Below are 55,624 nucleotides of genomic sequence, written 5' to 3'. Positions count from 1 at the left end.
TCCAGGAACGGGCCGTCGGTCACGGCGGGCAGCCCGTCCTTCTGCCGGACGACCCGGGTGGTGGACGGGTCGGCGAGCGCCTCGGTCACCACCAGCTCGCCGCGCTCGGTGATCTCCTTCATGATCTCGTCGACCTCACCGAACAGCTCCTGCCGCTCCTGCTCGGTCAGCTCCTCCACGAACCCCGGCCGGTTGAAGATCAGCAACATGTACTTCACGGTGTCTCCTCGTTCTGGTGGCGCGGCCTCTCGCGGCCGCCCTTCACCCAGGGATCGGAGCCGCGGCCGGTTCCTCGACATCCTTCCCAAAGAAATCTTCGGATTGCCGAGCGACTTCCGGAGGGCGGCCGGCACCCCAATGCCGGTCCGCCGTACTCAAGCCCACCGACACGTGGTCTCACCCGGCCGGCCCCGCAGCGTCCGAAGAGCCCGGCGGCCAACGCCGCAAGACCACCGCGCACTGCACCCGAACAGCAGCGCACGCGGCGGTTGTTCAGCGGTTGAGCGGCGGTGTGTTCGGTGGTTGGGCGGGGGTTAGTGGGGGCCGAGCAGTTCTTTGATGTGGTCGCAGAGGAGGGTGAAAGGCAGGGCGTCGGGCATGTGGCCGGCGACCGCGGCCAGGTCGGGACGGGCGCCGTACGAGCGCACGGTCACCAGCCCGTCCCCGATCCCGACCTCGCGGACCGCCTGCCACGGGACCCGCTGCCCGTCCTTCTCGACGCCGTCCAGGTCGACGGTGAAGGGCCCCAGCCGCACGGCCTCGCCCGCCTTGACCGACGCGAGATGCCGGGGCACCGCGCGGCGCGTCACCTCGGCGGAGATCACCTCGCCGAGCGCCCGCACGCCCGGGAGTTCGTCGCCGAAGCGCAGGACGCGTCCGTCCGAGCTCACGACCGTGAAGCGCCATCGCGTCCCGCCGGCCGGCCCGGAGCCGCCCGCGCCCAGGGTCGAGCCGCTGGACGACGCCGGAGCCCCGCCCCAGAGGTGGACGCCGGAGACCGTCACCGAGACCAGGTCGTCCCATGCGAACGCACCGGCATCGCCGCCCGGCCCGCGGGTCGCGAGCGTCCCCTGCGGGGCGCGGTCTCCCCATGTGACGCCGTCCCCACTCGCGCGACGGGCGGACGTCAGGGCGGCGCCGTCGGCGCCGGGAGCCGGGGACACCAGGAGGCCACCGGTGAACAGGCGTACGACGGGGGCGCGTTTCCACACGATGCCCCGGCCCGCGATCCAGCCGGCGGCCGCGGCGCAGACCATGGCGATCACGGTGAGCGGCGCGCCGGCCCAGGCTCGGCCGGACAGGAAGGCGGCGACGGCGAGCGGGACAAGCACGGCCACGGCCGCCGCGAGCGCTGCCAGCCAGGTGAGCGCACGGCGCCGGGCCGGCCGTGCGTCGAAGGTCCATACCGGCTCGCCGAGACCGGGCGGCTCAGCCATCGCCCTCCCGCTGGCCGGAGGTGCGCGCCCACGTCCACGCGTACTCCGGGTCCTCGCATCGGCGCGCCGCCGCGCCCAGCCGCAGCGGCCGGAACGTGTCGATCATGACGGCCATCTCCGTGGTGCGGTCGTGCCCCTGCCGCGCCGCCTCCACGACCGCCTCGACGGCGCCCGGCTGCGGCCCGTGCGTGAACCCCGACGGATGCAGCGAGATCGAGCCGATGCCGATGCCCGAGCCCTTGCGGGCCGAGTAGTCCCCGGCGACGTAGAACATCATCTCGTCGCTGTCCACGTTGTGGTGGTTGTACGGGATCGGCACGGCCTGATCGTCGAAGTCGAGGGGACGCGGGCAGAACGAGCAGATCACGAACCCCGGGCCCTCGAACGTCTGGTGGACGGGCGGCGGCGCGTGCGTCCGCTTCACGATGGGCTCGAAGTCGTTGATGTTGAAGACGTAGGGGTACAGGTAGCCGTCCCAGCCGACGACGTCGAACGGGTGCCGCAGGTAGGTCAGGCGGGACAGCCCGTTCCGGTTGCGGACGAGGACCGGCACCTCGCCGCCGTCCACCAGGAGCGGTTCGGACGGGCCGCGCAGGTCGCGCTCGCTGTAGGGGGCGTGCTCCAGGAACTGCCCGTACTGCGACAGGTACCGCTTCGGCGGCCTGATGTGGCCTCTGGCCTCGATGACGAGCGCGTTGAGGGAGGCCCCGCCGCCCCGTTCCGGCAGTACCCACCGGTGGATGGTCCCGGTCGGGATGACCACGTAGTCGCCCTCGCCGACGTCGAGCGCCCCGTAGGTCGTCTCGACCCTCGCCCGTCCGGACTGGACGTACACGACCTCGGCGCCGGCCGAGTTCCGGTACAGCTCGCTGGTGGAGTCCGCCGCGACGAACGAGAGCGTGACGTCGTCGTTGCCGAACAGGACCTGCCGGCCGAGGACCGCGTCACCGCCCTCGGGCAGGTCCTGGGTGCGGTACGCGCGCGGCTGCAGCGGATGGTTCGGGGTGAGCGCGGCGCCGTCGGCGGGCCCGTCCCGCACGCCCTCGCTCTTGGTGATCGCCGTCGGGGCGTGCCGGTGGTACAGCAGGCTGGAGTCGGACGTGAAGCCCTCCTCGCCCATCAGCTCCTCGGCGTACAGGCCGCCGTCCGGCCGCCGGAACTGCACGTGACGCTTCCGCGGGATCTCCCCCACGGCCCTGTAGTACGGCATCGCCGCCTCCCATCGGGGACGCCTTCGTCCCCTTACGGTACGTCTTCACCCGTGTCGCGACGGCGCCCGCCGACCCCGACGCCTCCATGTTCGAGGCCACGCGCGGCGCACAGCAGCAGAACGTCGTTCTGTGGATAACCGGGCCGTCAGGTCAGCGCCGGATGCACCGTGCCAACGACCTCGCCGAGCGAGATGACCGACCCCGACGCGCCCGGGGCCGTCGCCCGGATCGTCACCGTGTCGCCGTCCTCCAGGAACGTTCGCTTCGTCCCGTCACCGAGGTCCAGCGGCTCGCGGCCGTTCCAGCCGAGCTCCAGCAGGCAGCCGCGCTGGCCGCGCTCCGGCCCCGACACCGTCCCGGACGCGAACAGGTCGCCCGTGCGCAGCGGCGCGCCGTTCACCGTGGCGTGCGCGAGCTGCTGCGGCGCCGTCCAGTACATCCCGGCGAACGGCGGCTCGGACACGACCTGCCCGTTGATCAGGACCTCGAGCCGCAGGTCCAGGCCCCACGGCTCGGCGCAGCGCAGGTAGCCGAGCGGCTCCGGATCCTGGACGGGCGGGTCCACCCGCGCGTGCTCCAGCGCGGCGACCGGCACCACCCACGGGGAGATCGACGTCGCGAACGACTTGCTGAGGAACGGCCCGAGCGGCTGCGACTCCCATGCCTGCAGATCGCGCGCGCTCCAGTCGTTGACCAGCAGGAACCCGAACACGTGATCGCGGAAGGCGCCGGTCGGCACGCCCCGTCCCGGCACCGACGGGACGCCCGCGACGAACCCGACCTCCGCCTCGAAGTCCAGCCGCAGCGACGGCCCGTACGACGGCTCCGGCTCGCTCACCCCGGTCATGCGCTGCCCGGACGGCCGGATGATCGGCGTGCCCGACGGGTACACCGTCCCGGCGCGCCCGTGGTAGCCGACCGGCAGCCGCTTCCAGTTCGGCTTGAGCGGCTCGCCCTGCGGCCGGAAGATCCTCCCGACGTTGGCCGCGTGGTGCTCGGACGAGTAGAAGTCCACGTAGTCGGCGACCTCGATCGGGCGGAGCACCTCCACGTCCGCCAGCGGGATCAGGTGCGGTTCCACCTGCGGGCGGTGCGCCGCGTCCGTCAGCAGTTCGGTGAGGCGGGCGCGGTTGGCCTGCCAGGCGGCGCGCCCCGCCACCATGAACGCGTTGAGCGAACCGGACGCGAAGTAGTGCCGGTCCTCCACCAGCCCGGCGGCCGACAGCCCCGCGAGGTCGAGAACGTACGCGCCGATCGCCACGCCCACGCGCGGCATCTCCCCAGGCCGCGAGAACACGCCGTACGGGAGGTTCTCGACGCCGAAGCCGTCGTCCTCGTCCAGCTCCACCCACGAAACCGTTGTCATGGAGACATATCTTCCCCAGTGTTCCGCGTTCTGACCGGCCGCGGGCGGCCCGCATCCGGCCCCGCCCACGCGGGACGCGCCCGGGGCCGGCGATCACTCCACGGGAGGCGTGGGGCCGCTGCGGAAGTTGCCGGACGGCGGCGGGTTCCAGTCCCAGATGCGGCCCTCGCCGGACTCCCGCTCGTCCTCCGGGCTGGGCGACGGGCGCGGGACGCGCGGGACCGGCGGGGCGTCGCCGTCGTCGCCCGCGTCCGGGTCCTCGGCCCGGTCGGCGGGCGGGCCGTCCTGCTCCTCCGCGCCGTCGTCGGTGTCGGCAGTGCTGTCGGCAGTGTCGGCCTCGTCGGCGTCCTGCGTGCCGTCGGCACCCCCAACGCCGCCGGCGGCCTCGGGGCCGGGGACGACGATGTCGGGACGGGTCGTCCGGGCCTTCTCGCCCGGCTCCGGGTCAGCGGCGTCGCGGCTCCTGACCAGTTCGACGTCGGTGGGCAGCAGCGCGGGCGCGGGCCGGGGCTCGGGCAGCGGATCGAGCGGAGGAGACGGTTCGCGCTCGTACTCCTCTGCGTAGTCGAGGTCGTAGTCCTGCTCGTCGTCGGCGTCGCCGTAGCCCTCGCGGGTCACGCCGTAGCCCTCACGCGCGGCGGCGCGCGCCCCCGCGTAGTCGTCCTCGCGGGTCACCTCACGGCCCTGCGCATACTCGTCATCGTCGTCGTGCCCGCGCGCGCCCGCGTAGTCGTCCTCGCGGGTCACGTCGTGCCGGGAGATCGGCTCGTCATCGTGGTCGAGGTCCGGCCGGTGGCCGTGCGGCACCTCGTACTCGTGGTCGCGTGCCGCCCCGTACTCGTGGACGGTCGCATGCTCGATCTCGTGCTCGGGTTCGGACGAGGCGAGGGGCAGCAGGTCCAGCGGGCGGGGGCGCGGCTCGTACGCGCGCTCCTCCTCGAAGCCGTGCTCCTCCTCCTCGGCCGCCGGTGCCTCCAGCGCGGCGGGCGCCTCCAGAGCCGGGAGCACCTTGACGTGGCCGCGCTGCGTCTCGACGGGCCCGGGCTCGTCCGCGGCGGGGCGGGACACCCGGACCTGCTTGATCATCGTCAGCCACAGCCAGACCGCGATCACCAGCATCACGTGCGGCGCCACGGCCACGCCCGCGCGGACGGAGTCGCGCGGCAGCGAGCCGAACCCCCACACGGCGTGCTGGACGGCGGCAGCGGCGGCCCCGGCCACCAGGAGCAGGAGCAGGACCCAGCGCAGGAGCCTGCTCCACCAGCGGGCGTTCCGCGCGACCACCAGCGCGAGGATCGTCATGGCGGTGAGCGCGTCGGCCATCACCGGGTAGACCGGCGCCCACCGGCGGCTCGCCCGTCCGGCCAGCGCGAGCTCGCGCAGGACGGGATAGGTCAGCACGTAGGCGCCGGCCGCCAGCACGACGACGAGGCCGGCGGTCGCGGTGAGCAGCCGCCGCTGGGCCGGGCTGTAGCGGGGACCGCCGGGGCGCGTGGGATCAGATGGCATGACTCTCGTTCCGGGGTGAACGCCTTGCGGGGTGGGCCTTCAAGGCGACCCTAGCCAGCCAGGAAGCCGCTCACCCGCATCTTCGCCGCGATGATCCAGGACGGCGCACCGTTAAGCCCCGAGAAGCCCGCTATGCGCCGCCGCGACGGGGCAGGGAGATCAGGAGTCGGGGACGACCAGGGCGGTGGCCATGGCGGCCAGCCCCTCACCGCGGCCGGTCATGCCGAGACCGTCCGTGGTGGTGGCGGAGACGCTCACCGGGGCGCCGCCCAGCGCCTCGCCGAGGACCTTCTCCGCTTCGGCGCGGCGCTTGCCGATCTTGGGCCGGTTGCCGATGACCTGGACGGCGACGTTCCCGATGGTGAAGCCGGCGTCGGCGGCGAGGCGGGCGACCTCGCGCAGCAGGTCGACCCCGGACGCCCCGGCCCAGCGCGGGTCGGAGGTGCCGAACACGGCGCCGAGATCACCAAGACCGCAGGCCGACAGCAGGGCGTCGCACGCGGCGTGCGCGGCGACGTCGCCGTCGGAATGCCCGGCCAGGCCGTGGCCCTCCTCGGGCCATTCGAGCCCCGCGACTCGGAGGGGGCGCGGCTCCGACGAGAACGGGTGGACGTCGGTGCCGACGCCCACCCGTGGAATCCGTGCGCTCAACTCAGCTGGCCAGGACCTCGTCGAGCAGGGCCTCGGCCTTGTCCTCGTTGGTCTTCTCGGCGAGCGCGAGCTCGCTGACCAGGATCTGGCGCGCCTTGGCGAGCATGCGCTTCTCGCCCGCCGACAGGCCGCGCTCCTTGTCGCGCCGCCAGAGGTCGCGAACGACCTCGGCGACCTTGTTCACGTCGCCGGAGGCGAGCTTCTCGAGATTCGCCTTGTACCGGCGCGACCAGTTGGTGGGCTCCTCGGTGTAGGGTGCGCGAAGCACCTCGAACACCTTCTCCAGACCCTCCTGGCCGACGACGTCCCGGACGCCCACGTCCTCGACGTTCTCGACCGGAACCTGCACTGTCAGGTCGCCCTTGTCGACCTTCAAGACCAGATAGGTCTTTTCCTCACCTTTGATGGTGCGAGTCTCGATGGCCTCGATCCGAGCAGCCCCATGGTGGGGGTAGACGACGGTGTCGCCGACCTGGAAAGTCATGTGACAAGTACCCCTTCCGCTAGGACCAGGGTAGCACGGAAACCAGCGTGGCTGAACCGGCCTTCCCGACATATCCGCAGGTCAAGCCGCATATTGGGGTGTTGACAAAGCTCTTTAATGGTGCATCAGGCACCAGTTCCCCGCACTCAGCGTGACCGGAGCACCACCAGTCTCCCCCGGAACGCCCCTACCGCCAACCCCCCTCGCGATACAAGCGTCCCCGCTGCCGATCGGGCGGATGCGCCCCATACTGGAGGTGAACATGCCGCCCCGGGCGGGTACGAAGCGCCCGGAAGGGACCGAAACGGGCAGTGGCGGGCGACGAGGCGGTGCCGGCGAGCGACGGCGAGGGAGGTGCGGCGTGAGGCCGGACGGCGACCCCGACCCCGATGACTACGGGCTCCCGCACGTCGACGTCGTCGTGCCGGACGACGCCCGTGAGCTGGACCGCGACGTGCTCGCCTACCGCCGCGAGGAGCGCCGCCGCCGGCGCCGCAGGCGGCTGCGGCGGGTCGCCCGCCCGGTCACCCGGTTCGGCGTCGCCATCCCGATCATCGCCGGGGCGCTGCTGGTCGCGCTGATCAGCGGGGCGCTGATGACGGCGTTCGGGCCGCGCCCGGCGCCGCGTCCGAAGGGCGTCGCGCTGGCCCCGAGCCCCACCGCGGCGCCGGGCGAGATCGGCGGGCTGCTGCCGGCCGGGGCCGTGAACGTGGTGAACCGCGACAAGGACGCCAGGGACCTGCGCGACCTGCGGCCCGCGGTGTTCGGCATCGTGCCGCCGGGCGCGGAGTGCCCGGGCGTCGTGGCCGCGCTGGCGGGCAGCGCGCACGAGTACGGGGTCCGGTTCCTCCTGGTGGCCGATCCGCGGGCGGCGGCCGGGCGGGAGCCGGTCTCGCTCAAGGACATCAAGGCGTGCGCGGGCACGGCCCACGACGGCACGGCGGAGATCCTGGAGGACTCGAAGGCCCTGCTGGCGGGCACCTACGCCCCGGCGCCGGCGGCGGGCTCCGCGCTCACCGCCGTGTTCGTCCAGCCGGACGGCGTCGTCAAGAACGTCGTCGCGGGCGCGACCCCCGGTCCGGACCTCTCCCAGAAGGTCAAATCGCTGAGATACGGCTGACATTTTCCGGCCGTGTCGCCACCCCGGATCCGGGTTCGGGCAGGGACCTCGCTACGCTTCCCCTGGCGTATCTCACGCCACCTGGACCCTTTCAACACCCCTTTTTTCGCGAGGAGACCGACGCCGTGATCCGAAACAGCCGTCGAGTGGTCGCGCTCGCCGTCGCGGGCGCCGTCGCGATCGCACCGGTGATCTCCGGCTGCGGCGCCGGCGAGGAACCTCAGACCTCCGCTCCCACCCAGCTGACGGAGGGCGTCAACGCGTCCGTCCCGTCGAACAAGCCGGCGGCGGCGCAGATCGACGTGCGCAACCTGTTCGTGCTGGGGCCGAAGCCGGGCCAGACGCTGCCGGCGGGCGGCGCCGCGCCGCTGTACGCGACGATCGTCAACCAGGTGAAGGGCCGTCCGGACAAGCTGATCTCGGTGAGCTCGCCGGCCTTCTCGCAGGTGAAGCTGCAGGGCGGCGGCATCGTGATCCCGGCCGCGGCAGCGTCGGGTGTGGGCGGCGCGGTAAAGCTGATCGGGCAGACGATCGCTCCGAGCGCGCCCGCGAGCGCGAGCCCGTCGCCGAAGAAGGGCAAGAAGTCGCCGGGCGCCACCGAGACCCCGGGCGCGACCGGCACCCCCGTCTCGCCGACCCCCACGGGCGCGGGCGAGGTGCCGAGCGCGAACCCGTCGCAGGAGTCCAGCAACACGCCGTCGGCGCCGCCGCGGGCCGCCACCCTGCCGTCGCCGGCCACGGCCACGGGCCCGCTGGTCGTGCTGACCGGCGCGGCGCAGCAGCTGGTCGGCGGCGAGCAGATCATGGTGACGCTGCAGTTCGAGCAGGCCGGTTCCGTGCAGGTCCAGGTGCCGGTGATCCCGCAGCAGGGCGAGTACGAGACGTACCCGGCCGCGCCGGGGACCGAGGCGACGCCGACCGGCGGCGCGTCGCCGTCCCCGACCGTGTCCGGCGGTTCCGGCACGGGCGGCGCGACGCCGACCCCCACCGGCTCGGCCACCCCGTAAGGCCCCGGCCCCGAACGACGGAACGGCCCGTACGGCACTCGCCGTACGGGCCGTTCCACATCCTCATCAGGGCTCGAACTTGTAGCCCAGGCCGCGGACGGTGACGATGTAGCGCGGGGAGGACGGGGTCGCCTCGATCTTGGCGCGCAGGCGCTTGATGTGGACGTCCAGGGTCTTGGTGTCGCCGACGTAGTCGGCGCCCCAGACGCGGTCGATCAGCTGCATGCGGGTCAGCACGCGGCCCGCGTTGCGGAGCAGCACCTCCAGCAGCTCGAACTCCTTCAGGGGGAGCTGGACGGGGGCGCCGCCGACGCTGACCACGTGCCGTTCCACGTCCATCCGGACCGGGCCGGCCTCCAGGGTGGCGGGGGCCAGCTCCTCGACCTCGCCCTGGCGCCGCAGCACCGCGCGCATGCGGGCGATGAGCTCGCGGGTGGAGAACGGCTTGGTGACGTAGTCGTCGGCGCCGAGTTCGAGGCCGACGACCTTGTCGACCTCGCTGTCCTTGGCGGTGAGCATGATCACCGGCACGCTGGACCTGGTGCGCAGCTCCCGGCAGACCTCGGTGCCCGGGAGGCCGGGCAGCATCAGGTCGAGCAGCACGAGGTCGGCACCGTTGCGCTCGAAGATGTCCAGCGCGTCGGGCCCGGTGGCCGCGACGGCGACCTCGAAGCCCTCCTTGCGCAGGTTGTACGACAGTGCGTCGCTGAACGACTCCTCGTCTTCAACGACGAGCACGCGGGTCACGGTGTTGCCTCCCGGGCGTTTTCCATTGCTGCCCTCTCGACGGGCCTGACTGCGGGGACGGGCGGATCGAGGAGCGGGAGCCGGAGCGTGAACGTCGATCCGGACCCCTCCTTGCTCCATACCGTCACCTCGCCGCCGTGCTTGGTGGTGACGTGCTTGACGATGGCCAGGCCGAGGCCGGTGCCGCCGGTCTGGCGCGAGCGGGCGGGGTCGACCCGGTAGAACCGCTCGAAGATCCGCTCGATCTCCGTCTCCGGGATGCCGATGCCCTGGTCGGTGACGTTGATCTCGACGTACCGGTCCTCGCACCGGCGGGCGGACACGACGACCCGGGTGTGCTCGGGGCTGTAGGCGACGGCGTTGTCGATCAGGTTGCGCAGCGCGGTGATCAGCAGCTCCTCGTCGCCGCGGACCCGCAGGCCCTCCTGCCCGCCGGCGGCCAGTTCGATGTCCTTGCTGGACGCCTTGATCTGGCAGCGGTCGATGGCCTCGGCGGTGATCTCGTCGAGCCGGACGGGCCGCAGTTCGGGCAGCGGCTCGTCGCCCTGGATGCGGGACAGGGTCATCAGGTCCTGGACGAGGTTGGTCAGCCGGACGGACTCGTACTGCATGCGCCCGGCGAAGCGGCGGACGGCCTCGGGGTCGTCGGCGGCGCCCTCGACGGTCTCGGCGAGCAGCGAGAGGGCGCCGACGGGAGTCTTCAGCTCGTGGCTGACGTTGGCGACGAAATCGCGGCGGATGGCCTCCGTGCGGCGCATCTCGGTGAGGTCCTCGGCGAGCACGAGGACGAGGCCGTGGGAGCCGAGCGGCGCGACGCGGACCGCGAACCAGCGGCCTTCCGCGTTGCCCCGGCGGCGGGTCTCGCCGACCTGGATCTCCGTCTCGCGGATCTCGCCGTCGCGGCGGACGAGCCGGGCCATGGCGAGCAGCTCGTCGACGACGAGGCGCTCCCCGCTGACCATGCCGAACGCGCGGGCGGCCGAGCTGGCCCGCAGTACCCGGTCTTCGGCGTCCAGCACGACGGCCGAGGACCGCAGGACGCTGAGCACCGAGGCGACCCCCGGTGGGACGCCTCCGGCCGGCGTCGCCAGAGACGCCGTCCGCTGGGCTCGCTCGCTCACGCGCACCGCCAATCCAGTCGCGAGCCCGATCGCGAGCCCGGCAAGCCCCGTCAGGCTCGCGACGATTTCGACCTCCACACCACGGATCGTAAGCGGCGTTTCGAGGGTCGCCGCCCGGCGGGCCGCCCGAACGGCGTCTCGTTCCCCGAAAGTTCACCTTCCTATACGCGAGGGTTCATGCTGGTCGGGCAGGCTGTTGCGTGGGCGAGTCCGCCCGGAATGACCCTCTTTCGCCCCCTTTGCCCCGAGGAATCCCAATTGCGTGACGCGTATCACGAGGAGCTCGACTCCCTCTCCGACAAGCTGGTGGAGATGACCCGGCTCGTCCGCTCCGCGATGGCGCGCGCGGTCACCGCGCTGCTGGACGCGGACCTGCGGCTGTCGGAGGAGGTCATCAGCGGGGACGAGCACGTCAACAAGATCGACGCGGAGATCGAGGAGACGGTCTTCGACCTGATGGCCCGGCAGCAGCCGGTGGCCGGCGACCTGCGGACGCTGATCACCGCGCTGCGGATGAGCGGCGACCTGGAGCGGATGGGCGACCTCGCGGTGCACATCGCCAAGACCGCGCGCCGCCGCCACCCCGAGTCGGCCGTCCCGCCGGAGCTGCAGGCCACCGTGCTGGAGATGGGCCAGATCGCCGAGCGGATGATCGCCAAGACGGGCAGTGTGATCGCGTCCCAGGACGTCGAGATGGGCCTCGAGCTCGACGCCGACGACGACCAGATGGACCGCCTGCACCGCCGCCTGTTCGACATCCTGCTGTCCCCGAAGTGGAAGCACGGCGTCGAGCCGGCCGTCGACATCACGCTCGCCGGCCGCTACTTCGAGCGCTTCGCCGACCACGCCGTCCACGTCGCGGAGAACGTCGTCTACCTGGTCACCGGGCAGCGCCCCGCGGAGATCACCGAGCTCTCCTGACCCGGCCGCCCAGGCCGGGCCGCGGCGGGGTCAGACGGGCTGCGCGACCAGGGCGGCGTTGGCGAGCGCCCTGATGCCGCGCTTCAGATCCTGCGGCGTCACGTCGTCGATCAGGAGCCGCTGCAGCAGGTAGCCGGGCATGATCGCGAAGAGGGTCTTGCTCGCGGCCTCGACGTCGGTCCCGGCCGGCAGCCGCCCCTCGTCGACGAGCCGCCGCAGGTAGGCGCCCCAGATCTCGCGCAGCCCGGCGAACGACCGGGTGAGGTGGTCGGCGAGGCCCGGGTCGTACATGGCGAGGGCCCAGGCCTGCGGGGCGAGCCGCACGGGCCCGTCCTCGCCGGACAGGCCGGTGAGCTTGTCGGCGAGCGCTTCGAGGATCTCGTCCAGCGGGAGCGGCCCGTCGCCGGTGGTGAGGTCGACCAGGAACGCCTGCAGGTCGCCGACCACGGCCATCAGGTTGGCGGCGACGATCTCGTTCTTGCTCTTGAAGTACCGGTAGACGGCCCCGGCCGACAGCCCGGACTCGGCGAAGATGTCCTGCATGGACGTCTCGTGGACGCCCTTGCGCACGAAGCACCGGCGCGCGGCGTCCAGGATCTGGCGGCGGCGGCGTTCGAGGTGCTCCTCGCTGACTCGCGGCATCTCCCCAATCTAAAACGAACGTTCGTTTCTTGACAAGCCGGCCGGAGCGGTGCGACGCTTTCGAGAGTTAAAAAGAACGGACATTCGCTTTTCTTGAGGAGCGGGCATGAAGTCCTCCCCCGCGGTGCGGGCCCTGGGCGCCGCCGTCGGCGCCGCACTGCTGCAGATCGTCATGATCACGGCGTTCGCGTGGCCGTCCGCCCACCTCGCGCCGCGCCGCGTCCCCATCGTCGTGGCCGGCCCCGCGGCCGGGCCGGTCGCCGAACGGCTGGCGGACGCCCGGCCCGGCGCCTTCGCCATCTCGACCCGCCCGGACGAGGCGTCCGCGCGCAAGGCCCTCACCGACCGCGACGCCTACGGCGCGATCATCGCCTCGCCGTCCGGGCCGCAGGTGCTCACCGCCTCCGCCGCCTCCCCGGCGATCGCGCAGCAGCTCGACGCCCTGGCCCAGCAGTTCGCCCCGAAGCGCGACGCGGCGGCGGGCGCGGTGCCCGCCGTCCGGGACGTCGTCGCCGCCGATCCCGACGACCCGCGCGGCACCGGGTTCGGCGGCATGGCGCTCCCGCTGATCATGTCGTCGATCGCCGCGGCCGCGCTGCTGACCTTCACGGTCCGCCGGGTGTCCTGGCGGGCCGCCGGCGTGCTGCTGTTCGCGCTGCTCGGCGGGCTCGGCTCGGCGGCCCTCGCGCAGTCCTGGATGTCGCTGCTGCCCGGCCCCTACCTCGCCATCGCCGGCGTCATGGCGGTCACCATCACCGCCGTCACCGGCACCGTCGCCGGGCTGGCCTCCCTCGCGCGGGCCGGGCTCGGCCTCGGCGCCGTCGTCTTCCTGCTGGTCGGCAACCCGCTGTCCGCCGCGACCTCGGCCCCCGAGCTGCTGCCACGGCCGTGGGGCGAGGTCGGCCAGTACCTCCCGCCCGGCGCGAGCGCGACCCTGCTGCGCTCGGCCGCCTTCTTCGACGGCGCCGGCGCCGCCCGCCCGATCGCGGTGCTCGCCGGCTGGACGGTGCTCGGGGCCGCCCTCCTCGCACTCGGCGCCCGGCGCGGCCGCGCCGGGCGGGCGGCCACCGCCCCCCGCACCCCGGAACCGGCGCTCACCTGACCTCCGGCCCTTCCGGGAGACGCTCCCGGAAGGGCCCGCCCGCGTTCACGACAGGTTGCTGACCGGCAGCAGGCCGCGCTCGCCGAACACCTTCTTGGCCACGAGCGTCGCGTTGATCGATCGGGGCATCCCCGCGTAGACGGACGTGTGCAGCAGCGCCTCGGCGATCTCCGTGGCGGTCAGGCCCACGTTCAGCGCGGCGTTGATGTGCACCTCGAGCTCGATCTCGCAGCCGCCCAGCGCCGCCAGCACGCCGAGCGTGACGAGCTGGCGGTCGCGTGCGGGCAGTTCGGGCCGGGCGTACATGTCGCCGAACGCCCAGGCGACGACCTGGTGGCCCAGCTCGGGCGAGACGTCGGCGAGCGAGTCGACGATCCGCTGCCCGGCCTCCCCGTCGACCTGCTCCAGGACCTTCATTCCGTGCCGGTGGCGCTCTTCGCGGTTCATCTCGTCCTCCTCGAAGCGGTTTGCGATGACTCGATCGTGGCCCGGAAACCCGCTTCGGCTGCCTCTGAGGCATGTGGAGATATACTTCCCATGCTCGGGAGGCATGGATGGATCTGCGGATGCTCGGCTACGTCGTCGCGATCGCCGAGGAGGGCTCGATCAGCGGCGCCGCGCGCCGCCTGCGGCTGACCCAGCCGACCCTCAGCCGCCAGCTGCGCGAGCTGGAACGCCGCCTCGGCACCGGGCTGTTCGTCCGCGAAGGGCGCGGCCTCACCCCGACCGCCGCCGGAAAGGCGCTGGTCAAGCGGGCTTCGGTGGTGCTGGCCGAGGCGGAGGCGGCGCTGGAGGACGTCCGGCTCGCCGCGCAGGGCCTCACCGGACGCGTGACGGTGACGTTCGCCGGGTCCGGGATCAACGGGCCGCTCGGCGGCGCGCTCGGCCGGCTCCGCCGCGAACTCCCCCGCGTCGACCTGCGGCTGGAGGAGAGCTTCAACGACGCCGAGATGTCCGACGGCGTGCTCGACGGGCGGTTCGACCTCGCCGTCCAGCGGCTCCCGTCCCGCGACGCCCGGCTCGCAACCAAGCCGTGGTGGAACCAGCCGCTCACCCTGTTCCTGCCGTCCGCGCACCCGCTCGCGCACGCGGCGGGTCCCGCGCCGCTGAGCGCGCTCGGCCGGATCCCGCTCGTCGTGTGGCCGCGCGAGGTGTCGCCGCACTCCCACGACGAGATCCTCGCGCTGTGCGACCAGGCGGGCGTCGTGCCCCGCATCGGCGCGCGCGGCCGCAGCGTGCAGACCGTCCTCGCCCTGGTCGCGGCCGGTTTCGGGGGCGCGGTGATGCCCGACTCGCACCGCGCGCTGCGCCGCGTCGGGGTGGCGCCGCGCCCGCTCGCGGGCACGAACACGACCCTCTACCTCGTCTGGCGCGCCAACGAGACCGACCCGCTCGTCCACCGCTTCCGGGACACCCTCGCCGACCTCGCCTGACCGGCGCCGTCCGGCGAGGCGGACGCGCGTTCGGGCCCGGCTCCGCGCGGGCCGCGGGTGCTCAGCCGTCGGCCAGCAGGTCGCGGAGCAGGTCGCGCAGGGCCTCCTGCCTGTCGTCGGCGAGCGCGGCGAGCGGGGAGTGCGCGCCGAGGCGGTCGAGGACGCCGGCGCGGGCCCGCTCCCCCGCCGGGGTGAGGACGATCTGCTTGGCGCGCCGGTCGGTGGGGTGGGGGCGGCGCTCGATCAGGTCCTGCGCTTCGAGCCGGTCGAGGACGAACGTGGCGTTGGACGCCTCGCACGCCATCCGGACGGCCAGCTCGCGCGCCGTGATCGGCTCGGACAGCTCGCGGAGCGCGACGACCTGGGACGCGGTCATGCCGACGTCCTCGGCGACGCGCCGCACGTGGACGTCGAGCCGCTGCACGAACCGGTGGACGAGCTTGCACACGTCCCGGTCGATGTCGTCCGCCGCCTGCGCGGGCTGCTGCGCCATGCCGGAAGTCTACCCGACCTGATTCGAGTCATGATAATGATAGTTCGAACTATACGAGTTCGAACTACATTGGAGCGTACGCGTGCCCCTCCCCCTGCTCTCGCTGATGCTGGTGGTGTTCGGCCTGACCACCGGCGAGTTCGTGATCGCGGGCATCCTGCCCGACGTGGCCGCCGGGCTCGCGGTGCCGGTGCCCGCGGCCGGCCGGCTCGTCACCGCCTACGCGCTCGGCATGATCGTCGGCGGTCCAGTCGTCACCGCGCTGACGGCGCGGCTGCCCCGCCGCCCCCTCGTCGCGGGGCTCGTCACGGTGTCCGTGCTCGCCAACCTCGGCTCCGCGGTGGCGCCCGGCTACGGGCTGCTGCTGGCCGCCCGGTTCGCCGCCGGGCTCGTCGTCGCGACGTTCTTCGCCGTCGCCATCGCCACCGCCGTCTCCACGGCCGCCGAGGGGAGGCAGGCCTCGGCCGTCGCGAAGGTCGCCCTCGGGATGAACCTCGGCATCGTCCTCGGCACCCCGCTCGGCACCCTCGTCGGCCAGCATCTCGGCTGGCGCGCCGCGTTCGCGGCCGTCGCCGCGGTCACCGCCGCCGGCCTGCTGATGGTGCTGCGGTTCGTCCCCGCGATCCCCGCCCCCACCGGCTCGGTGCGCGGCGAGCTGCGCGTCTTCGCGGGCCGCGACGTCCAGCTCGCCATCGCGCTCACAGCCGTCGGCAACGTGGGCGTGGTGACCGTCTTCTCCTACATCGCACCGCTCCTCACCGGCGTCAGCGGCTTCGGCGAGGGCGCCGTGCCCGTCCTGCTGCTGGTGTACGGGGCGGGCGCGGTCGCGGGGAACTTCCTCGGCGGCCGGCTCGCGGACCGGGCCCTGATGCCGTCGCTGGCCGGCCTGCTCGCCGTTCTCGCGGCCGTCCTCGTGCTGTTCTGGGCCGCCGGGGCCGCGCGGGTCCTCGCCGTCCCGCTGCTCTTCGCCCTCGGGCTGCTCGCCTTCGCGATCATCCCGGGCATGCAGACCCGCGTGCTGAGCGCCGCGGGCGCCGCGCCGACGCTGGCCGTCGCGGTCAACGCCTCGGGCTTCCAGGTCGCCGCCGCGTTCGCGGGCTGGCTCGGCGGCGCCGTCATCGACCAGGGCCCCGGCCCCCGCTCGCTGTACCTGGTCGGCGCGGCCCTCACCGTCGCGGGCCTGGGCATCGCCCTCTCCATCCTGCGCCGGGACCGCCGCGCGTCCGCCGAGCCCGACCGCCCCCTGGAGCACGTCGGCTCCTGACCCGCCGAACACCAGGTCGGCATCACCCTCGACGGACCCGCCCGGCATTCGCCGTGCGGGAGGGACGGCCCGCCCCGCGCCCTGCCCGTCGGGACGCCCGCCCATCCGGACGGCCGGCCCCGCGCCCGCGACGGCGCGGGGCTTCGCGCTCCTCGCGGCCGGCTGCCGCCGCCGCCTCGAGCCCGGCCGCGCCCTGTAGTCTTCGCGCGCTCCCACACCCCCGGGGAGGGCGATCGCGCATGACGCTGAGGAACATGCTGCTCGATGTCGCGCCGTTGCGCGGGTCGCCCGCCTTCCGGCGGCTGTGGGCGGGGCAGACGCTCTCCGGGTTCGGCGGGCAGATGACGCTCGTCGCCGTGATGTTCCAGGTCTGGCAGGCGACGCGGAGCACCACCTGGACCGGCGCGGTCGGCCTGGCGCAGGCGGTTCCGCTCGTCGCGCTCGGGCTCTTCGCGGGATCGCTCGCCGACCGCGTGGACCGCCGGAGGTTCTACCTGCTCACGACGGCCGGGCAGACGGCGTGCTCGCTCGCCCTCGCGCTCCAGGGCCTCCTCGGGCACCTCCCGCCCGCCGGCGTCCTCGGGATGGTCGCGGTGCAGTCCTGCTTCGCCGCGGGCGGCGGGCCCGTCTCGCGCACCTTCGTCCCGAGGCTGCTGCCGAAGCACCAGGTGGCCGCCGGACTGGCGCTCCGGCGGATCGCCTTCCAGGGCGCCATGCTGGCCGGGCCCGCGCTGGGCGGGCTGGTCGTGGGCGGCCTCGGCGTCGGCGGCTGCTACCTGATCGACGCGCTCACCTTCGCCGCCGCGCTCTACGGCGCGTTCGGCCTGCCGCCGATGCGTCCGGGCGACGAGCCCGCACGTCCCGGACTGCGCGGGGTGCTGGACGGCCTGGCGTTCCTCGTCCGGACCCCGGTGATCCGCGGGGCGCTGCTCACCGACCTCGCCGTCACCGTGCTGTCGATGCCGGTCAGCCTGTTCCCGCTGATCAACGCGGAGCGGTTCGGCGACGACCCGCGCACGCTCGGGCTGTTCCTCACCGCGATGGCGGCGGGCGGCGTCGCCGCGTCGCTGCTGTCCGGCACCTTCACCCGGCTCCCCCATCCAGGCCGGGTCATGCTCGCCGGCTCCGCCGGCTGGGGCGCCGCGCTCGCGCTGTTCGGCCTCTCGCCGGACCCGTGGACGGGACTCGCCTGCCTGGTCCTGGCGGGCGCCGCCGACACCGTCTCCGTGGTGTCGCGGAGCACCGTCGTCCAGAACCGCACTCCCACCGAACTCCTCGGCCGGGTCGGCGCCGCCGAGCAGATCGTCGGGCAGGCCGGCCCCGACCTCGGCAACCTGCGCGCCGGGCTCGTCGCGGACGCCACGTCCGGCACCGCGGCCGCCGTCAGCGGCGGCCTGCTCTGCCTCGGCGCCGTCGCCATCGTGGCGGCGGCCACCCCGCCCCTCCGCGGGCGCTCCGCGTCCCCGGCGCCGTGACGCTCCGCACGGGGACGCTCTGCACGGTGCCTCTCAGCGCGATGCCGGCTGCACCCTCCGGCGGAGCAGGCAGAACTCGTTGCCCTCCGGGTCGGCGAGGACGTGCCAGGACTCCTCGCCCGTCTGCCCCACGTCGGCGGTCCGCGCACCGAGGTCGAACAGCCGCTGGAGCTCCTCGTCCTGGTCGCGGTCGGTCGCGTTCACGTCGAGGTGCAGGGGCAGCTTGCCGCGCTTCGGTTCGTCGCTGCGGCTGAGGACCAGCCTGATCCCGCCCTCCCCCAGTTCGGTTCCGGCGGGCCCGATCTCGATGTCGCCGTTGTCTTCGCGTTCCAGGACGGCGTAGTCGAGCACCGCGCACCAGAACTCGGCGAGGGTCTCGGGGTCCCGGCAGTCGATGACCAGCTCGGTTATGCGGCATGCCATCGCGCTACAGTATCCCGTTGACGATCATGAACTGCGGGCGGGGACGGCACTGCGGCGGCGCGGGCGGGAGCAGCGGCGCGGCGGGGCGGGGCGCGTCAGGGGAACGGCCGGGGGCGGTCGTTACGGGAGGCTTATCGGGAACGGCCCGTTCTGCGATCATCGGGGGGTGAGCGCCGGTGCGACGTGGAGCATCATCGGCGTCCTGATCGCCGCCACCCTGTGGGCGTTCGTGACGCGCACCTGGGTCATCGGCCGTCTCTGGGGGCCGGTCTTCCGCATCGCGCGCGGCACCGCGTCCGCCGCCCTGCTGTCGGCCCTGCTCTACCTCGCGTACATGGCGATCCACTGCCTGGCGCAGTACGCCGTGCACACGGCCTTCGACGGATGGCTTGCGAGCACGTTGAGCCTGGCGGCGGCCTTCGCGTACGCGCCGGTGGCGCTGATGGCGTTGCCCGACCGGGGCCGGGGGCCCTACGCGGACCTGCGCCGCGAACTGGAGAAGGCCGGAGCGACATACCGGCAGGCGCGGGCGTCCGCCTGGGCGAGCGGGCCCCTGTCGTTCCTCGGGCTCAGCGCCGCGCTCACACCCGTGTTCTTCGTCTTCGTGCCGTAAGGGCCGCCGTCGCCGGCGGCCCTTCGCGGCGGTCTACTTCTTGCGGCCCCGCCGGGACTTCGGCGCGTCCTTCTTCGGCTCGGCCTTCGCCGGCGCGGCGGGCTTCTTGCCGCCGCCCTGGTTCTTGACGGCCTCGATGGCGGCCCTCGCGGCGGCCGGGTCGAGGTACTCGCCGCCGCGCTTGAGCGGGGCGAAGTCGTCGTCCAGCTCGTAGACGAGCGGGATCCCGGTCGGGATGTTCAGGCCGACGATCTGCTCGTCGGAGACATCGTCCAGGTGCTTGACCAGGGCGCGCAGCGAGTTGCCGTGCGCGGCGACCAGGACGGTCTTGCCGGCGGCGAGGTCCGGGACGATCGAGTCGTACCAGTACGGCAGCAGCCGGTCCACGACGTCGGCGAGGCACTCCGACCGCGGGATCAGCTCGGACGGCAGCTCCGCGTAGCGCAGGTCGTTCACCTGGGACAGCGGGTCGTCGTCCTTGATGGGGGGCGGCGGGGTGTCGTAGGACCGGCGCCAGGTCATGAACTGCTCTTCGCCGAACTCCTCGCGCGTCTGCGCCTTGTTCTTGCCCTGGAGGGCGCCGTAGTGGCGCTCGTTGAGCCGCCAGGAGCGCTTGACCGGGATCCACAGCAGGTCCGCGACGTCCAGCGCGATGTTGGCGGTGCGGATGGCCCGCTTCAGCAGGGAGGTGTGCACCACGTCGGGCGTGATGTCGGCGTCGAGCAGCAGGTCGCCGCCGCGGGTCGCCTCACTCTCGCCCTTGGTGGACAGGTCGACGTCCACCCAGCCGGTGAACAGGTCTTCCGCGTTCCAGACGCTTTCGCCATGCCGGAGCAATACCAGGGTCGCCATGGGGCAGAGCCTATCGGGACGCGCGGATCTACTCGCGGTTGGCCGGGTCCGCGAAGGACGCGAAGGCTTGCAGGTTGGCGAGGCTCTCGCCGCGCTTGACGCGCCAGTCCCACTCCCGCTGGATCGACGACTTGAACCCGCGTTCGAGGGCCTTGTCGAAGTTCTCGTCGGAGTAGGTCAGGACGCAGCCGAGCAGCCGGTCGATCTCCTCGGCGCTGACGGACTCCAGCGGGACCTTGCCGACGAGGTGGACGTCGCCGACGTCGTCGAGGGCGAAGGCGACCCCGTACATGCGGCCGTTCTTCTCCAGCAGGAACCGGTAGAACTCGGCGTGGTTCTCGTCGGGGCGGCGGCAGAAGAACGCCTCGACGTGCAGGCTGTGGTCGCCGACGATCAGCCAGGTCATGGTGGCGAGCTTGTGCTGACCGGGAAGCTTGACGAAGAACGCGTTCTCGCGGGGCTCGTCGAACTCCAGCTCGGCGGCCCGCAGCGCGTCCCGGATCGTCTCGACGGTGCTCGCGTTCGCTTCGCTCATGCGGTCACCTCCGCGGTCAGCTGCGGAGAGAGCGTGGGCGGTGCGAGGCGGACGGCCGGTAGCGACATGGCACCGGTATACACGTCCAGGAGGCGGTCGACGGTGGCGTCCCACCCGAAGTCCTGGGCGTGCCGGACGGCGCCGCGCGCGAGGCGGTTGTGCCGGCCGGGCTCGGCGTGCAGGCCGCGCAGGACGGCGGCGTAGTCCGCCGGGTCGTGGCCGGAGACCAGGACGCCGGACTCGCCGTCCGCGACCGCGGTGCGGAGCCCGCCGACGCCGGCCGCGACGACGGGCGTCCCGCACGCCTGGGACTCGACGGCGACGAGGCCGAACGACTCGCTGTGCGACGGGACGACGGTGACGTCGGCGGCGCGGTACCAGTCGGCGAGGTCGGCCTGCGGGGCCGGCGGCTCGAACCGGACGACGTCGGCGATGCCGAGTTCCGCGGCGAGTGATTGCAGGCCCTCGGGGCGGCAGCGGCCGGAGCCGCTGGGCCCGCCGACGACGGCGACGACGAGCCGGGAGCGCAGCGACGGGTCGTCGTCGAGCATGCGGGCGGCGGCGCGCAGCAGCACGTCGGGGGCCTTGAGGGGCTGGATGCGGCCGACGAACAGCAGGACGTACGCCTCGCGGGGCAGGCCGAGGCGGCGGCGGGCGGGGCCGGTGCGGTGCGGGAGGAGCCCGGTGCTGCGCGCGAGGACCGGGGACTCGGGGCGGAACACCGACAGGTCGACGCCGGGGCTGACGACGGCGACGCGGCGCGGGTCGGCGCCGTACAGGCCGATCAGCTCGTCGGCCTCCTCGCGGGTGTTGGCCACGAGCTGGTCGGAGGAGGCGACGACCTGCTCCTCGCCGAGGACGCGCTCGTCCGGTTCGGGCTTGTCGCCGTCGGCGAGCGCGGCGTTCTTGACCTTGGCCATGGTGTGCATCGAGTGCACGAGCGGGACGCCCCAGCGCTGCTTAGCGGCCCATCCGGCCTGGCCGGAAAGCCAGTAGTGGGTGTGCAGGAGGTCGTAGTGGCCGGGGTCGTAGGACGCCTCGGCGCGCAGCACGCCGGAGGTGAAGCCGCACAGCTGGCGGGGCAGTTCGCCCTTGTCGAGCTCCTCGAACGGGCCGGCGACGACGTGCCGGACGAGGACGCCGGGGGCGAGTTCGGCGACGGGGGGCAGGGCGCGGCAGGTCGCGCGGGTGAAGATGTCCACCTCGACGCCGCGGGCGGCCAGCCGTTTGGCCACCTCGACGATGTAGACGTTCATGCCGCCCGCGTCGCCGGTACCGGGTTGGTCGAGGGGGGAAGTATGAACACTGACCGTCGCAACTCGGTTGATACGACGCGACACCGGACACCACCTCCGGTAGTGCAACCTATCGGCCGCGTTACCTGTTCCCTCAGGAAGGTGGACAATCGTCACTTCTCGCCGCAGTGATCGACCTCACCGGCGGGCGCGCGGCCCCCACCTGGGAGGCTGGACGCATGCGTAAGACCGCGGTAGTGACCGGAGCAAGCAGCGGAATCGGGGCCGCCACGGCCAGGCGGCTGGCGGCGGAGGGCTTCAACGTCGTCCTGGCGGCGCGGCGCCGCGAGCGCCTCGACGAGCTCGCCAAGGAGATCTCCGAGGAGGTCCCCGGCGCGGCCAGGATCATGCCGTTCACCCTGGACGTGACCTCGCAGGAGTCGGTGGACGCGCTGGCCGCGGCGGTCGGGGCCTGCCACGTGCTCGTCAACAACGCGGGCGGCGCGCTCGGCCTCGACACCGTCGAGACCGCCGACCTCGACGACTACCGGGCGATGTACGAGACGAACGTGCTCGGGCTCGTCCGGGTGACGAAGGCGCTGCTGCCGAAGCTGATCGAGAGCGGCACGGGGCACGTGGTGAACATCACCTCGCTCGCGGCGCACGTCCCGTACGAGGGCGGCGGCGGCTACAACGCGGCCAAGCACGCCGCGTACGCGGTGAACGAGGTCATGCGGCTGGAGCTGGTGGCGAAGCCGGTCCGGATCACCGAGGTCGCGCCGGGGCTGGTGAAGACGGAGGAGTTCTCGCTGGTCCGGTTCCGCGGCGACGAGGCGCGGGCGGCGAAGCCGTACGAGGGCGTCCCCGAGCCGCTGGTGGCGGAGGACGTCGCGGACTGCGTCGCGTGGGCGGTGACGCGCCCGCCGCACGTCAACATCGACCGGATCGACGTCCAGCCCCGCGTCCAGGCGGCCCCGTACAGGCTGCACCGCGAGAGCTGACGGGCTGACGTGCGGCGGGTCGTCGTGTTGGACGGGCCCATGACGACGACTCGCCGCAGGTCACGAAGAAGTGCGGGGGGCGACGGCCGTCCAGGGGAGGGTCAGTTCGCCGAGGCGCCAGCGGCGGCGGCCGCCGTGGGGCGGGCGGGTGAGGACGGGATGGGTCCGGGCGAGCAGCCGGACCGCCTCGATCCAGCGGGCGCGCGGGCCGAACGCCGAGTGCGGCGCGGCCGTCGCCCAGCAGCGGTCGAACGCTGCGAGGAGGTCGTGCACGGGCTCGCCGGGCACGTTGCGGTGGATGAGCGTCTTCGGCAGTCGTTCGGCCAGGTCGGAAGGGCGGCCGAGGGCCGGGAGGTGCGTCGCGAACGTGATCGTCCGGGGCCCGTCGGGGCCGAGCGCGACCCAGACGGCGCGGCGCCCGATCTCGTCGCAGGTGCCCTCGACGAGGACGCCGCCGGGGGCGAGCCGCGAGCACATCCGCTCCCAGGCGCGCCAGCCAGCGGGCTCGTCGTACTGGCGGAGCACGTTGAACGCGCGGATGAGGACAGGCCGGCGCGGCACCGGCACCTCGAAGCCTCCGCGCCGGAACGACAGCCCGTCGTGCGGTCCGGTCCTGCCGAGGAAGGCGCGGCCCGCGGCGACGCGGTCGGGTTCGATCTCGATGCCGACGACGTCCAGCCGGGGCGAGACCGCGCGCAGCCGCGTGTAGAGCTCATAGGTGGTGACCGGGGACGCGCCGTAGCCGAGGTCGACGGCGAGGGGCCGCTCGCCCGCGCGCAGCGCGGCGGCCTGCGTGGCGGCGATCCAGCGGTCGATCCGGCGCAGGCGGTTGGGGTTCGTGGTGCCGCGGGTCACCTCCCCGACGGGCTTTTGCGATCCAACCACCTGCAGATTGTCGGGCTTTGATGAGACATGCCGGTAATCGAACCCGATTCGGTCATGACGATAAGTGTTCGTTTACGCTGATCCCCGACGTGCGTCCCCGACCCGCACCCCTCACCCGGAGGAGAGCCGCATGCCCCAGCTCGACCTGGCGACCCTGCACGAGGCCGTCGCCGCCGCCGTTCCCGACCGCGAGGCGATGGTCTGGCGCGACCGGCGGCTGAGCTGGAGCGAGGTCGCCGGGCGGACGCGCCGGCTCGCGCACGTCCTGCACGGGCACGGGCTCGGCGTCCGCGGCGACCGGCGGGCGGCCGAGCCGTGGGAGTCGCCGCACGACCACCTCGCGCTCTACCTGCACAACGGCCCCGAGTACGTCGAGGGCCTGGTCGGCGCGCACAAGGCCCGGGTCGCCCCGTTCAACGTCAACTACCGGTACGTGGACGACGAGCTGGCGCAGCTGTTCGCCGACGCGCGCCCCGCCGCGATCATGTACCACGCCCGGTTCGCCGAGGCGATCGGGCGGGTCGTGAAGCGCCTCGACGTCCCGCCGCTGCTCCTCCAGGTGGCGGACGAGTCCGGCGGCGACCTGCTGCCCGGCGCCCTCGACTACAAGGCGGCGCTCGCCGCGGCGTCCGCGGACCCCCTGCCCGGCGTCCGGCCCGAGGCCGGCGACCTGCACATCCTCTACACCGGCGGAACGACCGGGCTGCCCAAGGGCGTGCTGTGGCGGATCGGCGACCTGATGCTCGGCCCGCTCGGCATGCGCCGCCGCGACGGCTCCCCCGTCGACGACCTGGACGAGGCGGTCGCGCGGGCGGTGCGCGGCGACCAGCGGGTGGTCGTCGGCCCACCGCTGATGCACGGCGCCGGCACCTGGTCGGCGCTCGGCGCGTGGTGCGCCGGCGGCTGCGTGATCTTTCCGGACCGGGTGGACGGCCTGGACGCGGCCGACCTCATGGCGACCGCCGAGCGCGAGCGGGCGACCCGTATACCACTGGTCGGCGACGCGTTCGCGCGGCCGATCGCGGACGCGCTGGAGCGCCGCCCGCACGACCTCGGCACGCTCCGCACCATGATCAACTCGGCGGCGGCGATCAGCCCGGAGGTGAAGCGGCGGCTGCTGGACCTGCTGCCGGGCGCGCGGATCATCGACGTCCTCGGCTCGTCGGAGAGCGGCTTCTCGGTGACCCGCGCCGGCGCGGAGGCCCGCACGTTCGCGATGGCGCCGGGCGGCGCGGTGCTGAGCGCCGACCGGACCCGCAGGCTGGAGCCGGGCGAGGACGAGCTGGGCTGGCTGGCCAAGGGCGGCGACGCGATCCCGCTCGGCTACCTCGGCGACCCGGACAAGACCGCCGCCACGTTCCTGACGATCGGCGGCGACCGCCTCGTCGTGCCCGGCGACCGGGCCCGCCACCTCGCCGACGGCACCGTCGAGGTGCACGGGCGCGAGGCGACGACGATCAACACCGGCGGCGAGAAGGTGTTCGCCGAGGAGGTCGAGGGCGTGCTGCGCGAGCTGCCCGGCGTCGAGGACGCGCTGGTCGTGGGCCGGCCGAGCGAGCGCTGGGGCACCGAGATCGTCGCGGTGCTCCGCCCGGCGGCCGCTCCGGAGGACGGCGCGCTGCGCGAGGGCTGCGCCGCCCGCCTCGCCCGCTACAAGATCCCGAAGGCGTTCGTGCGGACCGACGGCTCGCTGCGGCTGCCCAACGGCAAGGCCGACTACGCCGCCGCCCGCGCGCTCGTGGACTGACCGGGCGCGCCCCCCGGACTGGATCGCGTCGGCCCGAACCGCATCTGGACTGAATCGCGTTCTGTTCGGGGCGGTCCAGGGCTGTACGGGACGGCGTCCGGCACGGAATCCTGGTCGGATGCCGGACCTGCACAGCCTGCTCGCCGACCTCGCCGCCGAAGGCGACTCCCTCGACGCCCTGGTGGCGCCGCTGCCCGCCGCGCGCTGGGCGGACCCGACGCCCGCCGAGGGGTGGACGATCGCGCACCAGATCGCCCACCTGGCCTGGACGGACGGGCAGGCGGTCGACGCCGCGACCGACGCCGACGCGTTCGCCCACCACCTCGAACAGGCCGTCGCGGACCCCGCCGGCTACGTCGAGCGGGGCGCCCGCGAGGGCGCGGCCGCCGGCCCCGCCGCCCTGCTCGCCCGGTGGCGGGACGGCCGCCGCCGCATGGTCGAGGCGCTCGCCGACGTCCCGCCGGGCACCCGGCTGCCCTGGTTCGGGCCGCCGATGAGCGTGCCGTCCATGGCGACGGCGCGGCTGATGGAGACGTGGGCGCACGGCGAGGACGTCGCGGACGCGCTCGGCGTCCGGCGCGAGCCGTCCGCCCGGCTCCGGCACGTGGCGCACATCGGTGTCCGGACCCGCGACTTCGCGTTCCGCAACCGGGGCCTGGAGCCGCCGGCTGAGGAGTTCCGCGTCGAGCTGACCGGTCCGGGCGGCGAGAAGTGGACGTGGGGCCCTGACGGCGCGGCGCAGTCGGTCGCGGGGCCCGCGCTCGACTTCTGCCACCTGGTCACGCAGCGGCGCAACCGGGCCGACCTCGCCGTCGCCGCGACCGGCGCGGACGCCGACCGGTGGCTGGACGTGGCGCAGGCGTTCGCCGGTCCGCCCGGCCCCGGACGCGCGCCCGCGGCCGGGTGAGAGCTTGATCACTGGCGGGCCCGGAGGGAATTCCGCACGCTGATCTGGAGATATCTCCGGTATGACTGTGCTGATTGCTTTTGACGGTTCTGATGACGCGAAGACCGCGATCGAGTACGCGGCGAAGCACCTCCAGCCGGAACCCATCGTGGTCCTCAGCGTCTGGGAGCCGCTGCTGACCCAGATCACCTGGGCGCCGCTCGCCGCGGGCGTCCCCGTCACCGCCGAGCAGGACGACGACGGGAAGTTCGAGGAGGAGAAGCAGGCCGAGGCGCTCGCCCGCAAGGGCGCCGAGCTGGCCGAGACCGCCGGCGCGACCCAGGTGACCGCGCGCGCCGAGCGCGGCGGCGGACCGGTGTGGGCCGCGATCGTCGACGTCGCCGACGAGCTGGACGCCTCGCTGGTCGTGACGGGGTCGCGCGGCCTCGCGGGCGCCCGGTCGGTGATCCTCGGCAGCGTGTCGACGCGGGTCCTGCACCACGCCGGACGTCCCGTGCTGGTCGTGCCGCCGCCGAAGAAGGACGACTGACGCCGACGCCCGGCAGGGCGTCCCGACGGAGCCTTCGCAGGAAGGCCGGCTGACGGCGACGCCCGCTAGGGCGTCCCGACGGCGCGTTCGAACGCCTCGTACGCGTCCTCGCCGAACAGCACGAACCGCGCGTCCGACACCTTGGTCTGCGCCGCCCGCACCGTACCGACCGCGATCCGGGCGGCGTCGTCCATCGGCCAGCCGTAGATGCCCGCCGACACGGCCGGGAACGCGATCGACGCGACGCCCAGGTCGTCGGCGACCCGCAGCGACTCGCGGTAGCAGGAGGCCAGCAGGCCGGAGCGGTCCTCGGACCGGGAGTACACCGGCCCGACGGTGTGGATCACCCAGCGGGCCGGCAGCCGCCCCGCCGTCGTCGCGACCGCCTGCCCGGTCGGGAGCCCGCCGCCGTACTGCGCGGCGCGCAGCTTGCGGCACTCGTCCAGGATCTCCGGGCCGCCCCTGCGGTGGATCGCCCCGTCGACCCCGCCGCCGCCGAGCAATGACGAGTTCGCCGCGTTCACCACCGCGTCGACGTCCTGTTCGGTGATGTCACCTCGGACGAGAGTGATGTTCATGCACAGAATTCTCCCCCGCGGCGGGCACGAAACGCACACGGACGGTCTCCGGCGGTACGCTCATCTCGGACGGGCTTCCACGGGGCGGTGCGGCTCGTCCGCCCGTCGTCCGGCGGCCACGGGGGGCGGCCCGCGCCGGGGCCGCGCGTGACCTGGATCAGGACTCTGCCTATCCTGCCGTCGGACGACCACAAAGGCGTGACAGTCGTGGAGGTTACCCCCTTGAAGATCTTCCTCGCCGGAGCGACCGGAGTCATCGGCCGCCGGCTGATCCCGCTGCTCGTCCAGGCGGGCCACGAGGTCGCAGGGACGACACGCCGCGAGGAGCGCACCGGCTCCATCTCCGCGCTCGGGGCCGCGCCGGTCGTCATGGACGCCTTCGACGCCGCCGCCGTCCGCGCGGCCGTCGCGGAGGCGCGGCCGGACGTGGTCGTCCACCAGCTCACCGATCTCAGCGGTGAGGACTTCGAGGCCAACTCGCGGCTGCGCGTCGAGGGCACCCGCAACCTGGTCGAGGCGGCGAAGGCGGTCGGCGTCGAGACGATGATCGCGCAGAGCATCGCGTGGCTGTACCTGGCGGGCGAGACGCCCGCGAGCGAGACCAACGCGCTGGACTCCTCGCTGCCGCCCTACGCGGGCATCGCGGCGCTGGAGGACGCGGTGGCCGAGATGCCGCGCGGCGTCGTGCTGCGGTACGGGGCGCTGTACGGGCCCGGCACCTGGTACGCGCCGGACGGCGCGATCGCGCAGCGGGTGAAGGCGGGCAGCCTGCGGCTGGCGCCGGCGTGGACGTCGTTCGTGCACGCCGACGACGCGGCCGCGGCGGCGATGGCGGCGCTGGACTGGCCGGCCGGGCCGGTCAACATCGTCGACGACGAGCCGGCGACGACCGCGGAGTGGCTGCCGGTGTACAGCGCGGCGCTCGGCGCCCCGACGCCGGGCAGCGCCGGCAAGCACGCGGCCACGACGGGCCGTCCGGTGTCGAACGCCAAGGCGCTCGGCCTCGGCTGGAAGCCGCAGACCCCGTCGTGGCGCGCCGGTTTCGCCGACATGGAGTGACGCCCGCCTGAAGTGATCCGGCGGGACGGGCCGCGGCGGCACGCGCACCGCCGCGGCCCGTCACCGTGCCTTCGATGGCCCGCCAGGCCCCCGGCCCCGCGGGCTGTACGCCGTGCTCGCGGTCAGCCGAACTGGAACGAGCGCTTCGCCATCCCGAACCAGTAGCCGTCGATGACGGACCGGCGCCCGGACGCCGCGTCCGCGTCCGCGCCCAGCGCCACGAACAGCGGCGCGAAGTGCTCGGTGCGCGGGTGGGCGAGGCGCGCCGCGGGCGCCTTGGCGCGGAAGTCGAGCAGCGCGTCGACGTCGCCGCCCTCGACGGCGCGGTCCGCCCACTCGTCGAACTCGGCGGACCAGGCGGGCGGCGGGGCGTCCGGGGCGGGGCTCATCGCGCGGAGGTTGTGGGTGGTGAACCCGCTGCCGACGATCAGGACGCCCTGGTCGCGCAGCGGCGCGAGCGTCCGGCCGAGCTCGAAGAGCCGCTCGGGGTCCAGGGTCGGCATGGACATCTGGAGCACCGGCACGTCCGCGTCCGGGTACATCTCCACGAGCGGGACGTAGGCGCCGTGGTCGAGGCCGCGCTCCTCGTCCTGATGCACGCCGGGAATGAGTTTGCGCACGTCAGAAGCCAGTTCCGGGGCGCCTGGCGCGTCGTAGCGGACCGTGTAGTAGTGCTCGGGGAAACCCCAGAAGTCGTACACGAGCGGCACGGGACGGGTCGCGCCGATCGACAGCGGCGCCTCCTCCCAGTGCGCCGAGACCATGAGGACCGCCTCCGGCTTCGGCAGCCCGGCCGACCAGCGGGCGAGTTCGGCGGTCCAGACGGCGTCGTCGGCCAGCGGCGGCGCGCCGTGGCTGAGGTAGAGCACCGGCATCCGGCTCATGGCATCCCCCAACGGTAAAAGTTCAGATCTGAACCATATCTCCCATTTGGTTGAACGTTCAAGTCTTGAGGGTTCAAATACTTGCGTAAAATACGGACATGACCGACACCCGGTGGCTCGACGCCGACGAACAGGAGACCTGGCGCGCGTTCCTGTGGACCTCCCGGCTGCTGAACGAGGCCCTCGACCGCCAGCTCCAGCGCGACTCCGGGATGCCGCACGCCTACTACATGATCCTGGCGATGCTGTCGGAGTCGCCCGGCCGCGCCCTGACCATGACCGAGCTCGCCGCGGTCGTCCACTCGTCGCCGAGCCGGCTCTCGCACGCGGTCAACCGGCTGGAGGAGGCCGGCTGGGTGCGCCGGTCCAAGGACGCCGAGGACCGCCGGACGACCATCGCCGAGCTGACCGACGAGGGGTTCGCCGCGCTGGAGAAGGCGGCCCCGGGCCACGTCGCCGAGGTCCGCCGGAACCTGTTCGACCCGCTGACCCGCGAGCAGATGATGGAGTTCCGGCGGACCCTGCACACGCTGCTGACCTCGCTCGACCCGCACCGCGAGGCGCCCTGCGCGAACGGGCGCGGCTGACCGGCGCGCCGGCTCGCGGCGCGGCGCCCTAGAAGACCGCCGACGAGGGCGGCCCGCCACGGCTCAACGAGGTTCCGGCGGCCCGAACTCGATGGCGCGCTCCTTCGCGCCGGGATGGGCGGCGGCGAGCAGGCGCGCGCCCTCCTCGGCGAGCGCCTCCCGCTCGCGCGCCGGGACCGGCGCGAACGGGGAGATCCGCAGCGTCACGCCGCCGCGCTCCTTCTCGATCTTCCACAGGCCGTGGACGAACCCGTCCACCAGGTACGTCGCGCGGATGATGCCGTTGACGGTGAAGACCCGCCTGCGGTGCTCCTCGCTGATGATCCGCGCCCGGTCGGCGTGCGAGAGCAGCAGGTTGTCGAAGTCCGGGACGAACCGGACGGGCGCGGGCGTGTCGGGATCGGGGCGCGGCGCGTCCGGCAGGTCGTAGAGCGCGCGGCCGTCCCCGTCCCGGAAGACCCGCAGGCCGGCCCGGTTCCGTTCGACGACCTCGCCCAGCCGGGTCAGTCCCGACCACTGCTGCACGTCCTGGACGGTCGCCGGCCCGAACGCGCCGAGGTAGCGCAGCACCATCTCGTCCACGGACGGCTCCGGGACGGGGTGGCCGTCCAGCCACGACTCCAGGGTGGTGTGCTTGGCGACGCCGGACCTGCCCCAGATGCCGCGCGGCGGGACCTGCACCAGCGGCAGCGAGAGGCGGACGGCCCAGACGAGCAGCGCGGCGTCCGCGTCCGGCCGGTGCTCGGCGAGGAGCGCGCGCAGTTCCCTGTCGGAGCGCGGCTCCTCCTCGAGGATCTTCCGCGCGTGGGCGGCGGCGTCGGGGACGCCGGTGAGGCCCGCGCCGCGCGGGCTCCTGAGGTGGCCGTCGAGGACCGGCTGCGTCAGGGGACGCAGCATCAGCGCGTCGCGCGCGGTGACCAGGTGCAGCGTGCCGCGCATCAGCACGATCCGCAGGACACGGCGGTCGTTCATGGGCGCGGCGAGGTCGTCGAAAGAGAACCCGCCGAGCCGGCTCCACAGCCCGATGTGCGGGGGGTTCGGCGCCTGCGACTGCATCCCGACGAGATGCTCGATCGCCTCGACGGCGGTCATCTCGTGGCGCCGCAGCAGCATCTGGCGCGCCAGCAGCGCCCGGTTGAGGGCACGTCGGTCCAGCCCCTGAGGCGTTCTCGTCGTTCTAGTCGTCATACCGTCCACGCAGTTCCTGCCAGGTGGGGGGCGGGCCGGGCAGTTCCTCCGCGCCGGCGAGGTGCAGGGAGTCGAGCATCAGCGCCAGGTAGCGGTGCTGCAGCCGGTTCATCCGCTCGTCGCCGCCGATCCGGATGCCGTGCAGGTACTCCAGCATCACCGAGACGTCGCCGACCTCGATGTCGCGGCGGAGCGCGCCGGCCTCCTTCAGCCGGTCCAGCAGCCGCGTCGTGGCGATGTGGACCTCGCGGCCCTTGGCGCTCATCGCGTCGGTGACGGGGAAGCTTCCCGCGAGCCGCATCGTGAGGGACCCGGCGCCGATGTCCAGGCAGCGGCGCATGAACGCGGCGAACGCCTCCCAGGGGTCGCCGTCGTCGGCGAGCGCCGCCTCGACCTCGGCGAGGTAGCGGTCCATGCCGTCGTCGGCGAGCTTCTGGAGCAGGTCCTCCTTGCTCTTGTAGCGGCGGTAGAGGGCGCTGATGCCGACCCCCGCGTGCTCGGCGACGGCGGCGATGGGAGCACCGGGGTCCGCGGTGAACACCGCGCGGGCCGCCTCCCGGATCAGTTCGTCGTTGCGCGCCGCCTGAGCCTTGCGACCGCTCATGGGCGCCGGCGTGGTGGTCTCCATGCGTCCATACTAAGGGAACGAATGATTCCGTTCTATTGGATCGCGGCGCCGATCGCCCGCACCGCGTCGACCAGGTCGGACGCGGCCGGCACGCCGTCCGGGTCGACGAGCGCCTGCGCCGCCAGGCCGGCCAGCAGCGCCTGGTAGCAGGCGCCGGCCATCTCGGCGCGCCGCTCGCCGAGGACGGACGGGCCGGCGCCGAACAGCTCGGCCAGCCCGAGCCGCGCCTCCCGGTTGGCCTCCGGGAACGCGGCGCGCAGCTCCGGCGTCCGCTCGATCTGCGCGATCACCTCGAACTGGATCGCCCAGAGCGGGCGCGTCCGCGCGAACGACGCCAGGATCCGCTCCCAGGTGGCCTCGAACCGCTCCGCCCCGGACAGCCCCGGGTCGGTCTCGGCGGCGAGCATCGCGGCGATCTCCTCGCCCCACTCCTCGATCGCCTGGCGCAGCGCCGCGCGCAGCAGCTCGTCCTTCGAACCGAAGTGGTAGCCGATGGCGGCCAGGCTGACGCCCGACTCGGTGGCGACGTCGCGTGCCGTCGTGCGCGTGTACCCCTTGCTCAGCAGGCAGCGCCTCGCGCCGTCCAGGAGGTCTTCACGGTTGCCCATGGGAGCACTCTATCCGATTTCTTGCACGACCGTCTTACACGAGCGTCTTGCACATTTGTCTTAAACGGATGTACCGTTCGGGGCATGAACACGAACGCGGACACGAGCGTCCTGATCTCCGGTGCCGGCATCGCGGGCCTCACCCTCGCCTTCTGGCTGCGCCGCCACGGCTTCGCCCCGACCGTCGTGGAGCGGGCGCCCGCCATCCGCGACGGCGGCTACAAGGTCGACGTCCGGGGCGCGGCCCTGACCGTCGTCGAGCGCATGGGCCTGCTGGACGAGGTCCGCGCGCGGCGCACCGGCGTCCGGAGCGGGACGGTCGTGGACGCGGCGGGCCGCCGGGTCGCGAGCATGGACGGCGACACCTTCGGCGGCCGGGTCCACGGCGACGCGGAGGTGCTGCGCGGCGACCTGCACCGGCTGATCTTCGAGCGCACCGGCGCCGAGTACCTGTTCGGCGACTCGATCACCGCGCTCACGGAGACCGGCGCCGGGGTCGAGGTCGCCTTCGCGAGCGGGCTCGTCCGGACGTTCGACCTGGTGGTGGGGGCGGACGGGCTGCACTCGGCCACCCGGTCGCTGGCGTTCGGGCCGGAGGAGCGGTTCGTCCGCGACCTCGGCCACCGCATCGCGATCTTCGGCGTGCCGAACCACCTGGGACTGGACCGCGAGGAGGTCACCTGCGTCGGACCCGGCCGGACGGCCCTCGCCTACAGCACCGGCGACGGCGCGGACGCCAAGGCGATGTTCCTGTTCCGGTCGGACGGGACGGACGTCCCCCGCGAGCGGGCCGCGCAAGAGCGCGCGCTGGCGGCCGCGTACGCGGACGAGGGATGGGAGGTCCCGCGGCTGCTCGACGGGATGGGCGCGGCGCCGGACTTCTACTTCGACGCGGTCGCCCAGGTCCGGATGGACCGCTGGTCGAGCGGGCGGGTCGCGCTGCTCGGCGACGCCGCGTACTGCGCGTCGCCCGCGTCCGGCCAGGGCACGAGCCTGGCGCTGGTCGGTGCGTACGTGCTGGCCGGGGAGCTGGCCGCCGCGGGCGGCGACCACCGGGCCGGGTTCGCCGCGTACGAGCGCGAGATGCGCCCGTTCGTGGAGCGGAACCAGAAGCTGGGGCCGGCGAACCTCAAGCGCATGGTGATGCGGACGGCGGGCGCGGTCCGGATCTCGATGGCGATGCTCGGGCTGATGAACCGGATGCCGGGGCGGGAGCGGGTGATGGCGAAGGTCATCGCTCCGATCCACGCCGCCGCCACGGCCATCGCCCTCAAGGAGTACTAGGCGGTGGGCGCCGGTTTCTCCGAGCGCGGCGCGCCGCCACCGGGGGCGGGAACGGATCAGTCGGCGGGCGGGTCGAAGAGGCGCAGCCGGTGTGCGAGCGCCGCCGCCTCCGTCCGGGACGCGACCTGCAACTTCGCCAGGATGTTGGAGACGTGGACGCCCGCCGTCCGCGCCGAGATGAACAGCGCCTCCGCGATCTGCCGGTTGCTGCGGCCGTCCGCGACCAGCCGCAGCACCTCGGTCTCGCGGCGCGTCAGGCCGAGCCGCCGCGCCGGATCCGGCGTCGCCGGAGCAGGGTCCGGGGCCGGGGGCGGGGCCGGGGCCGGTTCGACGAGGGGAAGGCGGGCGCGCGCGGCGAGCAGTTCGATGTCCTTGAGCAGCGGTTTCGCGCCGAGGCTCGCGGCGATCGACGCGGCCTCGCGGCACGCCTCGGCCGCCCGCCCGGACGGGACGCCGGGCGCCTCGGCCGCGCGGAACAGGGCCCACGCCAGCGGGTAGGGACGGCCGAGACCGCGCCACGCCCGCACCGCTTCGTCCCAGCCCCCGTCGCCCGCCTCCGCGCGGAACGAGGCCCGGTACGCGTGCTGGACCGGCCCGATGACCGGCAGCTCCTCGGCCAGGTCACGCAGCTCGGCCAGCCGTTCGCGGGCTCCGCACGCCGCGTCGGGTTCGGCGGCCGACCGGGCGAGCCGCTCCCCGCACAGCCGGGCGCCGGTCAGCAGCAGCGGCCATACGAAGCGGGACGTTTCAGGCAGACCGGGTCCGTCAAGGGCGCGGACGAGGATCCCGTCGGCGCCGGCGAGGTCGCCGCGGGCCATCGCGACCCTGCAGCGCAGGTCGTGCAGCGGGAGCCGGAACGCCTTCCCCCAGTAGCGGTCCCCCATCACCGCGTGCGCCGCGTCCGCCGCCTCGCCGGCCGCCGCGGCGTCGCCCTGCGCGAGCACGATGAACCCCAGGTTGACCTGTGCGAGCGCGCGGAACAGCGGCGGCGGGTCGAGCGCGAGGACGTCCCGTAGCAGGGCGGCCGCCTCGTCCCAGCGGCCGAGGTCCCAGAGCGGCTCGGCGCCCTTCGCGGCGAGGCCCGCGCCCTGGTCCCGGTCGAGGCCGGCGCGGCGCGCGGTCTCCAGCCCGGCCGCCACCGCCCCGGCGGCCCGCTCGTCGAGGCCCATGCCGTGCAGCGCGTCCGCCTCCGCCATCGCCGCGATGACCAGCGGGACCGCCGACTCCCCGGCGGCACGGGTGACCTCCGCCGCCTCGGCGATCCGGGCCAGCGCCGCGTCGAGGTCCCCGGCTGCGCCGTCGAGCGAGCCGAGCGTCAGCAGCGCCCACGCCCGCACCCGCGCGTCCCCGGACTCGCACCCCGCCGCGAGCGCCTCGGCCGCCAGCGCCCGCGACTCGTCCGGCCGGGACATCAGGAACAGCCGGTTGGCCAGCGTCGAAAGCGGACGCCCCCGGACCGCCGCCGGGGCCCCGTCCGGCAGCAGCGTCACGGCCGCGCGCAGGTCGTCGAGCGCCGGGTCGCCGAGCCGGTGGCGGAGCATGCTGCGCAGTTCGAGGAGCAGCGCGGCGCGGCGCGGATCGCTCTCCCGGTCGAGGGCGGCGAGGGCCTCGGACGCGAGGTCGACGCCCCGCGCCGCCTCCCCCGCCGACAGGCACGCCTCCGCCGCGCGGTGCAGGACGTCGACCCGGTCGGCGCCGAGCACGCGCTCGGGCTCGGCGATGCCGTCCCACTGGCGGAGCACGCGTTCGAGGATGCGCAGCTGCTCGGGGTGGGCGTGGACGGCGCGTGCGGAGGCGGCGGCACGCCACAGGGCGTCGAACGCCTGCTCCTGGTCGCCCGCCGCGCACCAGTGCGCGGCCTCCTCCGCCGCGGCGCGCCCGTCCGGGACGAGGTCGGGGTCGGCCTGCAAAGCGGCGCCGGCACGCTTGTGCAGGCGGGCGCGCGCGCTCGGCAAGGCGTCCTCGTACACGGCTTGGCGTAGGAGCGCATGCCGGAACGAGTATCCGTCGCCCTCCGCCAAGAGAAGACCTCGGTCCACGGCAGGACGTATCGCGTCCTCTAGAGACAGGTCGTTCAGCCCCGCCACGGACGCCAGGAACCGGTGCGCCAGACCACCGCCCCACGCCGACGCCACGGACGCGGCGTGCAGCACGCCACGAGACCCGTCCGGCAGCGAGCGGAACCCGGCGAGCAGCAGGTCCCGCAACCGGCGCGGCGTCCCGCCCTGCGCGCCCGCGTCCGCCAGCGCCTCCACGAACAGCGGGTTCCCCTCGCTGCGCCGCGCGATCTCCTCGACGACGCCGCGGTCCGGCAGGTAGCCGAGCCGGGCGGCGACCAGCCCGCCGACCTCGTCGCAGGTCAGCGGCGCGGGCTCCAGCAGGCTGACCCGCGGCGACCGCGCCAGCCCGGCCAGCACCGGACGCAGCGGATGCCGCTCGTCCAGGTCCGTCGACCGGTACGTGCCGACCAGCAGCACACCCGGCCCGGCCAGGTTGTGGACGAGGAACGCCAGCAGCTCGCGGCTCGACGGGTCCGCCCAGTGCAGGTCCTCCAGGACGACGGCGAGCGGACGCTCCCGCGCCGCGCCCTCGACCAGCGTCAGGACGTCCTCGTACAGCCGGGCCCGCCCGTACACCGGGTCGGGCTCGTCCGGCGCGACGCCGAGGACCGGCAGCCAGTGCGCCAGCCCGAGCCGCCCGCCGCCCGGCAGCAGGCCGGCGGCGCGCTCGGCGCCGAGGTCGCGGACGAGCGCGCGCATCGCGGCGATGAACGGCGCGTAGGCGAACCCGCCGCCGGCCTCCAGGCAGTCGCCGCGCGCCACCCGCGTCCGGGACGGCAGCCGGGCCGCGAACTCCGCGACCAGCCGGCTCTTGCCGATCCCCGCCTCGCCGCCGACCAGCACGGTCACCGGCCCGGCCTCGCACGCGCGCGCGTACGCGTCCGCCAGGGCGGCCAGCTCCGCCTCACGGGCGACGAGAACCGACGCCACCGCACCCCCTAAGCACCCGGTCCGGAAATCTGAAGAACCCGGCCCGACCGACTACGTCATCCTCTCAATGTGGCATGAGCCGCGCGTCACGACCGTAGAGGTCATGACATCCGGAAAGCACGGCCGGCTGATCCTGCCGGTCATCCTCTCGGCGACCTTCATGGTGTCGTTCGACTACATGGTGGTGAACGTCGCGACGCCGTCGCTCCAGCGCGACCTGCACGCCGGGCCCGTCGCCCTCGAACTCGTCATCGCCGGCTACGCCTTCACCTACGCGAGCGGGATGGTGACCGGCGGGCGCCTCGGCGACCTGTTCGGCCACCGGCGGCTGTTCCTCGTCGGCATGGCCGCCTTCACCGCCGCGTCCCTGCTGTGCGGGCTCGCGCAGTCGCCGGTCCAGCTCGTCGCGGCGCGGCTGCTCCAGGGCCTCACCGGCGCGGCGATGGTGCCGCAGGTGCTCGCCCTGATCAGCGCCGCGCTCCCGGCGGCGGACCGGCCGCGCGCGATGGCCTGGTACGGCGTCGTCCTCGGCGGCGGGGGCGTCGCCGGGCAGATCGGCGGCGGGCTGCTGCTCCAGGCGGACCCGCTCGGGCTCGGCTGGCGGACGATCTTCCTGGTGAACGTGCCGGTCGGCGCCGCCGCGCTCGCGCTCGCCGCCCGGTCGCTGCCCGGGACCCGGTCGGACCGCCGGCCCCGCCTCGACCCGGCCGGCGCCGCCGGGATCTCCGGCGCCCTCGCGCTCGCGCTCGTCCCGCTCGCGATGGGCCGCGAGCAGGGCTGGCCCGCCTGGACGTGGATCTCACTCGGCGCGTCCGTCCCGGTCCTCGCCGCGACACTGTGGTGGGAGCGGCGGCTCGCGCGGACCGGCGGCGAACCGCTGCTCGACCTCGGCCTGTTCCGCGCCCGCTCGTTCGACCTCGGCCTGGCGCTGAACGTCGCGTTCCTGGCCTCGTTCGGCAGCATGAACGTCGTGCTGACGATGCTGCTGCAGGGCGGCCTGCGGCTGACGCCCCTCGAAGCGGGCCTGGAGTTCGGTCCGATGGCGGTGCTGACCATGGTCGCGTCGCTGTTCGGCCGCCCGCTCGTCGCCCGGTTCGGGCTGAAGGTGCTCGTGTGCGGGACGGTCGTCAGCGCGCTCGGGGTGCTGGCGATGGCCGCCGAGCTGCACGTCCTCGGCGGCGACGTCACCGCCCCCTGGCTGCTCGCGCCGCTCGGCCTCGTCGGCCTCGGCGGCGGCCTGACGCTGCCGTCGGTGATCGGCGCGGTGATGTCCGGGATCCGCCCCGCGCAGGCCGGCGCCGCGTCCGGGGTGCTGAGCACCGCGCAGCAGTTCTCCGGCGCGACCGGCGTCGCGGTGCTCGGTGCGATCTTCTTCGCGGCGCTCGGCGCGCACCCGGGCCGGGCCGCGTTCGCGTCCGCCGCCGAGTCCGCGATCTGGGCGGACTTCGCCCTGACGGTGGCGGCCGTCGTCCTCGCCGGGCTCTTCCTGCGCCCGGCCGCACCCGCACCCGCGCCCGCACCGTCGCCCGTTGTGCCGGAACGGGAACCGCTTCTCGACAAGCGCGTCTGACAGGCCGGACCCGCCCCCGCCGGGCCGCGCACCGCCGGGCCCCGCCGGGCCGCCCACCGCCGGGCGGCCCGGCGCCGCCGCACGTCAGGGCCGGGCGGCGGCCCGCTCGCCCACCGCCGCGCACGCGGCGGCGACGAACGCGGCGACCACGGGATGCGGGCGGCTCCCGTCCCCCGCCAGCTCCGGCTGGAACAGCGTCGCGAAGTAGAACGGGTGGCCGGGCAGCTCGGCGATCCGCACCTGGCCCTCGTCGTCGTGGCCGGTGAAGCGCAGGCCGTGGGCCTCCAGCGTCCCGCTGTACGCGGGGTTCGGCCCGAACGTGCAGTTGAAGCGCTCGATGCTGCGCGACGTCCCCATGATCCGCTCGGCGGACGAGCCGGGCGCCACGTTCACCTCGCCCTCGTGCCCCGCGAGCGAGCACGCCAGCGGCATGATCACCGCGTCGGCGTCCTCGCCCTCGGCGTTCCCCGCGTTCTCGGCGTGCTTCGCACCGGCGATCCCGCACACGTTCCGCGCGAACTCCAGGATCATGTGCTGGAAGCCGCCGCACGTCCCGAGGACCGGGACCCCGCCCTCCCGCGCCGACCGGATCGCGGTGAGGGCGCCCGCCTCGCTGCAGTACGGGCTGCCGGGCAGCAGCCAGACGCCGTCGAAGCCGCCGAGTCCGGAGCCGACCTCGTCGGTCGGGATCCAGTACGCCTCCGCGAGGAGGCCGTCGCGCTCCCGGACGGCCTCCAGCAGCCGTGGGATCCGGACGTGCGACTGGACGTTCGGGGACCGCTCCCCGACCAGGGCGATGCGCGCTGTGAAGGTCATGCCCCGATCCTGACGCCGATTCCTGCTTAAGCGCCAACGATGATTTCCGATGCGCCCATAAGCGACACTTATCCCATGGACCCCCACCTCCTCCGGACGTTCGTCACCGTCGTGCGGACGGGCTCGTTCTCCGCCGCCGCGGCCGAGCTCGGGTACACGCAGGCGGCCGTGTCGCAGCAGATCGCGTCGCTGGAGAACGACCTCAAGATCACGCTGCTGCACCGGCGGCCCGTCGGCACCACCGAGGCGGGGGCGCGGCTCCTCGAGCACGCCGGCCCGATCCTGCTGCGGCTCCAGGCGGCGCGCTCGGAGATCGTCCGGATGTCCGGGACGCCGCGGGCCCGGCTGCGCGTTGGCGCGTCGCCGCTGGCCTCCGCCCACGTCGCGGCGCCGCTGGCCCGCGCGCGCGGCGCCCACCCGCGCGTCGAGGCCGCGGTGCGGGTGATGGGCCGCGCCGAGATCGACGTGGCGGTCGCGGCGGGCGACCTCGACATCGGGCTGGTCGACGGGATCACCGCGCCCAACGACCCGCTCCGGCTGGCCGACACCGTCCCGCTGGCGGCGGTCGCCGTCGCGGAGCGGCCGCTCGTGCTGGTCCTGCCGCCCGCGCATCCGCTGGCGCCGCGTCCCGGCGCCGACCTGAGCGACCTGGTCGACGCGCTCTGGCTGGACGTCCCGGACGTCGCGGTCCCGCTCGCCGCGCTGCGCCAGGCCACGGGCTCGCGCGACGGGTTCCGGCCGTCCCTGACCTGCGAGGGCGGGGACCTGCCGTTCCTCCTCGCGCTCGTCGCCGCGGGCCACGGCCTGGCCGTCCTCCCCGCGGGCCTGGCGGGCGGCGCGGGCCTCGCGGAGGTGCCGGTGCGCGCGCCCCGGGTCGTGCACCGGACGGAGCTGCTGCACTCCCGCGCCGCCGATCCCGCGACGGCCGCGTTCGTCACCGCGCTGAGCTGAGGAAACGCATCCGGGCTTGACCTCCGGCGAAGCATGGCCTCATTATGAACATGCGTTCATGAACATGCGTTCACAACAAGGAGGCTCCGATGGACGTCGTCAACACGGCCCAGGCCGAGGCATGGAACGGCTACGAGGGCGAGCACTGGGCCGGCCACCACGACCGGTACGACGCCGTGAACAACGGCTTCAACGGCGCCCTGCTGGAGGCCGCCGCGATCGGACCCCGCGACCACGTCCTCGACCTCGGCTGCGGGAACGGCCACGTCACCCGGCTCGCCGCGCGGCGGGCCCGGCTCGGCCGGGCGCTCGGCGTCGACCTGTCCGCGCCGATGCTGGCCCGCGCCCGCTCGCTCACCGAGCGGGAGGGCGTCCCGAACGTCGGCTTCGAGCGGGGCGACGTGCAGGTGCACCCCTTCCCGGACGCCGCCTTCGACGCCGCGGTCAGCCGCTTCGGGGTCATGTTCTTCGCCGACCCGGTCGCCGCGTTCGGCAACGTCCGGCGCGCGCTTCGCGACGGCGGCCGCCTGGCCTTCCTCGCCATGGCGTCTCCCGCCGGGACCGACCTCGGCACCGTGTTCGCCGCGATCGCGCCGCGGCCGGCGGCGGTGACCGGACACGCCGGGCCGATGTCGCTGTCCGACCCGGACCGCGTCCGCGAGATCCTCGGCGCGGCCGGGTTCCGCGACGTGACCTGCCGGACGGTGCACGCCGAGCAGGTCTGGGGGCGGGACGCCGCCGACGCCGCCGGGTTCCTCGCCGGCTGGGGCCCCATCCGCCACAACCTCGGCGACGGCCCCGAGCTCCGTGCCGCGATCACCGACGCGATGCGCCCGTTCGAGCGGGACGGCGCCGTCCGGCTGCGCAGCACCGCCTGGCTCGTCCGGGCCCGGCGGTGAGGCGGGGCGCGGTCCTCGGCGGGTACGGGGCGGTGGGCTGCGACGACGATGCCGGGCCCGCGCGGGCGCGTCCCCGGCATCGTCGTCGCAGGCCCTACGATGCGGGGTGATGTCACCTCGAAAGGCCGCCGCGCTGCGCGGCTGCGACCGGACCCTGCGCGAGCACCTGATCGCGACCGCCGAGCGGATGATCGCCGAGCGCGGGACGGCGGGGCTGACCGTCCGGGCCATCGCCCAGGAGGCGGGCGTCGCGGGCGGGGTGCTCTACAACCACTTCGCCGACAAGGAGGAGCTGATCGCCCTCGCGCTGCGCGCCCACGCCACGGCGATCGAGAGCGGCCTGGGGCCCCTGCCCGCGCCGGGCACGGGGACGGTCGAGGGCAACCTGCGCGCGTACGTCGCCCACGGCCTGGCCCTGCACGGCCGGATGGTCCCGGCGCTGACCGGCCTGATCGCGACGCCCGAGGTCCTCGCCCGGTTCGCCGGGCTGAGCGATCCGGACCGGGACTGGCGGCACCGCCTGCGCGGCTACCTCGAGGCCGAACGCGGCCTCGGCCGCATCGACGCCGGCGCCCGCGTCGACGCCGTCACCTCCATGATCGTGGGCGCCTGCCACGAGCCGGTGCTGTCGGCACTGTTCCAGGGGCGGGGCATCGCCGAGCCGTCCCCCTCGCACTCGGTGGACGACCTGGTGACCACCGCCCTCCGGGGCATCGAGCCGCGCGAGCCCGCCGGGCCGCACCCGTCCTGAGCCCGCAGCCGGACCCGGCGGGGCGCGCGGCCGGACCCGGCGGGGGGCGCGGCCTCGAGCCAGGAGGTCCGGGCGTCCTCAGGTGGTCATGGACATCGCCTCGCGGACCTCGTCGAGGGTCTGGGCGGCGATCGCGTCGGCCCGCGCGTTGCCTTCGGCGAGGACCCGGCGCAGCTGGCCGCGGTCGGCCATGATCTCGGCGCGGCGGGCGCGGATCGGGCGCAGGAACTCGTTGACCGACTCGGTCACCGTCCGCTTGAGCGCCGCGCCGCCGCCGTCGCCGATCTCCGCGGCGACCTCGCGCGGGTCGCGGTCCTGGCAGAGCGCGGCGAGCAGCACCAGGTTGGACACCTCGGGCCGGGTGTCGGGCGCGTACTCGATGTGCCGGTCGGCGTCGGTCACCGCCCGCTTGATCAGCCGGGCCGTCTCGTCCGGGGACGCCGACAGCGCGATCGCGTTGCCGCGGCTCTTGCTCATCTTGCGGCCATCGGTGCCGAGGAGGGTCGGCGCAGCCGACAGCAGGGCGTCCGGAACCGGGAAGACTGGGGCGTACCGGTCGTTGAAGCGGCGCGCGATCGTCCGGGTGACCTCCAGGTGCGGGAGCTGGTCGGCGCCCACCGGGACGAGGTTGGACTTGCAGAACAGGATGTCGGCGGCCTGGTGGACGGGGTAGGTGAACATCAGCCCGCTGACCGAGGACTGCTTGGACGCGGCGATCTCGTCCTTCACCGTGGGGTTGCGGCCCAGCTCGCCGACCGTGACCAGGGACAGGAACGGCAGCATCAGCTGGTTCAGCGCGGGCACGGCGCTGTGCCGGAAGATCGTCGCGGTGGACGGGTCGATGCCCGCGGCGAGGTAGTCGGCGACGAGGCCGTCGACGTGCTCGCCGAGCCGGTCGGCGACGTCGCGGTCGGTGAGCACCTGGTAGTCGGCGACCAGCACGAACAGGTCGACGCCGGCGCGCTGGAGCCGGACGCGGTTGGCGAGGGTGCCGAAGTAGTGGCCGAGGTGCAGGGCGCCGGTCGGCCGGTCGCCGGTCAGGATCCGGAACGCGCCGGGGTCGGCGGCGATGCGCGCTTCGAGGTCGCGGTACGGGCCGGTGGCCTGCGACGCTTCGGCGGCCTGCGGGGGCTCGGTGGTGTGCATTTATCTCTCCTCCTGGTTCCGGGGCCCGCCGGACGGACCCGGGTGCGGAGAAGAGAGCGGGCCGTCCAGCGGACGGCCCGAGGCGTGCGTGGGTGTCGGCCGTCCTAGGACGGCCGCCAGCACAGACACGCGGTGCGCTTCATGCCTTCACGGTATCCCATCCGGATGCGCATGGCAGTAGATAATCCGGAACGGAACCACTGGGTACTCTGGAGCCATGACCGCGCTCGCCCCTGCCAACGCCGTGACCGACCTGTCCTACCTGCTCGACCACACCTCGCACGTGCTGAAGTCGCGGATGACGGCGGCGCTCGGCGAGATCGGGCTGACGCCGCGCATGCACTGCGTGCTCGTGCACGCGCTCGAGGAGGAGCGCACCCAGATCCAGCTCGCCGAGATCGGCGACATGGACAAGACCACGATGGTCGTGACGGTGGACGCCCTGGAGAAGGCCGGGCTCGCCGAGCGGCGCCCGTCCTCGACGGACCGGCGCGCGCGCATCATCGCCGTCAGCGAGAAGGGCGCCGAGACGGCCCGCCGGGGGCAGGAGATCGTCGACCGGGTGCATGCGGAGGCGCTCGGATCGCTGCCGGACGGCGAGCGCGAGGTCCTCGTGCGGGCGCTGCGGCGGCTCGCCGAGGGGCACCTCAGCACCCCGGTGGAGCAGGCGCAGCCGGTGCGCCGCAAGCGCGAGCGCAACAAGTAGGTCGACAGTAGATCGTCTCTAACAAAACTATCTGCTACTGTCTCTCCTGTTCGCCTCGAACGGGAGATGACCTATGAACCTGTCCGCACGGTCCCGCGGGACCGCTCTCGGCGTGCTGTCCGCCGCCGCGCTGATGACGATCCTGGACGGCAGCATCGTCACCGTCGCGATGCCGTCCATCCAGCGCGACCTCGGCTTCTCCGCCGCCGGGCTGAGCTGGACCGTCAACGCCTACCTGATCGCCTTCGGCGGCCTGCTGCTCCTCGCCGGGCGGCTCGGCGACCTGATCGGCCGCAAGACGATGTTCCTCGCCGGGAACGCGGTGTTCACCGGCGCGTCCGTGCTCGCCGGCGCCGCCACCGGACCCGGCCTGCTGATCGCCGCCCGGTTCCTGCAGGGCGTCGGCAGCGCGATGGCCTCCGCCGTCGTCCTCGGCATCCTCGTGACGCTGTTCACCGAGCCGGGCGAGCGCGCCCGGGCCATCGGCGTCTTCAGCTTCACCGGCGCCGCCGGCGCCTCCATCGGCCAGGTGCTCGGCGGGGTCCTCACCGACGCGCTGAGCTGGCACTGGATCTTCCTGATCAACGTGCCGATCGGGCTGGCCACGATCGCGCTGGCGGTCGTCGCGCTGCCCCGCGACCGCGGCGCCGGGCTGCGCGCCGGCGCCGACGTCGCGGGCGCGCTGCTGGTCACGTCCGGGCTGATGCTCGGCATCTACACCGTCGTCAAGGCCGAGAGCGACGGCTGGCTGTCGGGCCGCACGCTCGGCCTCGGCGCCGTCTCGCTGGTCCTGCTCGCCGGGTTCTTCGTCCGGCAGGCGAGGGCCGCCACCCCGCTGATGCCGCTGCGGCTGCTGCGCTCGCGCAACGCGTCCGGCTCCTACCTCGCGCAGATGCTGTCGCTGTCGGCGATGTTCTCGTTCCAGATCATCGTCGCCCTCTACATGCAGAAGGTCCTCGGCTACGACGCGCTGCAGACCGGCCTCGCGATGCTGCCCGCCGCCGTCGCCATCGGCGCGATCTCGCTGTTCGTCTCGGCCCGCCTCAGCCGCCGCTTCGGCGAGCGCGCCGTGCTGCTCGCCGGGCTCGTCCTGCTGATGGGCGCCATGGGGTGGCTGGCCCGGATCCCGGAGGACGCGAGCTACGCGGCCGACCTGCTGCCCGTGATGGTGCTGGTCGCCGGCGGCGGGCTCGTCCTGCCCGCGCTGACCGGCCTCGGGATGTCCGGCGCCCGCCCCGACGACGCGGGCCTCGTGTCCGGGCTGTTCAACACCGTCCAGCAGATCGGGATGGCGCTCGGCGTGGCGGTGCTGTCGACGCTCGCCGCGTCCCGCACCGAGCACCTGCGCGCGGACGGCCGGTCCGAGGCCGCCGCGCTGACCGGCGGGTACCACCTGGCGTTCACCGTCTCGGCGGGCCTGCTGGTCGCCGCGTTCCTGGTCGGCGTCCTCGTCCTGCGCAGCCCGAAGGCCGCCGCGGACGCCCCCGCCCCCGTCGAGTCCGTCCCCACCAGCGCCTGAAGGAGATCACCATGACCGCGTACGGCCCCGGACAGGGACCCGGCCCCAAGCCCGTCGGCGAGGACGACCTCGCCCGCCTCCTCGGCGAGCAGCAGTTCGCCGTCCTCGCCACCACGAAGAAGAGCGGCCACCCGCACCTGTCGACCGTCGTCTACACCTGGGACCCGGCGGAGCGGATCGTGCGGATCTCGACCACCGCCGGACGCGCCAAGGTCAGGCAGATCCGCAACGACCCCCGGGCCGCGCTTCACGCGTCCGCCCCGGACCACCTGTCGTTCGTGGTCGCCGAGGGACGGGCGGAACTGTCCGCGATCAGCGAAACGCCCGGCGACGCCGCCGGGCGGGAGCTCCTCGCGATGACGCCGGGCTTCCCCGACCCCGCCGACGAGCGGGCGTTCCTGGAGCAGATGGTCAAGGACGAGCGGCTCGTGATCCGGCTGCATGTCGACCGGCTCTACGGGACCGTCCTTGCCGACTGAGGAAGGCCGTCGCGACCGCCTGCCGGGCACCGGCCCCCGCGGCTCAGCTGGGCAGCACCAGCAGGATCAGCGGAAGGCCGGCCAGCAGCGGCACGGCGGCCGTCGCGGCGAGGCGGGCGCGGCGCGGCAGCGGCTTCGGCTCCAGCAGCCGGTTGACCCGCGCCATCACCGGGATGTCGTCCGAGGACGCCACCCCCAGCGTCCCGGACGGCGCGGCCGCCGGGCGGGCGGCGGCGAAGCGCAGCAGCGCCGTCGCCAGCTCGCGCGCCGGGCGCCCCGACCGGGCCCGGTCGTCCGCGGCCATCTCGATCAGCAGCTCCACCGCGTCCAGGCACCGCCCGACCAGCCGGAACTGCGGGAAGACCTGGCGCAGCGACGCGAACGGCAGCAGCACCAGGTCATGGCGCTCGCGCGCGTGCGCGCGCTCGTGCGCGAGGACCGCGGCCAGCTCGGCGCGGTCCAGCAGCTCCAGCGTCCCGGCGCTCACCACGACCTTGGACGAGCGGACCCCCGGAACGCAGTAAGCGGCCGCGCCCGGGTGGTCGAGGACCAGCGTGCCGGGCACGGCCGAATCGCGGCGGGAGACGAGGGCGAGGAGTACTCGGTGCCGGTGCCTGGCGCGGACGACGCGGACGACCGCGTACATCAGCATGACCAGCAGCACGGCGGCGAGGCTCACCGCGGACAGCAGCGCCGCCATGTGCACCGCGTCGAGCCGGGCCGCCTGGTCGGCGTAGAGGCCGGGGATGCCGCCGAGGACGCCCTTGCGGTACGGCGCCATCGCGACGCCGAGCAGGGCCCCGATGGTGGCGACGCCCCAGCACAGGCCGAGCGACTGCCAGAGGGCGATGCCGAGGCGCGGGGTGCGCCACGTCCACCTGGCCCGGGACAGCAGGTGCGCCCCGCCGACGGTCCCCAGGGAGATCAATGCGAGCAGGGCGGTGCCGGTCATGCCGGTGGTTCCTTCGTGATGCCGGCCAGGGCCTGGCGGATCACGTCGATCTCGTCGCTCGAGACCGACCGGACGAAGTGCGCCAGGGCGGCGTCGCGGTCGCCCGTCTCGTCGAGGGCGCCCAGCATCAGCTCGGTGACGTAGCTCTCCCGGCTCTCGACCGGCCGGTACCGCCACGCGCGGCCGTCCCGCTCGCGTTCGAGGAAGTCCTTCTTGGCGAGCCTGTCCAGCACCGTCATCACCGTGGTGTGGGCGAGGTCGCGGTCATGGGCCAGCGCACGGCTCACGTCCCGGGCGGTGGCGGCCCCGGCGCCGGCGTCCTCCCGCGCCCACAGAACCTCCATGACCGTGCGTTCAAGCTCTCCAAGACCCTTCACGACGTCCAGATTATCCGACTGAGAGCGAGGTCACCACGGCGGGTAGTACTACCGGCTTCCGTACTACGTGTTGTAGTACTACATTTTGTCGTATTCGCGGCGTGCCGGGGTCACGGTCGGCAACCACGCACCGGCACGCCGCCTCTTCTACCCGCCCGCCATGGCGCCGACCACCATGAACGGCTCGGCCCCCGCGACGACCGGCCCCGGCAGCGGCGCGTCCACCGGCTCGTGGGACAGGTCCTCGGCGCAGGCGTAGAACCGCACGAACGCCCGGCGCCGTCCCGTCCGCCGATCGCGGATCGTGCCGCGCAGCACCGGGAGCCGGGCCTCCAACCCGTCCAGGACCGTCGCGATCGTCGTCCCCGCGACCTCCACCTCCCCGTCCACGCCGGCGAGCGCCCGCAGATGCGCGGGCAGCACCACGCGGATCACGGCAGCGCCTGCACTTCCACCGAGAGCACCGCGGGGAGATCGCGGACGATCGGCGTCCAGGTGTCCCCCTCGTCGGACGACCCGTACACCTGCCCGCCGGTCGTCCCGAAGTAGATCCCGCACGGGTCCAGCGAGTCCACGGCCATCGCGTCCCGCAGCACGTTGACGTAGCAGTGGCTCTGCGGCAGCCCGGCGGTCAGCGGCTCCCACTCGTTCCCCCCGGCCCGGCTCCGGTAGACGCGCAGCCTCCCCTCCGGCGGGTAGTGCTCCGAGTCGCTCTTGATCGGCACCACGTAGACGGTGTCCGGCTCGTGCGCGTGCACCGCGATCGGGAACCCGAAGTCGCTCGGCAGATCACCGCTGATCTCCCGCCACGTCTCCCCCGCGTCGTCGCTGCGCATCACGTCCCAGTGCTTCTGCATGAACAGCACCTCCGGACGCGACGGATGCAGCGCGATCCGGTGCACGCAGTGCCCGACCTCCGCCTCCGGGTCCGGAATGCCCTCCGACCGCAGCCCCCGGTTCACCGGACGCCACGTCGCGCCCGCGTCGTCCGTGCGGAACACGCCCGCCGCCGAGATCGCCACGTACATCCGCGCCGCGTCCACCGGATCGAGCACGACGGTGTGCAGGCACATCCCGCCGGCCCCCGGCTGCCAGTCCGGCCCCGACCCGTGCCCGCGCAGCCCCGGCAGCTCCTGCCAGGTCTGCCCGCCGTCACCGGTCCGGAACAGCGCCGCGTCCTCGGCGCCCGCGTACACCACGTCCGGGTCCACCGGCGACGGCTCCAGATGCCACACCCGGTTGAACTCCCACGGACGCGGCGTCCCGTCGTACCACTGGTGCGTCCCCGGCTCCCCGTCGTACCGGAAGTCGTTGCCCACCGGACGCCACGTCGTGCCCCCGTCGTCCGACCGCTGGATCAGCTGCCCGAACCAGCCCGTCGACTGCGACGCGTACAGCCGCTGCGGATCGGCGGGCGATCCGGCGACGTGGTACATCTCCCACCCGCCGAAGTGAGGCCCGCTGACCTCCCACCGCTCCCGCGTCCCGTCCGCGGTCAGCACGAACGCCCCCTTGCGCGTCCCGACCAGAACCCGAACCCCGCTCATGCCCGCACTCCTCTCGACGACTCCGAGAAGAGACCACCCCCACCCCCGAAACTCATCGCCGAGCCGAAGGTCGCCCCAGCAGCCTCGCACGCAACCGGCCGACCCACCTCCCGGCACTGTGGACCCGCCTCCGGCGCGCAGACGTCCGACCAATACGCGAATCAGGTTCGGGAGAAATCAGGGGAGTTTCTCAAGGAAGTTCAACGAAGAGATCGCCTCGCTCGTCTCGACGGATCTTGAACCCCAAGGCGGCCACCGCGGGGCTCAACTTGCCTCCGTGCGCGGCTTTGAATTCTCTGAAGGCATGATATCCGAGAATATCCCCCAGGGCCGACCCGAGCTCCATCAAGGACACCGGTTCTCCTTGCGACTCGGAGTTCCGCAGCACTTCCATGATCAATCCGGCGATATCCATGCCCGGGCGCGTCCTCTGCTCCAGGCTTCGTACCAGTGCTGGATCGATCTTCGGTCGCCTAGGGATCCGGGCGGGAGAGGGCGAGACGAATTCGGCAGTCTCGTCCGCATCGCCCTCCTCTGCAAACTCTTCCGGCGGATCCGGCACAGGCTCCTCGGCACCTCGAATTCTCCGCGGCGGATCCGCAAACTCCAAGGCGGCGGGTACACCACCGGGATAGGTGGGCTCCCACGCGCGCAGACCCTCGTAGCTGAAGCCCAGATAGAAGTCGATCGCCTTGTTGATATCACGAGTGCGCAAGAAGGCGTTCCGCGGAGTGAAGAACGCAGTGAGATTGCCGTCGGAATTCTTATCGCCGAAGACCCTGACCCGCCCCGCCTGCGGGCTCTTGATTTCCTCTATTACGCCACTCACCCGGCGCAACTCATGAGGATGACTCCAGAAGTTGGTGGGTTCCCGTCGCTGAACGCCAAGTTCACTGTAGTGGACCAACGGATGCTGACGAGCATCCACTCCAAGCCACTCATAACTCCACTGCCGGCGTTCCTGGCGGCTCAGTCGCGAGCACTCTTCGAGATGGAAACGAACCCGTTCCTGGTCTCGCGCATCCCCTCTATACCAGATGAGGAAATGCAAGACATAGAGGTAATAGGTGGCCTCAAGGCTTCCCTTGTTGGACGCGAACCAACTCAATTGCTCCATGGCGGCGGTCTCGGAATACTCTGGCAGCCGGCGATAAGCCTGGAACCAGAGACGCACATCGGCATCGGTGGCCTGCCCGTTGTGCACGGCACCCTCGGTCATCTCAGCGATCGTCCGAAGGTCGTCCTCGCGGAGCAGGCCCCAGTCACGCCCGGCTCCCGCGTAGAGGGTGCGAGCGACCGCGAGTTCGATCTCCGGGGTGCCGGTGATCTCCCGCAACTGCTTCCAGCGTTCGACCAGCCGCTCCACGTCGCCATAGAGGGTGTCCAGCGTCTTGCTCAGCTTTTCGTAGTACTTACCCTCGGGTTTGATCTCCCGGAGATTCTCCAGATGCCGCTCGGCAAGCTCGATCTGCTGGGTCGCCCAACGACTGACCTCACCGCCCTCCTCGAGAAGATCTGCAAGGCTATTCTTGTCGGAAGCCTTCAGCAGGGCGTCGATCACCGTGGCGATCAACTGGATTGGAGTTGCCCAGTTATGTTCGTTCAGCTGCTTCCCGGCGGCCATCTTAAAGGCGTCCATCGCCCGATCGAAGTTCGGAATCGCCGCCTCAAGGAGCATCTCGGGCGTTGCATCTATACCCTTTTGGCGCGCAGCCTGGCGGCACCTGGCCAGGTCGTTCTCCACCCAGAAACGGCGAACCATGCCGAGCGTGTGCAGGTGGGTCGAATCCCCGCCTTTGGTGGACTCCACCGCTCGAAGCAGATAGCTCTCCGCCTCCACGAACGAACCGCGGACCTTGTAGATATGATAACGGCCTCGGTGATTCCAGAAGTGAGGATTCTTCGGACAGCAGCCGGTCAACTCCTGAAAAACGGATTTACCCGCCTCGACCGTAAGACTTAGAACGAGCTCCGAAAAATGCTCCGATTGAGGTTGCCTGGCGACGAGCGTAGTGCGTCGAATGAAAAGTTCGCTCAGCAGATGCCAGGTAGAGGAGTTCTCCGCGCCCAAGTATTCGGTGACTTTTCGAATGAACGCACGAGAAATACGTCCGAGCGCCAGTTGCTCACTTCCCTCGTCCCCCTTCAGCACTCGCTCGGCAATGAGCGGATGCAGCAGACGGAGATGATTATTGTCCACCAGGACGAGATGCCGCAGGTCCGGCCCCAGCATCTCACGCAGGTCATCTTCTTGGTAGAAATGTGGCGCAGGCTGCTCTGCGCCCAGCCATGCTCTCACCATGTGCAGCGGCAGCCCTAGATCCTGTCCATAGCGCGTGACGAGTGCGAGGAACCGGGCGACTTCTCGCTGATCGTCCGTAAGCTCTGCGAGATGGTGACGCACATAGGACTGGACACCCTCGAACTTCTGATCGTATACGCAGAGTCCGAAATAGAAGGGGGACAGCTTCGACGCCGGAACGATCCGACCATCGGCAGCCAGGTCATCGAGCACCCGCAGAGCGCGCTCTGAATCCTCCGCCTCCGCACGACGCCGGTACTCTGCCAGAAAGCGTTGACGCTCAGATCCGCTGAGCGGATCGATGAGCTGATGTTTGCCGCCGCGGTCATGGTTTGTGCGATTGACCCAAAGCAGGACGGCTCGACTGTTGCGCTCGGAAAGATCTCTGCGAAGGACTTCGCGATCTGGTTCCGGCAGAACCGTTGACTCTGCGACCATGAAAACGGGTTTGCCACACTGCTGATAGATCTCGTCGATGCGATCGACAGTCGTATCAGTGTACGTATGAAGAACCACGGTCGGGAAGGTGCGGTGGAGGTTCCACGCGATGCGCCGCGCAAGAGTCGTTCCTCCGGCACCCGGGGAATGGTCCAGGTGAACAGTGTACAGTTGAGGATCGGTAAGCCGCTGTTTGATCTCCTGCATGAGATCGGCAGCAGCGTCACGTTCGACGTCCACCCATGCCTCCAGCTCCGCCCACGTCGGAGGCCGGCCTCTCCAGAACTCCTCGGTGGGGGGCGCTGCGGTGAAGCGGTCACGGGTGAGGACATGCGAGTGCAGGACATCGAGGTCGACCTCGAGGCGATTCAGGTCCGCAGGAGTGAGTTGCCAGCGCTGACCATCGGTTCCGGGCAGAGATATCCGGTCCAGGCCGCCTGTCTGCGGCAGCGACTCGGCGATGACGCTTAGGAACGCGTCCGAATCGAACCCGTGGCCCGCAGCACCGGAGACGAGGTTGACCTGCGTGTTTATGCCGTCGTAGATCTCCTCGATGTACTCAACGATTCGATCGATCTGCCGGGTCCGATGACCGGAGCGCAGGCACAACACTACCGCCAGTTGATTAGGCGTACCCCGGTGCGTCTCCTCGACGAGGTCCCGGACCCGCTGAAAATACTTTTTGCGACGCCACGTCTCGTCGGACGTCGTCGTCGCCTCGCCACGGCTGCTCCAGCCATTGGCCATTAACCAGTTGGTGGCGTTCACCGGCTTTACCGACTGACCATTGGAGCCGTAGACGCTCACGTGGCGAACCTTTTCGAGCTGTCCAAGCAGGACACTCGATAGGCCGTTGATGTCGCTTTCGGGATTCAGGTCTATGACTGCAGCCCACTTACCCTGAGCCAATGCGACCAATCCATCGACAGCCTCAACGTTGTCCGCGATCAGGAAGAGGTCCGCTCCCTCGGCATCAGCGTGGAAAGGGGCCCACTGACGCATTGCCTCCGCCGCGCTGATCGGAGTCCCACCGGAGGTGGGAAGAGCCTTGGCCGCCTGGCTTCTGGCAGACAGATCCAGGAAGAGCCGCTGGTTGTGTTCACGAAGCAGGGACCTCGCCGCCCAGCAGGCGCTGAGCATCGCGGCCCTACGGAATGAAGGGTCAGCGAGCGGCTTCGATGCCCAATTCAGTCCTGCGGCCACACGCGCGTACAGATGCTGTCGCCGCCAAACATCTGCACGCCGACTCTCTCTGCGTTCCAAAGCACTGATCGTCTTGTTCCGGATGCTTCGCAGCAGGTTGACGATACCGGTGTCGACCAGGTCCAGCGCGATGGGTATCGCCGGCTCTTCATCGTCGATCCGCGCTAGAATCGGAAGCACTCGCCGATTCGTCGACCGCGGCAGCCCGTAGAGGAGAGCAGCCAACTCGAGATATGCTTGATCATAAAGGAGCGGCGCAGAATCGCTCCAGTTCACATCGATGAGCCAGTAGTCCAGGTCGCGCGTTTGCATCGACCCCCGCACGAGGAGGTTCCGGAGGTGGAGATCGCCATGGGCGGGCCCGCGAAAGTAGGCAAGCTCTTCATTTTTTAGGTCGTATTCGTCACCGAATATGACGAGCGGGTTGGGAAGAAGCTCACCTTCATACTGGAAGGCATGAACGGAGCCGGCGAGTTCATGGAATACGTCGGCCGCTTTGGCGCCGCGTTCGTTCCGTGGAAAATCCGGCCCGAGCCAGGCGGCGAGGACCTCGCCTACCGTACTTCCATAAACGGGTTGCCCGGCGGCTGCAAGCTGAGCGTCCAGTAGGTCACTCGCGATTCTGCCGCAGACCTGCTCTCGGTCCTCGAAGTCGACATGCTCGGCGGTGCGCACTCGGTGGAGGCTGCCACCGGCGATTTCGTAGACATCGACGCTGATCCCTGCGTCTTGCACGGAGAAGCTGACGCTCGGGACGTGCTCCCCGGCGAATCCGTCCAGCCCGGCCGTGAAGGCGGCGTGCGCATCGGCCTGAAGCCTGCCGGTAGCCCGACTGACTTTGAGAACGTACTGCCCGTTGAGGTCTGTCCCGGCCGCGGCGATATCGCAGAGGACCACTTGCGCATCGGTGAATCCACCGGAGAGCTCGCGAACGATCTCGACCTTACTTCCCGCAGGGAGTCGGCTCGCGATCAGCCGAATGCCCAATGTGAGATGTTCATCCCAAACGCCCGAATCGACCCCGATGGCTCCGTTTGCCATGCGTCAAGAGTACGTCCGGATGAATCGGACGGGGCTGCCTCGGCCAAATGAGGACAGGTGGGGTCCTCCTGCTTCAGCGCGGCGAGAGGGGGCGGTCGGTACAGCACGCCCCTTGCGCAATCATCCGCTCAGGCAAGCCCGAGCCCCCCTGTTAGTCAGGCTGATCACTGCCCCGTCCGAGGTGGGACTGCGGCGTCCTTGGCGCCGCTTGCGGGGTGCCCCGAACCGGCGCGGGCTTGCGGACTCTCTGTGAGCGGCTACGCCGCCGAGATCTAGGGGTCTGCCTCTAGGAAGCCCGGCGGCGCGCCGTCGATGCGCACACCATGATGGTGTGCACGCGCTGCCCCTGTCGGGTGCTGGTTCAGCCGATCGACGCCCCGAACTTCCGACCCGGTCGTACGCCAGGCCACATATCCCGCCGGTCATGCGGAAGTGTGGAGGCTATTCGGCCTGCGGCGGGCCTGGCCGCCCGAGACCCGCACGCACCCTGCCCGGCTCGGCCGAGCCTCGGACCCGGCTGTGCCAGCGATCGATCGGCAGGCCGCTGCTGATCTGGTGCTCGTCAGCAGTTCGGCGTCGCCCGCCTGAACCCCGGCGCTCCTCCGCTGCCCTGTGAAGGCCGCGCCCCTGACACGGCACCGTGCCATCAGGTGCGCCCGAAGTTCCCGCGGAGCGGCCAGCCGACGCGGTTGGCCGGTGGCTGCCTGACCGGACGGACGAAGTAGATGACCCGATGCGCTGGAACATGAGGCTCAAGCCGCCGGACGCGGCATCTGGCAGACCGCCGAACACACCGTCCAGCCTCTGCGTTCGAGCTGCCACTCGCTTCGCCGTGCCCTGGGCCACTCGGGGCTGGTCAACACACCGCTCCAGGTTCACGGGAGTCGACCCGACACACCAACGATCGAGATCCTCCCGCGCATGACGGCTCGAGGCGGGCTCAGCGGGGGCGAGTTCACTTCTGGAAGTGAGCCGAGGGAGAGACGGCGCGGATCAAGGCGACACTGACGGACGTGGACTGAGCGCGACAGGTCACGTTTTCATGCTCAAGAGCTATGGAGTGACCGACGACATCGTTTCCATGGGTGTCAGTTGGTGGGAAGCGATTCTCCGGCGAACGCAACACAGCTTCTACAACGAAGCCAGCGCGTACATGCCGATATGGCCTGTCCAACCGCTGGAGGGCGCCATCACCGGCTTCAACATCACCTCTATCGAACACGTGATCAAGGGTTTGGGCGGGACGATGACGACCAGCACAGACCTGACAGGTTCCGCATGGTCCACGTCCTGATGACCCGGCTAGACACCCGCAGTCGCCCGGAATTCGCCGGAGGGTCCGCTTCCTCACCGAAGCGGACGCCGAGGTGGCCAGAGCCCGACTCGCGCCGAAGGCCGGCGGTGCCGGATCAAAAAACTTCCGATCGGCATCTGACGAGCGCCGGCACACCGAACCAGGGTATCGACCACTCCCATCACGGCCACCACTGCTCCAGTTCAGCGCGTCCGACCCGGGCGGGCCGCTTCACCACACCGAACAGTTGTCGGCCAACTGCGGCCATCCCTACGATCGAATACTTGTGCCCTGGACTGGGCATACTCGATCAAAGATTTGGAATTTCAAGTCGCAAAATAGTTTGACGCAAGGCTGAAAAGCATCTTGCTCATCGACTCATTCAAGGAGGAAAATGAATTCCACTATAAGCGCTATCGTCATTGCACTTATGGGCATTGGAGGAACTCTCGCGTCAGCACTGTTGACCCAACAAAGCGCAAACAACAACAAGAGACAGGAGCTTGATCGGTCGGAACAGCAGCGAAGGGAAGAGCGTGAATATCACGCCCGACAAGAGGCCATGGATGCGCGGCGCGCGTGCTACGTGGGCTTGAATACGGCAGCCCGACTGTTCTTGACAGAGCTGACGAACTACCTACACGCCTTGAGTGCCGGCGAGTCGTTGGACGCAGTCCATAGCCAGGTCGAGGATGTCAGGCGCGAGCATCGTGCGCGACACGCCGAAGCACAGATGATCGTACCCGACGACGTACTGGCAGCCGCGAGTGCGGTCAACATTCAACTGGGCAACCTCTACGGTATTTTAAAACGCTGCGAACAAGGTGATCCGACTCTTGGTGAAATGAGTAAAGAAACCGAAGGGATGCGCGCGAGGACATGGGACCTGCTCGCGGAGATGAGGGCTCTTATGCGAGAAGATCTAGGGATTGCCTCTCAGGGCAACTCGATGGATCACTAGAACGCGACTGCTGGGCAGCGTTCCCCTATAAGAGCGTGTCTCATGTGGGGAGTTGTGTGAGCTTCTTGTAGCAGGTGATGGCTGCGGCGAGGACGAGGAAGGCGTTGAACAGGTGGCCGTGGCGTTCGTAGCGGACGGTTAGGCGCCGGTAGCCGAA

At 72.3% G+C, this 55,624-nt stretch carries 54 protein-coding genes (1 of these 54 cut by a window edge); 24 read left to right on the top strand and 30 right to left on the bottom strand.

Going from position 1 to position 55,624, the window contains the following annotated elements:
- The 7 genes from J4557_RS41040 to J4557_RS41010 form a co-directional block, all read right to left on the bottom strand.
- Positions 1-209, bottom strand: partial view of a YciI family protein gene (locus J4557_RS41040; RefSeq protein ID WP_208272274.1) — the 5' portion only. The gene continues 148 nt to the left of window position 1, outside the view; 209 of the gene's 357 nt are visible here — the first part of the coding sequence; its start codon is at positions 207-209; its stop codon lies off the left edge, out of view.
- Positions 210-533: 324 nt separating this feature from the next.
- A complete protein-coding gene (locus tag J4557_RS41035; RefSeq protein WP_208272233.1) occupies positions 534-1,436 on the bottom strand; it encodes a DUF6585 family protein in 903 nt (300 codons plus the stop codon).
- Positions 1,429-2,646, bottom strand: a complete 1,218-nt coding sequence (locus J4557_RS41030) for a homogentisate 1,2-dioxygenase (protein WP_208272232.1) — start codon at positions 2,644-2,646, stop codon at positions 1,429-1,431. The genes J4557_RS41035 and J4557_RS41030 overlap by 8 nt, the downstream gene beginning before the upstream one ends.
- A gap of 146 nt (positions 2,647-2,792) precedes the next feature.
- On the bottom strand, positions 2,793-4,013 hold the full coding sequence (fahA, locus tag J4557_RS41025; protein ID WP_208272231.1) for a fumarylacetoacetase: 1,221 nt from the start codon (positions 4,011-4,013) through the stop codon (positions 2,793-2,795).
- Between the two features lie 93 nt (positions 4,014-4,106).
- Complete coding sequence (locus tag J4557_RS41020; RefSeq protein ID WP_208272230.1) at positions 4,107-5,522, bottom strand: DUF2637 domain-containing protein; 1,416 nt, start codon at positions 5,520-5,522, stop codon at positions 4,107-4,109.
- Positions 5,523-5,681: 159 nt separating this feature from the next.
- Positions 5,682-6,152 carry a 2-C-methyl-D-erythritol 2,4-cyclodiphosphate synthase gene (gene ispF / locus J4557_RS41015; protein ID WP_208272229.1) on the bottom strand — a complete coding sequence of 157 codons (471 nt, stop codon included), beginning with the start codon at positions 6,150-6,152 and terminating at the stop codon, positions 5,682-5,684.
- 22 nt (positions 6,153-6,174) lie between these two features.
- The gene (locus tag J4557_RS41010; protein WP_067459337.1) at positions 6,175-6,657 is read right to left on the bottom strand and encodes a CarD family transcriptional regulator; all 483 of its coding nucleotides are present in this window, start codon (positions 6,655-6,657) and stop codon (positions 6,175-6,177) included.
- Between the two features lie 361 nt (positions 6,658-7,018).
- On the opposite strand from J4557_RS41010, the gene J4557_RS41005 reads away from it, so the two are divergent.
- Both J4557_RS41005 and J4557_RS41000 read left to right on the top strand, forming a co-directional pair.
- The gene (locus tag J4557_RS41005; protein WP_208272228.1) at positions 7,019-7,777 is read left to right on the top strand and encodes a hypothetical protein; all 759 of its coding nucleotides are present in this window, start codon (positions 7,019-7,021) and stop codon (positions 7,775-7,777) included.
- A 125-nt stretch (positions 7,778-7,902) separates the two neighbouring features.
- On the top strand, positions 7,903-8,784 hold the full coding sequence (locus J4557_RS41000; RefSeq protein ID WP_208272227.1) for a copper chaperone PCu(A)C: 882 nt from the start codon (positions 7,903-7,905) through the stop codon (positions 8,782-8,784).
- A 66-nt stretch (positions 8,785-8,850) separates the two neighbouring features.
- Here the strand turns inward: J4557_RS41000 and J4557_RS40995 are convergent, their stop codons facing one another.
- Together J4557_RS40995 and J4557_RS40990 are read right to left on the bottom strand one after the other, a co-directional pair.
- Positions 8,851-9,522: a winged helix-turn-helix domain-containing protein gene (locus J4557_RS40995; RefSeq protein ID WP_486303378.1), complete on the bottom strand. Its 672-nt coding sequence runs from the start codon at positions 9,520-9,522 to the stop codon at positions 8,851-8,853.
- A 5-nt stretch (positions 9,523-9,527) separates the two neighbouring features.
- Complete coding sequence (locus J4557_RS40990; protein ID WP_208272226.1) at positions 9,528-10,730, bottom strand: sensor histidine kinase; 1,203 nt, start codon at positions 10,728-10,730, stop codon at positions 9,528-9,530.
- Between the two features lie 180 nt (positions 10,731-10,910).
- Between J4557_RS40990 and phoU the strand changes: the two genes are divergently transcribed.
- A complete protein-coding gene (gene phoU, locus J4557_RS40985) occupies positions 10,911-11,573 on the top strand; it encodes a phosphate signaling complex protein PhoU (protein WP_208272225.1) in 663 nt (220 codons plus the stop codon).
- Between the two features lie 30 nt (positions 11,574-11,603).
- Here phoU and J4557_RS40980 read toward each other — a convergent pair whose 3' ends face one another.
- Complete coding sequence (locus J4557_RS40980) at positions 11,604-12,215, bottom strand: TetR/AcrR family transcriptional regulator (RefSeq protein WP_208272224.1); 612 nt, start codon at positions 12,213-12,215, stop codon at positions 11,604-11,606.
- A 106-nt stretch (positions 12,216-12,321) separates the two neighbouring features.
- Here J4557_RS40980 and J4557_RS40975 point away from each other — a divergent pair, with 106 nt between their 5' ends.
- Entirely contained in the window at positions 12,322-13,317 is a 996-nt protein-coding gene (locus J4557_RS40975; RefSeq protein ID WP_208272223.1) for a hypothetical protein, read from the top strand.
- A 45-nt stretch (positions 13,318-13,362) separates the two neighbouring features.
- Here the strand turns inward: J4557_RS40975 and J4557_RS40970 are convergent, their stop codons facing one another.
- The gene (locus J4557_RS40970) at positions 13,363-13,764 is read right to left on the bottom strand and encodes a carboxymuconolactone decarboxylase family protein (RefSeq protein WP_208272222.1); all 402 of its coding nucleotides are present in this window, start codon (positions 13,762-13,764) and stop codon (positions 13,363-13,365) included.
- A gap of 107 nt (positions 13,765-13,871) precedes the next feature.
- Between J4557_RS40970 and J4557_RS40965 the strand changes: the two genes are divergently transcribed.
- Positions 13,872-14,750, top strand: a complete 879-nt coding sequence (locus tag J4557_RS40965) for a LysR family transcriptional regulator (protein ID WP_208272221.1) — start codon at positions 13,872-13,874, stop codon at positions 14,748-14,750.
- A 61-nt stretch (positions 14,751-14,811) separates the two neighbouring features.
- Here the strand turns inward: J4557_RS40965 and J4557_RS40960 are convergent, their stop codons facing one another.
- Positions 14,812-15,243: a MarR family winged helix-turn-helix transcriptional regulator gene (locus J4557_RS40960; protein WP_208272220.1), complete on the bottom strand. Its 432-nt coding sequence runs from the start codon at positions 15,241-15,243 to the stop codon at positions 14,812-14,814.
- 82 nt (positions 15,244-15,325) lie between these two features.
- Here J4557_RS40960 and J4557_RS40955 point away from each other — a divergent pair, with 82 nt between their 5' ends.
- Together J4557_RS40955 and J4557_RS40950 are read left to right on the top strand one after the other, a co-directional pair.
- Positions 15,326-16,507 (top strand): MFS transporter, encoded by a 1,182-nt coding sequence (locus tag J4557_RS40955; RefSeq protein WP_307800501.1) that lies wholly within the window; start codon positions 15,326-15,328, stop codon positions 16,505-16,507.
- Positions 16,508-16,746: 239 nt separating this feature from the next.
- Positions 16,747-17,982 carry an MFS transporter gene (locus J4557_RS40950; RefSeq protein ID WP_208272219.1) on the top strand — a complete coding sequence of 412 codons (1,236 nt, stop codon included), beginning with the start codon at positions 16,747-16,749 and terminating at the stop codon, positions 17,980-17,982.
- A 33-nt stretch (positions 17,983-18,015) separates the two neighbouring features.
- Here the strand turns inward: J4557_RS40950 and J4557_RS40945 are convergent, their stop codons facing one another.
- A complete protein-coding gene (locus J4557_RS40945; protein ID WP_208272218.1) occupies positions 18,016-18,405 on the bottom strand; it encodes a VOC family protein in 390 nt (129 codons plus the stop codon).
- Between the two features lie 166 nt (positions 18,406-18,571).
- Here J4557_RS40945 and J4557_RS40940 point away from each other — a divergent pair, with 166 nt between their 5' ends.
- Complete coding sequence (locus J4557_RS40940; RefSeq protein ID WP_208272217.1) at positions 18,572-19,018, top strand: hypothetical protein; 447 nt, start codon at positions 18,572-18,574, stop codon at positions 19,016-19,018.
- A 33-nt stretch (positions 19,019-19,051) separates the two neighbouring features.
- On the opposite strand, the gene J4557_RS40935 is transcribed toward J4557_RS40940, so the two are convergent.
- Genes J4557_RS40935 through mshA form a run of 3 tightly spaced genes read right to left on the bottom strand, consistent with a single transcriptional unit; the run spans position 19,052 to position 21,745 of the window.
- Positions 19,052-19,870: a phosphoglyceromutase gene (locus J4557_RS40935; protein ID WP_208272216.1), complete on the bottom strand. Its 819-nt coding sequence runs from the start codon at positions 19,868-19,870 to the stop codon at positions 19,052-19,054.
- A 28-nt stretch (positions 19,871-19,898) separates the two neighbouring features.
- Entirely contained in the window at positions 19,899-20,405 is a 507-nt protein-coding gene (locus J4557_RS40930) for a type III secretion system chaperone family protein (RefSeq protein ID WP_208272215.1), read from the bottom strand.
- On the bottom strand, positions 20,402-21,745 hold the full coding sequence (gene mshA / locus J4557_RS40925; protein ID WP_208272214.1) for a D-inositol-3-phosphate glycosyltransferase: 1,344 nt from the start codon (positions 21,743-21,745) through the stop codon (positions 20,402-20,404). The genes J4557_RS40930 and mshA overlap by 4 nt, the downstream gene beginning before the upstream one ends.
- Positions 21,746-21,879: 134 nt before the next feature.
- Here mshA and J4557_RS40920 point away from each other — a divergent pair, with 134 nt between their 5' ends.
- Positions 21,880-22,641 (top strand): SDR family NAD(P)-dependent oxidoreductase, encoded by a 762-nt coding sequence (locus J4557_RS40920; RefSeq protein WP_208272213.1) that lies wholly within the window; start codon positions 21,880-21,882, stop codon positions 22,639-22,641.
- Positions 22,642-22,701: 60 nt separating this feature from the next.
- On the opposite strand, the gene J4557_RS40915 is transcribed toward J4557_RS40920, so the two are convergent.
- On the bottom strand, positions 22,702-23,526 hold the full coding sequence (locus tag J4557_RS40915) for a class I SAM-dependent methyltransferase (protein ID WP_208272212.1): 825 nt from the start codon (positions 23,524-23,526) through the stop codon (positions 22,702-22,704).
- Between the two features lie 130 nt (positions 23,527-23,656).
- Between J4557_RS40915 and J4557_RS40910 the strand changes: the two genes are divergently transcribed.
- From J4557_RS40910 to J4557_RS40900, 3 genes are all read left to right on the top strand, one after another.
- Positions 23,657-25,273, top strand: coding sequence for an AMP-binding protein (locus J4557_RS40910; protein ID WP_208272211.1), 1,617 nt, complete (start codon positions 23,657-23,659; stop codon positions 25,271-25,273).
- A 118-nt stretch (positions 25,274-25,391) separates the two neighbouring features.
- Complete coding sequence (locus J4557_RS40905; RefSeq protein ID WP_208272210.1) at positions 25,392-26,180, top strand: TIGR03084 family metal-binding protein; 789 nt, start codon at positions 25,392-25,394, stop codon at positions 26,178-26,180.
- 61 nt (positions 26,181-26,241) lie between these two features.
- Entirely contained in the window at positions 26,242-26,709 is a 468-nt protein-coding gene (locus tag J4557_RS40900; protein WP_208272209.1) for a universal stress protein, read from the top strand.
- Positions 26,710-26,774: 65 nt separating this feature from the next.
- On the opposite strand, the gene J4557_RS40895 is transcribed toward J4557_RS40900, so the two are convergent.
- Entirely contained in the window at positions 26,775-27,287 is a 513-nt protein-coding gene (locus J4557_RS40895; protein WP_208272208.1) for an O-acetyl-ADP-ribose deacetylase, read from the bottom strand.
- 222 nt (positions 27,288-27,509) lie between these two features.
- On the opposite strand from J4557_RS40895, the gene J4557_RS40890 reads away from it, so the two are divergent.
- Positions 27,510-28,346, top strand: a complete 837-nt coding sequence (locus tag J4557_RS40890) for an NAD-dependent epimerase/dehydratase family protein (RefSeq protein ID WP_208272207.1) — start codon at positions 27,510-27,512, stop codon at positions 28,344-28,346.
- 122 nt (positions 28,347-28,468) lie between these two features.
- On the opposite strand, the gene J4557_RS40885 is transcribed toward J4557_RS40890, so the two are convergent.
- Positions 28,469-29,230: a dioxygenase family protein gene (locus J4557_RS40885; RefSeq protein WP_307800500.1), complete on the bottom strand. Its 762-nt coding sequence runs from the start codon at positions 29,228-29,230 to the stop codon at positions 28,469-28,471.
- 98 nt (positions 29,231-29,328) lie between these two features.
- On the opposite strand from J4557_RS40885, the gene J4557_RS40880 reads away from it, so the two are divergent.
- Positions 29,329-29,817, top strand: a complete 489-nt coding sequence (locus J4557_RS40880; protein ID WP_208272206.1) for a MarR family winged helix-turn-helix transcriptional regulator — start codon at positions 29,329-29,331, stop codon at positions 29,815-29,817.
- A gap of 63 nt (positions 29,818-29,880) precedes the next feature.
- Here J4557_RS40880 and J4557_RS40875 read toward each other — a convergent pair whose 3' ends face one another.
- From J4557_RS40875 to J4557_RS40865, 3 genes are read right to left on the bottom strand one after another with little or no spacing between them, the layout of a single operon-like run.
- On the bottom strand, positions 29,881-31,005 hold the full coding sequence (locus J4557_RS40875; RefSeq protein WP_208272205.1) for a winged helix DNA-binding domain-containing protein: 1,125 nt from the start codon (positions 31,003-31,005) through the stop codon (positions 29,881-29,883).
- A complete protein-coding gene (locus J4557_RS40870; RefSeq protein WP_243777162.1) occupies positions 30,995-31,633 on the bottom strand; it encodes a TetR/AcrR family transcriptional regulator in 639 nt (212 codons plus the stop codon). Before J4557_RS40870 ends, J4557_RS40875 begins: the two co-directional genes overlap by 11 nt.
- A 32-nt stretch (positions 31,634-31,665) precedes the next feature.
- A complete protein-coding gene (locus J4557_RS40865) occupies positions 31,666-32,241 on the bottom strand; it encodes a TetR/AcrR family transcriptional regulator (RefSeq protein ID WP_208272204.1) in 576 nt (191 codons plus the stop codon).
- Positions 32,242-32,325: 84 nt separating this feature from the next.
- On the opposite strand from J4557_RS40865, the gene J4557_RS40860 reads away from it, so the two are divergent.
- Positions 32,326-33,525, top strand: coding sequence for an FAD-dependent monooxygenase (locus J4557_RS40860; protein ID WP_208272203.1), 1,200 nt, complete (start codon positions 32,326-32,328; stop codon positions 33,523-33,525).
- 56 nt (positions 33,526-33,581) lie between these two features.
- Here the strand turns inward: J4557_RS40860 and J4557_RS51960 are convergent, their stop codons facing one another.
- A complete protein-coding gene (locus tag J4557_RS51960; RefSeq protein WP_208272202.1) occupies positions 33,582-36,515 on the bottom strand; it encodes a helix-turn-helix transcriptional regulator in 2,934 nt (977 codons plus the stop codon).
- Between the two features lie 103 nt (positions 36,516-36,618).
- Here J4557_RS51960 and J4557_RS40850 point away from each other — a divergent pair, with 103 nt between their 5' ends.
- Positions 36,619-38,085 (top strand): MFS transporter, encoded by a 1,467-nt coding sequence (locus J4557_RS40850; RefSeq protein WP_208272201.1) that lies wholly within the window; start codon positions 36,619-36,621, stop codon positions 38,083-38,085.
- An 84-nt stretch (positions 38,086-38,169) separates the two neighbouring features.
- Here the strand turns inward: J4557_RS40850 and J4557_RS40845 are convergent, their stop codons facing one another.
- On the bottom strand, positions 38,170-38,901 hold the full coding sequence (locus tag J4557_RS40845) for a CTP synthase C-terminal region-related (seleno)protein (protein WP_208272200.1): 732 nt from the start codon (positions 38,899-38,901) through the stop codon (positions 38,170-38,172).
- A 75-nt stretch (positions 38,902-38,976) separates the two neighbouring features.
- Here J4557_RS40845 and J4557_RS40840 point away from each other — a divergent pair, with 75 nt between their 5' ends.
- The 3 genes from J4557_RS40840 to J4557_RS40830 all read left to right on the top strand — a co-directional run bounded on the left by J4557_RS40840 (position 38,977) and on the right by J4557_RS40830 (position 41,502).
- On the top strand, positions 38,977-39,852 hold the full coding sequence (locus J4557_RS40840) for a LysR family transcriptional regulator (protein WP_208272199.1): 876 nt from the start codon (positions 38,977-38,979) through the stop codon (positions 39,850-39,852).
- Between the two features lie 89 nt (positions 39,853-39,941).
- Positions 39,942-40,751 carry a class I SAM-dependent methyltransferase gene (locus J4557_RS40835; protein ID WP_208272198.1) on the top strand — a complete coding sequence of 270 codons (810 nt, stop codon included), beginning with the start codon at positions 39,942-39,944 and terminating at the stop codon, positions 40,749-40,751.
- A gap of 109 nt (positions 40,752-40,860) precedes the next feature.
- On the top strand, positions 40,861-41,502 hold the full coding sequence (locus tag J4557_RS40830) for a TetR/AcrR family transcriptional regulator (protein WP_208272197.1): 642 nt from the start codon (positions 40,861-40,863) through the stop codon (positions 41,500-41,502).
- A 78-nt stretch (positions 41,503-41,580) separates the two neighbouring features.
- On the opposite strand, the gene trpS is transcribed toward J4557_RS40830, so the two are convergent.
- On the bottom strand, positions 41,581-42,648 hold the full coding sequence (trpS, locus tag J4557_RS40825; RefSeq protein ID WP_208272196.1) for a tryptophan--tRNA ligase: 1,068 nt from the start codon (positions 42,646-42,648) through the stop codon (positions 41,581-41,583).
- A 217-nt stretch (positions 42,649-42,865) separates the two neighbouring features.
- Between trpS and J4557_RS40820 the strand changes: the two genes are divergently transcribed.
- From J4557_RS40820 to J4557_RS40810, 3 genes are all read left to right on the top strand, one after another.
- Positions 42,866-43,354, top strand: a complete 489-nt coding sequence (locus tag J4557_RS40820) for a MarR family winged helix-turn-helix transcriptional regulator (protein WP_208272195.1) — start codon at positions 42,866-42,868, stop codon at positions 43,352-43,354.
- Positions 43,355-43,427: 73 nt separating this feature from the next.
- Positions 43,428-44,873, top strand: a complete 1,446-nt coding sequence (locus tag J4557_RS40815) for an MFS transporter (RefSeq protein WP_208272194.1) — start codon at positions 43,428-43,430, stop codon at positions 44,871-44,873.
- Between the two features lie 11 nt (positions 44,874-44,884).
- A complete protein-coding gene (locus J4557_RS40810) occupies positions 44,885-45,352 on the top strand; it encodes a pyridoxamine 5'-phosphate oxidase family protein (RefSeq protein WP_208272193.1) in 468 nt (155 codons plus the stop codon).
- Between the two features lie 43 nt (positions 45,353-45,395).
- On the opposite strand, the gene J4557_RS40805 is transcribed toward J4557_RS40810, so the two are convergent.
- The 5 genes from J4557_RS40805 to J4557_RS40785 all read right to left on the bottom strand — a co-directional run bounded on the left by J4557_RS40805 (position 45,396) and on the right by J4557_RS40785 (position 53,212).
- Entirely contained in the window at positions 45,396-46,304 is a 909-nt protein-coding gene (locus tag J4557_RS40805; RefSeq protein WP_208272192.1) for a M56 family metallopeptidase, read from the bottom strand.
- Positions 46,301-46,681: a BlaI/MecI/CopY family transcriptional regulator gene (locus J4557_RS40800; protein ID WP_208272191.1), complete on the bottom strand. Its 381-nt coding sequence runs from the start codon at positions 46,679-46,681 to the stop codon at positions 46,301-46,303. Before J4557_RS40800 ends, J4557_RS40805 begins: the two co-directional genes overlap by 4 nt.
- A 147-nt stretch (positions 46,682-46,828) precedes the next feature.
- Positions 46,829-47,116, bottom strand: coding sequence for a ubiquitin family protein (locus J4557_RS40795; protein ID WP_208272190.1), 288 nt, complete (start codon positions 47,114-47,116; stop codon positions 46,829-46,831).
- The gene (locus J4557_RS40790; protein ID WP_208272189.1) at positions 47,113-48,228 is read right to left on the bottom strand and encodes a WD40/YVTN/BNR-like repeat-containing protein; all 1,116 of its coding nucleotides are present in this window, start codon (positions 48,226-48,228) and stop codon (positions 47,113-47,115) included. The genes J4557_RS40795 and J4557_RS40790 overlap by 4 nt, the downstream gene beginning before the upstream one ends.
- Before the next feature lie 190 nt (positions 48,229-48,418).
- Positions 48,419-53,212 carry a hypothetical protein gene (locus tag J4557_RS40785; protein WP_208272188.1) on the bottom strand — a complete coding sequence of 1,598 codons (4,794 nt, stop codon included), beginning with the start codon at positions 53,210-53,212 and terminating at the stop codon, positions 48,419-48,421.
- Positions 53,213-54,272: 1,060 nt separating this feature from the next.
- On the opposite strand from J4557_RS40785, the gene J4557_RS40780 reads away from it, so the two are divergent.
- Complete coding sequence (locus J4557_RS40780) at positions 54,273-54,506, top strand: hypothetical protein (RefSeq protein ID WP_208272187.1); 234 nt, start codon at positions 54,273-54,275, stop codon at positions 54,504-54,506.
- Positions 54,507-54,900: 394 nt separating this feature from the next.
- Entirely contained in the window at positions 54,901-55,467 is a 567-nt protein-coding gene (locus J4557_RS40775; protein ID WP_208272186.1) for a hypothetical protein, read from the top strand.
- Positions 55,468-55,624 lie beyond the last annotated feature (157 nt).

The sequence above is a fragment of the Actinomadura nitritigenes genome, assembly GCF_017573545.1.
Lineage (GTDB): Bacteria > Actinomycetota > Actinomycetes > Streptosporangiales > Streptosporangiaceae > Spirillospora > Spirillospora nitritigenes.
The sequence above is the reverse complement of the archived record's forward strand: the minus strand, read 5'-3'. Positions and strand labels throughout refer to the sequence as shown.

Excerpts from the sequence above, each read along its gene's own strand:
- J4557_RS40880 (WP_208272206.1), top strand. The coding sequence starts at position 29,329 with ATGACCGACACCCGGTGGCTCGACGCCGACGAACAGGAGACCTGGCGC.
- J4557_RS40945 (WP_208272218.1), bottom strand. The coding sequence starts at position 18,405 with ATGGCATGCCGCATAACCGAGCTGGTCATCGACTGCCGGGACCCCGAG.
- J4557_RS40815 (WP_208272194.1), top strand. The coding sequence starts at position 43,428 with ATGAACCTGTCCGCACGGTCCCGCGGGACCGCTCTCGGCGTGCTGTCC.
- J4557_RS40920 (WP_208272213.1), top strand. The coding sequence starts at position 21,880 with ATGCGTAAGACCGCGGTAGTGACCGGAGCAAGCAGCGGAATCGGGGCC.
- J4557_RS40910 (WP_208272211.1), top strand. The coding sequence starts at position 23,657 with ATGCCCCAGCTCGACCTGGCGACCCTGCACGAGGCCGTCGCCGCCGCC.
- J4557_RS40935 (WP_208272216.1), bottom strand. The coding sequence starts at position 19,870 with ATGGCGACCCTGGTATTGCTCCGGCATGGCGAAAGCGTCTGGAACGCG.
- J4557_RS40905 (WP_208272210.1), top strand. The coding sequence starts at position 25,392 with ATGCCGGACCTGCACAGCCTGCTCGCCGACCTCGCCGCCGAAGGCGAC.
- J4557_RS40885 (WP_307800500.1), bottom strand. The coding sequence starts at position 29,230 with ATGAGCCGGATGCCGGTGCTCTACCTCAGCCACGGCGCGCCGCCGCTG.
- J4557_RS40930 (WP_208272215.1), bottom strand. The coding sequence starts at position 20,405 with ATGAGCGAAGCGAACGCGAGCACCGTCGAGACGATCCGGGACGCGCTG.
- J4557_RS40850 (WP_208272201.1), top strand. The coding sequence starts at position 36,619 with ATGACATCCGGAAAGCACGGCCGGCTGATCCTGCCGGTCATCCTCTCG.
- J4557_RS40845 (WP_208272200.1), bottom strand. The coding sequence starts at position 38,901 with ATGACCTTCACAGCGCGCATCGCCCTGGTCGGGGAGCGGTCCCCGAAC.
- J4557_RS40895 (WP_208272208.1), bottom strand. The coding sequence starts at position 27,287 with ATGAACATCACTCTCGTCCGAGGTGACATCACCGAACAGGACGTCGAC.
- J4557_RS40830 (WP_208272197.1), top strand. The coding sequence starts at position 40,861 with ATGTCACCTCGAAAGGCCGCCGCGCTGCGCGGCTGCGACCGGACCCTG.
- J4557_RS40965 (WP_208272221.1), top strand. The coding sequence starts at position 13,872 with ATGGATCTGCGGATGCTCGGCTACGTCGTCGCGATCGCCGAGGAGGGC.
- J4557_RS40810 (WP_208272193.1), top strand. The coding sequence starts at position 44,885 with ATGACCGCGTACGGCCCCGGACAGGGACCCGGCCCCAAGCCCGTCGGC.
- J4557_RS40835 (WP_208272198.1), top strand. The coding sequence starts at position 39,942 with ATGGACGTCGTCAACACGGCCCAGGCCGAGGCATGGAACGGCTACGAG.
- J4557_RS40785 (WP_208272188.1), bottom strand. The coding sequence starts at position 53,212 with ATGGCAAACGGAGCCATCGGGGTCGATTCGGGCGTTTGGGATGAACAT.
- J4557_RS40900 (WP_208272209.1), top strand. The coding sequence starts at position 26,242 with ATGACTGTGCTGATTGCTTTTGACGGTTCTGATGACGCGAAGACCGCG.
- J4557_RS40805 (WP_208272192.1), bottom strand. The coding sequence starts at position 46,304 with ATGACCGGCACCGCCCTGCTCGCATTGATCTCCCTGGGGACCGTCGGC.
- J4557_RS41035 (WP_208272233.1), bottom strand. The coding sequence starts at position 1,436 with ATGGCTGAGCCGCCCGGTCTCGGCGAGCCGGTATGGACCTTCGACGCA.
- J4557_RS40870 (WP_243777162.1), bottom strand. The coding sequence starts at position 31,633 with ATGGAGACCACCACGCCGGCGCCCATGAGCGGTCGCAAGGCTCAGGCG.
- J4557_RS40840 (WP_208272199.1), top strand. The coding sequence starts at position 38,977 with ATGGACCCCCACCTCCTCCGGACGTTCGTCACCGTCGTGCGGACGGGC.
- J4557_RS41030 (WP_208272232.1), bottom strand. The coding sequence starts at position 2,646 with ATGCCGTACTACAGGGCCGTGGGGGAGATCCCGCGGAAGCGTCACGTG.
- J4557_RS40860 (WP_208272203.1), top strand. The coding sequence starts at position 32,326 with ATGAACACGAACGCGGACACGAGCGTCCTGATCTCCGGTGCCGGCATC.
- J4557_RS41010 (WP_067459337.1), bottom strand. The coding sequence starts at position 6,657 with ATGACTTTCCAGGTCGGCGACACCGTCGTCTACCCCCACCATGGGGCT.
- J4557_RS40820 (WP_208272195.1), top strand. The coding sequence starts at position 42,866 with ATGACCGCGCTCGCCCCTGCCAACGCCGTGACCGACCTGTCCTACCTG.
- J4557_RS40975 (WP_208272223.1), top strand. The coding sequence starts at position 12,322 with ATGAAGTCCTCCCCCGCGGTGCGGGCCCTGGGCGCCGCCGTCGGCGCC.
- fahA (WP_208272231.1), bottom strand. The coding sequence starts at position 4,013 with ATGACAACGGTTTCGTGGGTGGAGCTGGACGAGGACGACGGCTTCGGC.
- J4557_RS40970 (WP_208272222.1), bottom strand. The coding sequence starts at position 13,764 with ATGAACCGCGAAGAGCGCCACCGGCACGGAATGAAGGTCCTGGAGCAG.
- J4557_RS40950 (WP_208272219.1), top strand. The coding sequence starts at position 16,747 with ATGACGCTGAGGAACATGCTGCTCGATGTCGCGCCGTTGCGCGGGTCG.
- J4557_RS40980 (WP_208272224.1), bottom strand. The coding sequence starts at position 12,215 with ATGCCGCGAGTCAGCGAGGAGCACCTCGAACGCCGCCGCCGCCAGATC.
- J4557_RS41020 (WP_208272230.1), bottom strand. The coding sequence starts at position 5,522 with ATGCCATCTGATCCCACGCGCCCCGGCGGTCCCCGCTACAGCCCGGCC.
- J4557_RS40790 (WP_208272189.1), bottom strand. The coding sequence starts at position 48,228 with ATGAGCGGGGTTCGGGTTCTGGTCGGGACGCGCAAGGGGGCGTTCGTG.
- J4557_RS40960 (WP_208272220.1), bottom strand. The coding sequence starts at position 15,243 with ATGGCGCAGCAGCCCGCGCAGGCGGCGGACGACATCGACCGGGACGTG.
- trpS (WP_208272196.1), bottom strand. The coding sequence starts at position 42,648 with ATGCACACCACCGAGCCCCCGCAGGCCGCCGAAGCGTCGCAGGCCACC.
- J4557_RS40865 (WP_208272204.1), bottom strand. The coding sequence starts at position 32,241 with ATGGGCAACCGTGAAGACCTCCTGGACGGCGCGAGGCGCTGCCTGCTG.
- J4557_RS40775 (WP_208272186.1), top strand. The coding sequence starts at position 54,901 with ATGAATTCCACTATAAGCGCTATCGTCATTGCACTTATGGGCATTGGA.
- J4557_RS40875 (WP_208272205.1), bottom strand. The coding sequence starts at position 31,005 with ATGACGACTAGAACGACGAGAACGCCTCAGGGGCTGGACCGACGTGCC.